Origin of the sequence: Ferruginibacter sp. (assembly GCF_049840995.1) — a bacterium.
Taxonomy (GTDB): Bacteria; Bacteroidota; Bacteroidia; order Chitinophagales; family Chitinophagaceae; genus Ferruginibacter.
The window spans coordinates 892,947-950,617 of the sequence record NZ_JASGIP010000004.1; the positions used below are offsets into that span (position 1 = coordinate 892,947).

Genomic DNA, 57,671 nt, shown 5'->3' on the forward strand with positions numbered 1-57,671 from the left:
ACAGAGATCGATATTGCGTAAAATAGTGCGCAGGTTTTTCAGCACTTCTATAAAACCCATAAAGGCAAGATCGCGGTAATGCTTTACCACTGTGGCGCCGGCTGCTTCCATTTTATCGCCGCCCCAGCAGCGGATGGCTGCAGTATTATCCAGCTTATGTAATTCCTTTATAAGATTGCTGCCATGAAGATCGCCGCTTGCTTCACCGGCTATAATGTAATACCGCATAAATAGTGATTGCCCTGCAATTTACATTGTTTAGTGTAATTGATTTTGATTAATTACAAGCTTTAAATACAGTAAAAGGCGGATATTATCCTGAGCCAAAACTCATAAAAAAGTATAGATTTGGCTTAAGATGGAGAGAGAAAATTGAGCCAAAACTGTAAAAAAGTAGTAGATTTGGCTTAAGATATTTTACTGTGAAAGAAATAAATATAATAGGAAGAGAAGAAGAAAAGCAGCTGCTGGAGCAGGTTTTGTTAAATTCAAGGGCCGACCTGGTAGCAGTGTATGGCCGTCGGAGAATTGGCAAAACATACCTTATCCGCAGCTATTTAAAAAAACATATTGCGCTGGAATATTCCGGTATCCACAACGTAGAAACCAGCGTACAACTGGATAATTACTGCCAGGCGCTGCGCCAGCAGCTTAACAATAATATTGCGTTGCCGGCAGTGGCAGACTGGTTTGCTGCTTTTGACCTTACAGCCCGTTTACTGAAAAAGAAAATGCGCCGCAAAAAGGCCATCTTGTTCCTGGATGAGTTTCCATGGATGCAGACCGCCAAATCCAATTTTTTAGCCGCCTTTGAACAATTCTGGAATACCTGGGCCTGCAGGCAACCTCACCTGGCGGTGATACTTTGCGGCTCTGCGGCAAGCTGGATGATACAGAACGTAGTACGCAATAAAGGCGGCCTGCACAACCGCATCACGCAAAAGATACCACTGCAGCCCTTTACCCTTAACGAAACAGAACTGTTCTTAAAAAGCAGGAACATTCACCTGAACCGCTACCAGGTTACGCAACTGTATATGGCTTTTGGCGGTGTGCCGCATTACCTGGAGCAGGCATCGGCTGGATTGAGCGCTGCACAGATCATTGACAAATGCTGCTTTACCAAAACAGGTTTTTTGTACAACGAATTCTCAGATCTGTACAAGGCATTGTTCGACGGGGCCGACAGGCATTTTAAAGTGATACGGGCGCTCGCAGCCAAGCCCGCCGGGCTTAACAGGAACGAGCTGATTAAAATATGTAAACTGCAAAGCGGCGGCAGCACCACTAATTTGCTGGAAGAATTATCTGCTTCGGGATTTATAACAGCTTATGTACCCATGGATAAAAAAAGCAAGGACAGTATTTACAAATTAACAGACCAGTATTCTTTATTCTATTTAAAATTCATGGAGGCGAACCGTGGCGGCAGTAAAGGCACCTGGGTGCGCCTGAGCGATACACCTGCATGGAAAAGCTGGAGTGGCCTTGCTTTTGAAAATATCTGTATGCAGCATATACCGGCTATAAAAAAACAACTGGGCATTGCAGGTATCTACAGCGAAACTTCCATCTGGAGAAGCAGGGGCAAGGGCACTAAAGACGGTGTACAGATAGACCTGGTGATCAACCGGCGGGATAACTGCATCAACCTTTGCGAAATAAAATTTTACGAAAATAAATTCACCATCGATAAAAGGTATGCAGCGCAGCTGCAACAGAAAAAATATATTTTTCAGCAGGAAACAAAAACACGCAAGCAGCTTTTTATAACGCTCATCAGCAGCGCAGGATTACAGCAGAATGAAAACAGTATTGGCCTGGTAGATCAACAGTTTACTTTAGATGACCTGTTTGTTTTCTGGCAAAAAGAAGGATAAATATCCTGAGCCAAAACTCATAAAAAAAGGCAGTTTTGGCTCAAGATGTTCTGCCTCCATCAATGAAATGCTGCGGCTAAATCTTTGCTGCCACCATTACCAGGTGTTCCATTGCAACCATATTTCCCTTTAATTCAAAATCAGGTTCTTTGTTTTCGATTGCCTGCAATACTGAAAACCCGTTTTGCAAAAGCAACAGTGTTGCTGCTTCTTTACTGTACATCGTAAAGCCATACCTGGTAAAAGGATATTGCTGCATCTGCCGCTTTGGCCTTAACGTGATAATGAATTGCCCGCCGGGCCGCAGCACCCGTTTTACAGATGCAAGTACGGCCGCAGGATCATCCCAAAAATAAATGGTGTTAATGGTAAATATTTTACTGAAGCTGTTATCTGCAAAAGGCAGTGCATTCACATCGGCAAGAATAAATTTCGCCTGGCCTTTCTCTATCCATTCTTTATTTATCCTTTGCGCTTCGCTGATCATTACATCCGAAAAGTCGACACCGGTATATTGTATACTTTCATTTTTCTGCAATATCTCCTTTACAAAAAAGCCATTGCCCATACCGATCTCCAGGATGGTATCGTTGGCGGCAGCATTCACTATCTTAAGTGTTTCCAGGTTGATGTGCACATTGCCCCGGTTCATCCATTCGCCGGTTTGTATACCTGCCTGCCCCGAAGGTTGACGGAGTTGTGCAGCCAATTGCCGAAGCTCCTGTTCGTCCATATTATTGATCGTTTGATTAAAAAGAGGGATGGTTATTGTTCAAAAACCTCGATGGTGGCATTGATACCCCTGTCGGTAATGGCATCGCATTGGGGTTTTAGTATGTCGTAGCTGCCTTCTTTAACGGCATATTTACCCTTGGTGTGAATGATCATGCTGCATTGTTCGGCCTGTTGCTCGCTGTGCCCGCACACTTCCATCAGGGTGGTGATCACCCATTCAAAAGTATTCACGTCATCGTTCCATACAATTAATGAACAGGATTCGTCGGCAATGCTTAATACATCAACGGCTTCCCGGCTCCTGGTATCAGTATGTGTTTTTACTGCTTTCATTTGGTGACACAAAAATAATATCTTTTTCGGTAAAACGGCTGCGGTGCAACATTCAGGGCACAATATTTGTCTTCAATCTGTGTTATGTTTTTGTAAGGTAATAGTTTAAGATAACTCCATGTTGCCCTAAAATATACCGGTATTCAAAATCTGCCAAAATAATGCTGCGACTCACCAAACGAAAAAAGGAAAATGCTGTACCTGCTAAAAAGCAGGCGGTGGTGTTGCCTTTGCATACCGGCAACCGCAGCCTCGATTTTTTGGTGGAACTGATACAACAGGTACGCCCGGATAATCCACGCAATATCAAGGAAGCGGAACTGAAATTTAAAGCGGTATTATACCAGGTAAGTAAAGACCGTACTTCACTTTTTTCTTTACGCAAAGCATTGCTAAGCCAGTTCTTAAAAACCAATATTGTAACTGCACTTACCGAAAGCGGTATTGTGAGCAGCCGTGGTTTTGTACAGGAACTGCAGAGTAAACTGAAGCATAAAATATTGCCCGCTCTTCAAAGCCCCGGCGACTTCCTGTATGTGATCAACAGGATCTTCTATAAAAAAAGCGATCATATATGGGTGGAAGGTATGGACCCCGAATTGTGGAAACAGTTTTTTGAGATGCTCGGTATACAGATCAATCTTGCCGAACCTTCGCTGATAAAACAATTGCAGCAATCATTACAATTGCTGAGTTACCGGATCACCACTTTAGGCCTGGAAAAAGAAATGACCCACCGGTATGAAAGTTTTGAAGATGCCATCTATCCCTTCCTGGAACAAAACCGCCTGGTGAATGAATACCTGCTGGCGTATAACAGTGGTAAGGATATTCAGCAGCAACGCATTTTATTGGGCAATATCACCGAGGCATTGTACAATTGTAATCAAAGTATACAATGGATCAAGGACCAGCGTAAATTATATGGCATCAGCCTTGCACAAACGTATATCCTTACACGATTACAACAACAGATAAGCAGGCTGTTCATTATACTGGATGTGTTGGACAGTGATAATACTTTCAACACCGAGCGTTTTACTGAATATTTTAAAACAGTGGTACGCAATGAGAATAAAAAAAATTCTGTGTGGGAATTTATCAGCGAAAACACCGGTTACCTGGCATACCAGGTAGCTGAACATGGCGGCCGCACCGGTGAAAGATATATTGCCACTACCAGCAAGGAATCGTGGAAAATGTTCTGGAGTGCAGCAGGCGGCGGCGTTATCATTTCATTTATCGGCGTTATCAAGAACCTGCTGGGCAAGCTTAAACTGGTACCATTCTGGCAGGGATTTTTATACAGTGCTAATTATTCGCTGGGGTTTATTTTGATACAGGATACCGGCTCCACACTGGCAACCAAACAGCCTGCTTACACCGCTAATAATGTAGCCAGCTCCTTCGATGTACAAAAAGTAGGGGATGAGCCCGATCTGCGTAATCTTGCTATTACGGTGGCAAGGGTGAGCCGTACCCAGCTGGCATCATTTGCCGGCAACCTGGTGGTGGTTTTTCCACTTACATATTTACTGGCCTTTTTATTTTTTGAGTTTACCGGAACAAAAATTGCCGAAGGCGAAGCGGCGCATAAATTATTGGTGGATCAGCAGCCTTTTCACAGCCTGGCATTGTTGTACGCCTGCTTTACCGGCTTTTTTCTTTTTGCCAGCGGTTTGATCGCCGGTTATGTAGAAAACTATGTGGTGTATGGTAAGATCGGCGACCGGTTGCGCAGCCATGCTTCTTTTAAAAACCTGTTTGGAGAAAAACGGCGCCATAAGATCATCCGCTATGTAGAAAATAACCTGGGTGCATTGATCGGCAATATTTCATTGGGCTTTTTTTTGGGTATGGCGGGTTTCTTTGGTAAAACATTCAGTATCCCTTTCGATATACGGCATATCACTATTTCTGCTGCCAATACTTCCATTGGTTTTTTCGGGATGGATCATGCGATCTCCTCTAAAGAATTATGGTATACCATTGCCGGTGTGTTCGGCATCGGCTTCCTGAACTTTGCTGTAAGCTTCAGCCTTGCCTTTTTTGTGGCCGTAAAAAGCCGCGGAATTCACTTAAGGAACTACCCTGAATTCCTGGGCATATTATGGCGATATTTTAAAAAATATCCCCGCGATTTTGTAAAAGCCCCCTCTGTACGCACAGCTGCACAATTAAAATAATGCCTGGCCGTTTTATCCCCGTTCATAATTACGTGTTACGAACGCACCCGGCTGTACAATATAACATTTAAAAATTCGTTATTTTTGTCAGACAATCAATAAATTACCTAAATAATACCTGTACCGGTCAACTAACTGGCATCTAAACCTATTCGAAACGAACACATGAAACCACGGGTTAGTAACATTTCCAGTCTTACTCCCTTACGCGGCATTGCAGCCCTGGGTGTGGCCGTGTTCCATTTCCAGATATATTTTGTGCGGTTTTTGCAAAAAGACCAGAGCATGCTGATCGATAAGCTCTACCTGATGGTGGACCTGTTCTTCATCATGAGCGGTTTTTTGATCATGCATGTTTATAAAGATGATTTTGCAGAAAGGATCAGTAAAATTTCTTTCAGAAAATTTATTGTGGCAAGGTTTGCAAGGGTGTACCCACTTCATTTTATTACATTGGTAATGCTGGTATTATTGTTTTACGTGGAATCTTTAAGGCCAAGAGGTTTTTATGAACCCGATGCCATTGCAAGCCATATTTTTTTACTGCAGTCGTTCCCGTTAAATAAAGAACTTACCTGGAATGTACCTTCCTGGAGCATCAGTGCAGAGTGGTGGTCGTACATGCTTTTTCCTTTGATCTGTTTGTTCTTATCCAGGAAGAAAAAGCTGGCCATTCCGTTGATGTTACTGGTGATAGTGGCAGCTTATACCGCGATTTTATTTTACATACCCCGTACCGATGTAACACCCGAAGAGGCAAAGACCATGCGCCCCAACCTGGATGTGAATTTCGATTATGGTTTTTTAAGGAGTATTGCCGGTTTTATGTCGGGTATGCTTTTATACCTGTTGTACAGTTATGATGCAGTAAAAAAGTTTTTTAGCTCTGATATCTTCTGTGCGGTATTTATATTATTGCTGCTGGCAGCCATGCATTTTGGGGTGGATGATATTTATTTTATACCTGGGTTTGCGGTGTTGATATTGCTGCTCACTTCTAATACGGGCAAAATAACAACCGTATTCAATAATCGGGTACTGAATTTTTTAGGTGATATTTCTTACTCCGTTTATCTCGTTCATTTCCTGCTGATCATTTTTATAGAAATGGTGATGTACAAATTTGGTTACCGCTTCCATGGCGAAATTGATCTGTCCTTTTTTAAAGGTGCGGCTTATTGCGCCGGTTATGTGTTGCTACTGATCGGTATCTCCACGCTTTCTTACCGCATTATAGAAAAGCCGTGCAGAAAATATTTCAATAAAAAATGGGCCGGAAAATAAATGCCGGATCAGGAATTACTGGCAAAGTGCAATGCTCCGATACGTATCACCTCTTTATTGGATGTGACCCTGCAATTAATAACACTGCGGTTTTGATTAGGCCTGCCAAAATTGGTGAACAACTCTGCTTTGATAGTTATAGGTCCTCCAATGGTTTGCCTGCTGTCGCCATAAAGATTTACCTCAATGGTGTAATCGCCTTTTTTTGCTTTCTTTAGTGAAAATTCTTCGGGGCCATATCCCTGCGTAATATCCTGCGATATCTTACCGCCCGTACTTGTTGTAGTATTTTCAAAGAAGCATTTTTCTTTTGCAGGATCCGTAACCCAAAGATCAATGTCGGAGTCGTTTGAACTCCACCCGATCACAATGCGTACATCTACAGGCATGGAGAGAATAAATTTTTTATCGATAGCAGCTATATTTACCTCGTTGGGGTGTGCGCTAATGATCGCATTCATTTCGTTGATGGCGATCGATCTTATTCCTGTAAAACGGGTATCCCATTTGCCCGTGATGAGTTTGTACAGAAGATCAATAGCCTGTTGGTATTTACCCGTTTCGTTGTAAGCCAACGCGAGGTCGCGGTAAGACTGGGGTTCTTCTTCACGTATATTTGTCACTTCCTTAAATACTTCAGCAGCAAGCCCGGTCTCTCCGAATTCTAACAACTGGTTAGCCACTATTCTTAATAACTCAGGATTTTCCAGTTTCATTTCTGCAATATTGGATAGTATTAACAACGCAGCTGCTTTATCATTTTTTTCAAACATGAAACGTGCAACATCTACAAAAAAAGAAGGCTGGCTGTTATAGTCCTTTTTCAACTGTTGGTATTTTTCAATATACTTTGCCGGGGCAGTTTTTTCCAGTTCTTTTAAATAAGCGGCTTCAGGCTTCCATTCGTTTAACTGGATGGAGCCTGTAAGGCTTTCGTTCTTTATTTCATCGTCTTTTACAATCTGCGGTGGTGTAAACTGCACCGCGTTTGATTCAGAAGCAGTAAATGCATATTCGGTGGTGCGACTATTGGTGGTTGCAGTAGCATTTGCAGCGGAAAAAGTGCCAAAGCCCTGTGTTACACGTATGGAATCAGCAATAGTAAGAAAATTAAAAGTGGAATCGCTAACGCTATAAGTATCGATTAAACTATCGGCTTTCTGCGGTACAGTGGCAAATAGTTTTTTATTATACCATTCCTTTAATTCATCCATTGCAGCTTTTGCTTCATCGTAAACATTGCTTTTTTCATCTGCTTCTAAACGCTGTTTTTCTTTTAATAAAGTAAAGTATTCTTTTTGCAGCTCAACAGGTGGAACAATTTCATGTTGCACATAATCTTCCACCCTGTCCAGCACCAGCAAGGAAGTATTTTGTGTAACAACCGAAAATTTTTTGCCGAGTTGGGTAATGGCATCTTTATTCTTTTCATATTCAAGATCGAGCTGAGCGATCTTTGTTGTAGCCCAGATCCGTTTGGTATTGGGTGTAATATCGCCATCGTCTTTTATGATCAGCTTTTTTGTTACAGTAACGGTATTGCCAAAACCAAAATGCAATTCTATTGTTGCAGGACCGTTCTTCAGAATGCCTGTAAAGGAAAACCCATTCTGCAGGTTGGTATTTACCTGGGTATAAAATTCGCTGATCTTATTTACATCATAAGTAGCTTTAATAAATTGCAAAGGCTCACTGGCCATTTCATTCACCGCATTTTCCGGCGTTGCTTCATTGAGATTGATGAACCTGCCATGGGTTTGCAATGCTATATTTTTCAGGTATGAATAATCAGGAGCAGCAGAAGAATTTACCACTGTTACCGGTATAGATGAAAGCAGTATTTCCTTTTTACCAAATGTGGATAGCCCATCACTGAACAATATTATTGCTTCATCATTGTATTGGTTAAGATCGAGTGCACCTAACTGTGTACCGCCATCAAAAGTAAAGGACTGGAGGCGTGCAAGCAATTCCGCGGCATTGCCCTCTTTTATTATAAATTGTTCTGTGGCTGAAGTACTGATATTGAAGGGAACAAGATGCACTGTAACATTGCCCAGCCGCTTGAAATAATTGTTTAAAAGCGCTGCTTCCTTTTTAATATCTCTTTTTTCAGCCGATGCAGAAATATCCCACAATAAAGTTATTGCAGCTGGATTTTTTTTATCTCGATAATCAGGTGCGGCATCAATATGTGTATAAAAATAGTTATTGCCTTCAAAAATTTCGGTATACACTTGTCCTTCATCACTATTTAAAATAAATTCCACCAGCGTATTGGCAACAAAACCCGATGCTTTATAATCGGCAATCCAACTGGTATTTTCTTTATTGAAATCAAAACCGTTGAGATTGCTGTTTTGTACCACAGGCTTTTCGGCATGTTTAAATACAGTTGCTGTTAATGAAAATTCTTTGATTACCTGGTTGCATAATAAAGGGAGTTGGTATACCAGTCCTTCTTTATTGCCGGTCAATGCCTGCTCTACTGCAATCACTACGTGTTTATAACCTTTTGCGGGAATAGGATAGATCCTTGTACGAAAATTATTGCCTTTTGTTTTTTCCACCAGTCCTGGGTCTATTTTTCTGCGGACAGTACTTTCATAAGCTACCCTGGCCTTTGCTTTTTCAACTACCACGCCTTCCCTCAGCGTTCCGTTAATATCCAATGCATAGCGGCAGATATTCTGCCCGTCTGCCAATGGAAAATCAAATTCACCTTCCAGCACTCTATCAGTACTGTTGTAATAGTTGATATCGAAAGTGGTAGTGGCAATATTGCCGGTTACTTTTATATCAATGGCAAGACGGTCTATTTCAAGCATTTTTACCGTACTGTCGTTCATAATCTTTAAAACCGGGAGAGCACTGCTTTGGGGTAGTTGGGGCGAAACTTTTCGGGTGCAGGAAGGGATTGTGGATAGCACGCAAAGTGCCAGTAAAAAGATACGGTACATGCTGTTAGGTTTTGTTTACGAAAAATAAGATGAAAAAAGTAGGGGTTTGCATACAGCAGTCATAAAAAATAGCTAATTATTTAAATATTTTAAGGCGGAGTGTGGGGTTGCGCTATAGTAATGGGAGGGCGGGAAGAAGAGGGAATGGGCTGTTGAAAAGCCTGTGAAAATAAAAAGCCTCACATTTTGTGAGGCTTTTGTGGGAGTTGACGGGGTCGAACCGCCGACCCTCTGCTTGTAAGGCAGATGCTCTAAACCAACTGAGCTAAACTCCCTTTTTGAATTTCGGAGGGCAAAGATAAGCTTTAATAACTCCTGACAAAATTTTTTAGAAAATAAGTTTAAAACTGCCTGTTTTTTATTGTGGTCACGCTTGTACTTTTGTCCGCAATTAAACAGTCTTGTTGAGATCAACCTTTACCATAGCATGTCGTGGCTCCTGGCTTTCGCTGGCGCAGGCCGAAATATTCAAGAAAAAAGTGGCGGCTTTATTTCCCGGGGTAGCCCTGGATATAGCTATTATTGAAACTTCGGGCGATAAAGAACAGAGCAAACCACTGCACCTGGTGGAAGGCCGGGATTTTTTTACCAGGGAGATACAGGACCAGTTAAAACAGCAGCGGGCAGATTTTGCGGTGCACTCCATGAAAGATGTGAGCAGCCTGGATTTTTTTAATGAAGGGCATTATGCCGTTATCGATCGGGAATTGTTGTATGATGTGGCTATTTTTAATAAAGGGGTGATCGATAAGATCAGGAATGGCGAAAAGATCATCATCGGCACTTCCTCTCCGCGGCGTAGCAATATGGCTACTGGTTTTTTACAAAAAGCGCTGCCTGTATTGAGCGATAAACCCCATGTTATTGAAGCGCAATCTATAAGGGGCAACGTGGATACACGCCTGCAAAAACTGCACAATGGCGATTACGATGGTATCATACTTGCCGCGGCAGGATTGAACCGCCTGCTCAAGCATCCACCCGCTATTGAAAAAGTAAGCGGCTTACTAAGCGATAAAAAAATAATGGTACTGCCTTTATTTGAATGCCCGCCGGCAGCAGGGCAGGGCGCTATTGTTGCAGAAACCACCCATGATAATACGGATGCTATCGACATTTTAAATGCCATAAAAAATGAACCACTTACCAATGCTATTAAAGAAGAGCGGGTGTATGCACAGCGGTATGGATATGGTTGTTCGCAGCAGTTCGGCGTTTTTCATTTGGATACAAAAGCAATTTCATTTACGTATGCATCGGGCAAGGATGGTAATGCGGCTGCTTTTACCGAATGGGATTTTGAGGCAATGATAGATGTAGAAAATAAGACGGTATTCTCCTGCGCCAGCTATATGAAGGATTTTTTTGCGCATGATCTTATTGCCGATGCGGTGATCGATACAAATGCCCAGGCATTTTTTATTGCCAGCCATAAAGCTGTTCACAATAGCACTTTACAAAACAGCATCCAGCAAAAAAGGGTATGGGCTGCGGGTACTAAAACATGGTACGAACTGGCTAAGAAAGGCATTTGGGTGGAAGGTTGTGCAGACGGCTTAGGTTTTGAAAATGTACAGGCCGTATTTAAAAGTCCCCTGATAAATATTGCAGCAAACGAGATACAGATCATTACGAATACGTCCAGTATGCAGCATTGGCAGCAAGATGGTATAAATGCTGTGGGCACTTATACTTTGGTTGCCAATCTTTCAACGGAAATAAAAGATAAAATTGCTGCGGCCGATATTATTTTCTGGGCCAGTTTTCAACAATATGAATTGTGTAAAACGTTGATAAAAAAAGATGCGCTGCATGCCTGTGCTTCGGGTAAAACGGCAAGCTTGCTTAAAAAAGAAGGTTTAAACCCTATTGTATTTCCAACAATAAAGGCCTTTAATGATTGGTATAATAAGCATTAGGCTGAGCTAAAAAAGCAATATTTTAAGTTTCGATCTTTGCAGTGCGATTGATTTTTTTTAAATGCACGATAAACTGTGGCAAACTGTCTGATCCGTAACCGGCGTAAAACCTTATACTGCCATTGCTATCATCAGCCGCATATTTTATATGGTAATAATTACCTCCTTTTGTGAATATGGAATAAAAGAATTCTTTTTCCAAAGACCGGATATTTTTTAAAGGAATAACGATCTCTTTCTTCCTGAATTTTTTAATATAAAGATTGGTGTCATCAAAAAATATAACCGGCCGGGTAAAAAAATATATTGTTCCTGCAGTAAATGCCAGCACAGCGATAATATTGCTTGTACTATCTTTTGCGCTCACCCGGTTGTAATCTTGTAATAATAACAGGCAGATGAGCAGCCCGGTTATAAAAAGTATCTTTTGTAAAATAAAAGCGGACGACAGTTTTGTTAATTGATCAGGTGCCGTCATGCAGTAAGCGTAGTTTAGTTCAATTGTAAAGCAGGCAGGCGGTAGGTTTGGCCATCATACACAAACAGTTCATCAATTTCAACGGTCCAGTATTTGTACAGGGGAGATTGCTTTAATATTTTTTCCACCTCCTTCTTATCTTCTGCATTAATGATCATCCAGCTGCGTTGTGTTTCCATACTTACCGAATAATAATCAATCACATTTTTTTCGATCAATGAATTGATGTACACACGATGCGGTGGTACAAAACTCATAAAATCGTCATTCATCTCAAAATGAATGGTGACCTGGTACTTATTTAATTCCTTCTCATTTAAATAGTCCATGTGGTGATATTATTGACCCATTCGGCATTGTATGGGGTGGTTATCTTAATATAATTATCCGTATACCCTTCCATCATATTGTTCCTGCTGTTCCGCTCAAACAAAACTTTTCTCGCTTCGCCAATATGCTGTTGTGTAAAATACTGCATCTTTTGGTAGCTCAAGTTACGTAATTGTTTATTTCTTTCGTTACGTATGTTAATGGGCACTACAGGTTGCAGGGTAAGTGCATGGGTATTATCCCTTTCGGAATAAGTAAAAACGTGCAGGTAGCTAATGTCAAGACTGTGTAAAAAGTCAAAGGTCTCTTTAAAATCCTCCTCCGTTTCACCTGGAAAGCCCACGATCACATCCACACCAATGCAGCAATGCGGCATCAGTGTTTTTATCAGGCCCACTCTTTCGGCATACAATTCTCTTTTGTAGCGCCTGCGCATCATACCCAAAATCTTATTGCTGCCGCTTTGCAGGGGAATATGAAAATGCGGCATGAACCGTTTGCTGTTGCTTACAAATTCAATGATATCGTTGGTAAGCAAATTCGGTTCAATGGAAGAGATACGATAGCGTTCAATGCCTTCCACATTATCCAATTCCTGTATAAGATTGAAAAAACTTTCTTCGTGTTTTTTGCCGCCGGTATAGCCCTTGCCATAATCGCCCAGGTTTATGCCGGTGAGCACCACTTCTTTTACACCGCTGGCCGCCAGTTGCTGCACACTGTTCAGCACACTTTCAATACTGTCGCTGCGGCTTTTGCCACGGGCCATAGGGATGGTGCAAAATGAACAGTTGTAATCGCAGCCATCCTGTACTTTTAAAAAAGTGCGGGTGCGGTCGTTTTGAGAATAAGATGCAGTGAAAGTATTTACATCCTCAATATCGCAACTGCAGATCTTGGTAGCGTCGCCTTTGCTGATCTCTTTTAAATGCTGTACAATGTTGAATTTTTCGGCAGCGCCCAACACCAGGTCCACGCCGGGTATTTCGGCGATCTCCTTTGGCTTTAACTGAGCATAGCAGCCGGTGATGACCACCATGGCTTCGGGGGCCTTGCTCTGGATGCGGCGTACCAGGTAGCGGCATTCCTTATCGGCATTTTCGGTAACGCTGCAGGTGTTAATTACATAAACATCAGCCACTTCGTCAAAATCTTTCTTCACAAAGCCGTCCTGCTCCAGCAACCTGCCAATGGACGAGGTTTCGGAGAAATTAAGCTTACAGCCCAAAGTATGTAGTGCTACAGATTTACTCATGCGCTGCAAAGATAAACCAGAGATGATAAATGGTAAGAAAAATGATTCGGTGCGCTGCTATCTTTGTACTACAGCCGACATAAATGGCTTATTTACAATGGAAGGATCAACAGCAATTTTACCGGCCGTGGCAGCCGCTATTTTTAACGAAAAGGGTGAAGTGTTACTGCAAAAAAGAAAAGATGTGGATCAATGGTGTATCATTTCGGGCCATGTGGAGTTTGGCGAAACGGTGGAAGAAGCCATTTTACGGGAGATCAAAGAAGAAACAGATGCCGGTGCAGATATTAAACGTTTTATTGGTATATACTCTTCTCCTGCATCACAAACATATACTTACAGCGATAGAAAAGTACAATACATTACCTCTTATTTTGAGGCGGTTTTAAAGGAGGATATAGCCCGGGATTTTAGCAATAATGAAACACAGGAATTACAATTCTTTGCTGTTGAAAATATTCCGCAGGATATGGCTTTGATCAATCCGCACTGGTTATCAGATGCTTTAAATAATACTTCGCAGGTTTTTATCCGTTAAGCCTTTACTTTGCGTTGCTAAAAATGGCCTTATGCTTAAAAAATACCTTCCCTTTATATTCTTGATCGCTGCAGCGGCATTGTTGTGGTATGTTAAATCGCACCAGCGGGGTAAGCAGCCGGTACTGCCTGATACGAATGATCATACCACCATTCCTGTTCAACCTGTCACCAATGATAATAATACAACGGAGCCTTTTAACAGGCACAGCGGCCATCTTATTTACAGCAAGCATGCCCGCTGCCGCATGGACTGCAGGCATATTGATGAAAGCGAAGTGCAGGAAATTCTGGATAAGGGAACGATCAATTACAACAAAATAGAGGAAAGCGATAAAGGCAAAAGCTACCCGCTGGAAGGCTTTACGCACGACAAACAGCATGTACGTATTGTATTTGCACCCAAGCAGGAAAACCTGGTGGTGGTTACGGTGATAGACCTGGATAAGGATTGGTATTGCGATTGCAAGTAATTACACGAATTAGGACGAATTGCACGAATTGGATACATTAATAACACGAATTAAAATGAATTACACGAATTAGGGGTGTTATTAAAAACAATCAATAATCACGTTAAATATGCATTAAAGCGATAAAAAAACGGGTTATTTTTCTAACTTTAATATAGAATTGCTGTTATCAGTGTAATCAGAATCATCAGTGGCATAATACAATGAAAATAAAATCCTTTTTGGCAAAACCTTTTGCCTCGTATATATACAAACAAATAAAAAAAGGAATGGAAACTGCTGTGGAAGATCAGCAATCCATTTTTAATCATCTTATAAAAGTTGGCACCAAAACAGATTTTGGAAAAGAGCATGGTTTTGAAAAGATCAAGACCTACGAAGATTTTGTGAAGCAGGTGCCCATAAGAGATTATGAAGCTTTTAAAGTGTATATCGAAAGAATTAAAGAAGGCAAACACAATGTGCTGTGGAAAGGACAGCCCATTTATTTTGCAAAAACAAGCGGTACCACCAGCGGAGTAAAATATATTCCCATTACAAAAGATTCTATTCCCAACCACATTAATACAGCCCGTAATGCACTGCTGTGCTATATGGCCGAAACGGGTAATACCCAATTTGCAGATGGTAAACTGATATTCTTAAGCGGTTCGCCCGAACTGGAAAGAGTGGGCGGTATTCCAACAGGAAGATTGAGCGGTATTGTAAACCATCATGTGCCCAAATACCTGCGCAGCAATCAAATGCCTTCTTACGAAACCAATTGTATTGAAGAGTGGGAAGAAAAACTGGATAAGATCGTTGAAGAGACCATCAACCAGAACATGACACTCATCAGCGGTATACCACCATGGATGCAGATGTATTTTGACAGGTTGGAGGAGAAGAGTGGTAAAAAGATCAGTGAACTGTTTCCCGACTTTAGTGTAATGGTGCAGGGCGGGGTAAATTTTGAACCTTACAAAGCCAAACTGTTTGAAAGCATTGGTAAAAAAATTGACTGCATTGAATTATTTCCTGCAAGCGAAGGTTTTTTTGCTTTCCAGGACAGCCAAAATGCAGAAGGATTATTACTGAATACCAACAGTGGAATATTTTTTGAATTTATTCCCGCAGCAGAAATATTCAGCGAAAACCCTACAAGGCTTTCTTTAAAAGATGTAAAAGTGGGAGAGAATTATGCATTGATCATTAACAACAATGCTGGCTTGTGGGGATACAATATCGGCGATACGGTAAAATTTCTTTCCACCAGTCCTTACCGTTTAGTGGTTACGGGAAGAACGAAACATTTCATCAGTGCCTTCGGCGAACACGTGATCGGCGAAGAAGTGGAAGCGGCATTATCAAAAGCAGCAGAAGAAGAGCATGTGAAAGTGACCGAGTTTACAGTTGCACCCATGATAGCACAAGGTGAAGGCAAAAGTTACCACGAGTGGTTCATTGAATTTGAAAATACGCCCGAAGACATGAACCGTTTTGCAAAAAAGATCAATGAAAATCTCCGCGCCAAAAATGTGTATTACGATGACCTGATTGCGGGTAATATCTTACAACAATTAAAGATCTCACCGGTAAACAAAAATGGTTTTATTGATTATATGAAAAGTATTGGCAAGCTGGGCGGACAAAATAAACTGCCGCGTTTAAGCAACGACCGTAAGATCGCAGATGCACTGGAGGCTTATGTGGCCAATTAAAAATATTAAAGCTGCATGAAATTATTTGCATTTGTTGTAAGTCTGTTCTTTACAACAGCGGTTTATAGCCAACAATGCAGCTGTGCCACGGATAGTTCATTAAGTGAAATTATTTCCTGCGAAAAGATACTTTTTAAAAATAACGCACAACTTTACTGGCAATACAATTGCGATTCTTCCTGGCTCACTTTTGTAAGCAGTGCAGGAAAGAAAAATATCCTCTATTCTTTAGATGACGGGCTGCAGATTTATACGGAAAAATTAGGCTATAGTTACGCAGCCGAATATAATGCAAGCTTCCTTATTCAAAATAATCTTATCTCCGGCTGCTGTACACCCCCGGAATATTTGCTTTTTAATAAAGCCACCGGTAAAGAGATCAAAAATTTAGGCAGCCTTATTTTTTATAGTGAAGAAATAAAATACCCGTTGGTGGTTTTTATTGAACCGAAGAAAATGAACAGTTTGTTGTTCTATAATGTAAATACGCAAAAAAATTTTTCTGTTGCTCTTCCTGTAAATAAAATAGCGACTACTTTAAAGAAAGGAGCAGAAAGATATGCTGAATATTTGTTTGAAGAAACCGATATTTCTCAAAATACTTTTTCAACTTCCCTGCGCTACCAGCAACCTGGTAATAATGATAAATGGTATAATTATAAGATCGTTGTTGATCTTAAAAAATACGGTTACCAATAACCAATTTATCGTACCATCTTATTGCCAGTATCTATCAGGCCTTTTGCGCCATTGGTTTCAAATTCGTCAGGTCGGCGATCATCACTGGTTTACCACTATCACAACTTTTTCTTGCAGCAATACCTACCAGGCAGGATAGGGCGCCATCCCTTGTGCCGGCAGATTGTCTTAATGCATCTGGCGTACCTGGAACGAAGATGCGGTCTTTCAGCAATTTATCGCCGCCGCCATGGCCACTTTCTGCAAACGGTACTTTTATGAATTCGGGCTTTTCAAAATTCTTTGTCAGCATCAGTTCATCATAATCCAGTTTTACCGGTGGATTGCTTTCCTGTATCCATGCTTCAAGCCGTCCTTCAGTACCGTTGAATGCAATGCGGTATCCTTCGTAAGGTGAGTAAGTGGTGCAGCTGTAACTTACCTGTACGCCATTGGCATATTTTATAGTAGCTGCCATTTTATCAAAAATGTCAATGTCTTCTTTCCATACACAACCATCCCTTAAATAGCCATCATACTTTTCGTTGTCGGCATACAGGGCCATTAAGCGTTTATCCTTGGTCATGTCGAAATAGAATTTACACTTATCCTTGTGTTCGCAAGGCCGGCAGTTGGTGCTGCGGAAACTGTTGTTCTTACCATAATGCTCCAACGAACCTGTAGCAAACACTTCTGCAGGATCGCTGTCGATCCACCAGTTCAGCAGGTCGAAATGATGGGTGGCTTTGTGCACCCAAAGGCTGCCGCCAAATTCTCTTTTGCGGTGCCACCTCCTGAAATAATCGGCGCCATGGTGAATATCGAGGTACCAGTGAAAATCAACGGAGGTCAGTTTACCTATGGCACCTGCTCTTAACATCTCCCACATTTTGGCCCGGTGCGGCGAATAGCGGTAATTGAATGTAACGGTCACTTTTTTGCCCGTTCTTTTTTCTGCATCCAGTATGGTCTGGCATTTTTGTTCATCGGTGGTCATGGGTTTTTCGGTAATGATATCGGCGCCCATTTCCATGCCCTTTATAATAAATTCGTTGTGGGTGGAGCACATAGTGGTAACGATCAGTATCTCGGGTTTTACCGTACGCATCATCTCTTCAAAATTGGTAAAAGTGGGGCAATTAATACCCATCATCTTCTTTACAGTTTCCACCCGGCCGGCATTTTTATCGCAAAGGCCCACAAATTCCACGTAGTCGCTGTAATCCCTCAACACATCCACACCCCACATACTGCTGCCCCGGTGGCCGGTGCCCACCATGGCATAACGTTTCTTTTTTCCGGTGAATAATGAAGCGGTTCCGGCAACTGCTTCGTTCAGCAGCACTGAGCCGGCTAAAACGGTGCCGGTGGCAGCAATGAATTTGCGGCGGGAGTAGTTATTTTCCATAATGCAAGTGTTTGAGTATTAAATAAAGTTTATCAATCTGGCCTGCTACTAAGATATTTCAAACTATTTTAAACTTTAAGAGATTTTTCGGTCTTATATTTATAAAATAGGCTACTTTTGTGCTGTTTTTATAATTCAGTTAATAAAGTGAAACACAATACACCATACAAGGTATCAGTAAATAACAGTCCCGCTAGGGTGATGTTCTCTATTGAAAGTGTGATCGAATCACTTCCACGACCCCGACGTGGTTGCTGATAGGACGAGCAATTAAAACCTGCCCCTGTCAGTGAAAAAATCTCCGACGTTTTCTTAAAAAATTATTTCACATTATTTCAATTTACTCAAATTGGAAAACAGTAACATTATCATCAGGGTAGCAACCGCCAACGATAAGCATTTCGCAAAAACAATTACGGATGAAATGGAGTCTTCTGCAAAAGCAAGAGGCACCGGTATTGCCAAACGCTCGCCTGATTACATAGAAAAAAAGATGGAAGAAGGCAAGGCTGTCATTGCGCTTACAAAAGAAGGGCAGTGGGTTGGCTTTTGCTATATTGAAGTGTGGGAAGGCGAATATGTGGCCAACAGCGGTTTGATAGTAGCGCCCGAATTCAGGAAGAGCGGCGTGGCTAAAGAGATCAAACAAACCATCTTCAACCTCAGCAGGCAAAAATATCCAGAAGCAAAAATATTTGGCCTTACTACCGGCCTTGCAGTAATGAAGATCAACTCCGATCTGGGGTATGAACCGGTTACTTACAGCGAATTGACCAATGACGAACAGTTTTGGGCAGGCTGCAAAAGCTGCGTTAACTACGAAATATTGATGAGCAAGGACCGGAAGAACTGCATGTGCACGGCTATGCTGTACGATCCTAAAGATCACTACGAGCCTGCAGAAACCCAGCAATTCTTTGAAGAGAATAAGAATATTTTTGAAAGGCTGATCCGCTTTAAGCAATGGAAATTGCTGAAAACCTTTCTTCGACAAAACTACCGCAGGTGGCGGTGGCGGCAACGGGCATAAATCATTGTTCAGGTATTTTTTTAATTTATAGCAATGAAGGAAACAGCAGCACAACTGGAAGAGATCGTAGATGCTTATTCGGTGCAGTTCTCCAACTTTACCGAGGCTGAGTTGTTGTTGAAACCTGCGGCTGATAAATGGAGCAGGAAAGAGATCATCGGTCATTTGATCGACTCTGCGCAGAATAATATCAGGCGTTTTATAGTTACCCAGTACGAAACCAAACCCAACATCGTGTATGCTCAGAATGATTGGGTTGCCCTGCAAAATTACCAGCAATACAATAGTAAAGATTTGATAACGCTGTGGCAATTGCTGAACAGGCATATTGTTGTTATCTTAAAAAATATGCCTGAATCAAAATGGCAATTGCAATGCAATACCGGCAAGGGTGCCGCGGAATTGCATACCATCGATTTCCTGGCGAAAGATTATATCACCCATCATCTTCATCATTTAAAACAAATAACCGGATAAAAAATGAAAAAAGTTGTTTTAGGCTTTAGTGGCGGACTGGACACTACTTATTGTGTAAAATATTTTACCGAAGAAAAAGGTTACGAAGTACATTCTGTAATTGTAAATACCGGCGGCTTCAGTAAGGAAGAGCTGGAAAAGATCGAAGCGCATGCGTATAAATTAGGGGTGAAAACACATACCACAATTGATGCCGTAAAAAGTTATTACGACAATATCATTAAATACCTCATTTTTGGCAATTGCTTAAAAAATAATACCTATCCCTTAAGTGTAAGCGCAGAAAGGCTGAGCCAGGCATTGAGCATTGCAGAACATGCTAAAAAATTAAACGCGGATGCGGTGGCGCATGGCAGTACCGGCGCCGGTAACGACCAGGTAAGGTTTGATATGATCTTTAATATCATGATACCCGGCGTAGAGATCATTACTCCTATACGTGATCTTAAACTGAGCCGCGAGGAAGAGATCACTTATTTAAAAAGCAAGGGTGTGGAAATGAACTTTGAAAAAAGTATGTATTCCATTAATAAAGGTTTGTGGGGCACCAGCGTGGGTGGTAAAGAAACATTGAACAGTAAAGGTTTGTTACCCGAAGCTGCATGGCCAACACAGGTAACCAAAAGCGGCAGTGAAGAAGTAAAACTGGGTTTTATAAAAGGAGAGTTGTATGAAGTGAACGATAAAAAATTTGATCATCCTTCAGAAGCGATACAATACCTGCAAACCATTGCCGGAGCTTATGGCGTGGGCAGGGATATTCATGTAGGTGATACGATCATTGGTATCAAAGGCCGTGTGGGTTTTGAAGCCGCTGCACCGATGATCATTTTAAAAGGCCACCATGCACTGGAAAAACATGTACTTACCAAGTGGCAGCTGAACTGGAAAGATCAGTTGGCACTGTTTTATGGCAACTGGTTACACGAAGGACAGATCATGGATCCTGTGATGAGGGATATAGAGGCTTATTTTACCAACAGCCAGCAAACAGTAACGGGCAATGTATTTGTATTGCTACAGCCGTATCATTTCCAGGTGATCGGTATTGAATCGGAATACGACCTGATGAGTGCAAAATTTGGTAAGTACGGCGAAATGAATACCGGGTATACCGGTGATGATGTGAGAGGCTTCAGCAAAATATTCGGCAATCAAACTTCAATTTATCATAAAGTTAATAATACTCCCAACCCCTAAAGGGGAGTTTACCTAAACGGATAAAAAGAAAGATTCATTAAAAGAATATGCAAGTAAAATGACTAGAGAAAAAATAAAAATAGGGATCATTGGTGGTGCAGGTTATACTGCAGGTGAATTGATAAGGATATTATTGAATCATCCAAATGCGGAGATTGGTTTTGTGCACAGCAACAGCAATGCAGGCAATTTTGTATATAAAATTCACCAGGACCTGGTGGGAGAAACAGAATTGAGATTTTCTGCTGAATGGAATAATGATATTGATGTATTGTTTTTGTGTTTAGGTCATGGTGAATCCAAAAAGTTCTTAACTGAAAATAAAATCGCTGATACAGTAAAAATTATTGACCTCGCTAATGATTTCAGGCTAAATCTGCAATCTGAAATAGGCAATCGAAAATTCGTGTACGGGTTACCGGAATTACAAAGAGAAAAAATCAAAACTGCTGATAATATCGCTAACCCCGGTTGTTTTGCCACAGCTATTCAACTGGGATTATTGCCATTGGCAAAAGCGGGTTTATTAACGGAAGAGATCTATACAACGGGTATTACAGGCTCTACAGGTGCAGGGCAAAGTCTTGCTGCCACATCGCATTTCAGCTGGCGGGCCAATAATATACAGGCATATAAAACATTAACGCACCAGCATGTTCCGGAAATTGAACAATCGCTGCATTCATTACAAACTAACACAGCAAGCAAACTCAACTTTGTGCCCTGGCGCGGAGATTTTACGAGGGGTATCTTTATCAGTTCTCAATTAAAATGCGATCTGAGTATAGCAGAACTGAATTTAATCTATAATGAATTTTATAAAGGCCATCCTTTTACAACCGTAACAACAGAACCGGTTTTTCTGAAACAGGTAGTGAACACCAATAAATGTGTCATTCAACTGGAGAAAGTAGGCAGCAACCTGGTAGTGCATTCTGTAATTGATAATCTTACTAAAGGTGCCGGTGGCCAGGCCATTCAGAATATGAACTTGATATTTGGATTAGAAGAGACAACCGGGTTAAAATTAAAGGCCAATTATTTTTAACCCCTGAATCCCCCAAAGGGGATTTGGGAGTATTAATAATGGTAACGCAGTTTATTATGAAACTAATAGTGTTGAAAAATAATTATTCACTTTAAAACTAAGTTCCCCTTTAGGGGACAGGGGTATTATGGAACTATTTGATGTTTATCCACTCAATGACATTGTGATCGACAAAGCGCAGGGCTCTTATGTATGGGATGATAAGGGACAAATGTACTTAGATATGTATGGCGGCCATGCTGTGATCTCTATTGGTCATACGCATCCACATTATGTACAGCGATTGGAAGACCAGTTACATAAAGTAGGTTTCTACTCTAATTCGGTAAAGATCCCCTTACAGGTACAACTGGCAAAAAAGCTGGGCGAAGTTTCGGGTAAAGAAGATTATCACCTGTTCTTATGTAACTCCGGTGCTGAAGCAAATGAAAATGCACTAAAGCTGGCTTCTTTTTACAATGGCAGAAAAAAAATAGTAGCATTTTCCAAAGCATTTCATGGCAGAACTTCATTGGCAGTGGCAGTAACGGATAATCCTAATATTGTTGCACCGGTGAATCAAACGGATAATGTTGTTTTTCTTCCTTTTAATGATGAAGCTGCACTGCAGAAATACTTTGATGAAAACGGCAACGATATTTCTTCGGTTATAATTGAAGGTATACAGGGTGTGGGTGGTATCAATGTGGCCAGTGAGTCTTTTTTGCAACTGATAAGAAGTTTATGCGATCAATATAATGCGGTATACATTGCCGATTCAGTGCAATGTGGTTATGGCAGAACCGGCAAATTCTATTCTCAGGATTTTAGTGGTGTGGACGCGGATATTTATACCATGGCGAAAGGAATGGGCAATGGTTTTCCTGTTGCCGGTATTTCTATTGCACCTAAATTAAAAGCCAAGCATTTTATGCTGGGTACCACTTTCGGTGGTAATCACCTGGCTTGTGCTGCTGCGTTGGCAGTATTGGAAATTATAGAAGAAGATGCTTTAATGAAAAATGCAGCCACCGTTGGTAATTATCTTATTGAGGAATTGAAAAAGATACCTGGCATAAGAGCAGTAAGGGGAAGAGGGTTAATGATCGGTATCGATCTGCCCGAAGAATTAAAAATGGTGAAAAAGAATTTATTATTCAAGCATAAGATATTCACTGGCGAATCAAAACCTAATGTTATCAGGTTATTGCCTGCACTGAATATTACAAAAGTGGAAGCCGATATGTTATTAAATGCTTTGAGTGCAGAGTTGGAAGCTGTTCAACATGGTCTGACGCCCTCGTCTGACCATGTTGCTGCAGGCTGATGCCATTAAAAATATTACTACAAAAAATAAAATACAGCAGGTGAAAAATTTTATTTCTGTTAATGATGTTACCGATATCAATGCTTTGGTTGAAAAGGCATTGGCCTACAAAGCCAATCCGCTTGTAGATAAAACCATCGGCGAAAACAAACGTATCGGGCTTTTATTTTTAAACCCCAGTTTACGCACCCGTTTGAGCACGCAGGTGGCAGCAAAGAATCTTGGGCTGGAAGGCATCGTATTCAATGTAGATAAAGAAGGCTGGGCTTTAGAATTTGAAGAAGGCGCTATCATGAGCGGTACCACGGTAGAACATGTTAAAGATGCGGCGCCTATATTGGGCCAATACTTTGATATACTTTGTATCAGGGCCTTTCCATCTTTAAAAAATAAAGAAGAAGATTACAGCGAGCAGGTGATGAACGCTTTTATCAAATTTGCTGGCGTGCCCATTGTAAGCCTGGAAAGCGCCACACTGCATCCTTTGCAATCCCTCACAGATATCGTTACCATTAAAGAGCAAATGCAAAAAACACGACCCGCAGGGGGTAAGCCTAAAATTGTACTGACGTGGGCTCCGCACATCAAACCTTTACCACAATGTGTGGCCAATTCATTTGCACAATGGGTGAACGCCTGGGGGGAAGCTGATTTTGTAATTACCCATCCGGAAGATTATGAACTGGATGAAAAATATACTAAAGGCGCTACCATCACGCACGACCAGGATGCAGCTTTGAAAGAAGCCGACTTTGTGTATGTAAAGAACTGGAGCACTTATACAGACTATGGTAAAATTTATAGTAATGACCCGGACTGGATGCTTACAGAAGAAAAAATGCAACTGACCAATAACGCCAAAGTGATGCACTGCCTGCCCGTAAGAAGAAATGTGGAACTGAGTGATGAGATACTGGACGGGCCCGACAGCCTGGTTACCACCGAAGCCGGTAACAGGGTATGGGCAGCACAGGCCGTGTTGAGCGAAATACTAAAAGCACAATAATGCAGCAACTATTTGTAATTAAGATTGGCGGTAATGTAATTGATGATGGTGCAAAGCTGGCTGCATTCCTGCATGATTTTGCACAGATCAATGCACCTAAGATATTGATCCACGGCGGTGGCAAAATTGCCACAAGGTTGGGCGATAAACTGGGTATCGAATCCAAATACATCAATGGCCGCAGGATCACAGATGGCGATACCATCGACCTGGTAACAATGGTGTATGGCGGTTTGGTAAACAAAAAAATAGTAGCGCAACTGCAATCGCTGCAATGTAATGCTATTGGATTAACGGGTGCTGATGCCAATATTATTCCGGCAGTAAAAAGACCGGTTACAAAAGAAGGGATCGATTTTGGTTTTGTGGGAGATGTGGATAGTGCAAAGTTGAAAGCGGATAGTTTAAAGTTGTTGGCAGATGCAGGACTATCAATAGTTTTAGCACCGCTAACACATGATGGAAAAGGACAGATGTTGAATACCAATGCTGATACAGTAGCGTCTTCCATTGCAGTGGCGCTGTCTGCTTCTTATAATGTAAGACTGATCTATTGCTTCGAAAAAAAGGGTGTACTGGAAAATGTGGAAGATGAAAATTCTGCCATTCCCCTCATTACTAAAGATATTTACCAAAGGCTGAAAGATGAAAATAAACTGTTCGACGGCATATTGCCAAAAATTGACAACGCCTTTTCCGCTATCAACAGCGGTGTTGCCGAAGTGCTTATAGGGGAAGCGAATGACCTGTTGCAGAACGTAACCGCACAAACGCAGGGCACATTAATCAAATAATCATGCACCAGGATCTTTATAATCATGCACTGACACTTTTAAAACAATTGATCAGCACGCCTTCATTTTCTAAAGAAGAAAATGAAACGGCCGGAATTATCTGCGATTTTTTTACCGCACAGCAGGTTCCTTTTGAACGGGTAGGCAATAATATGTTTGCGAAAAATAAATATTATGATACCGCAAAGCCCACGCTTTTGTTAAACTCTCATCACGATACCGTAAAACCCAATAAAGGTTATACACTCGATCCGTTTGATCCCATTGAAAAAGAAGGTAAACTATTCGGACTCGGCAGCAATGATGCCGGCGGTTGTTTGGTAAGCCTGATCACCACGTTCTTATATTTTTACAATGCTGAAAATACTAAATACAATATTGTATTTGCCGCCAGTGCCGAAGAAGAGATCAGCGGTGTAAACGGTATTGAACTGGTATTACCACACCTGGGCAATATTGATTTTGGTATTGTAGGGGAGCCCACAAAGCTTGAGATGGCCGTTGCAGAAAGAGGCTTGATGGTGATTGATTGTATAGCGCCTGGCCGTGCAGGTCATGCAGCCCGCAAGGAGGGAGAGAATGCCTTGTACAACGCTTTGGATGATATCAACTGGATACGGAATTACCAGTTTCAGAAGATCAGCCCTTTGCTGGGCGAATCTCGTTTAACCGTTACTGTTATAGAAACAGAAAACAAACAGCACAACGTAGTGCCTGCCCAATGTAAATTTGTGATAGATGTAAGGGTAAACGAGCTGTATACTTTTGAAGAGATTTTGCAGGAATTAAAGGCCAACCTTAAAAGCCAGTTTGCGCCACGCACCACCCGCATGAAATCCACTTCCATTGCATTGGATCATCCGCTGGTAAAGGCCGGTATTAACCTGGATAAAGGATATTATGGTTCACCCACCACATCCGATAAAGCTTTAATGCCTTTCCCTACTTTAAAAATGGGACCTGGCGATAGCGCCCGCAGCCATACCGCCGACGAATTCATTTACCTGGACGAGATAAAAGACGGTATTGCGACTTATATAAAGGTGGTGGAGCAGGTGCTGTAGTATATTTTTTTTAATTTTGATAAAATGCAAGTACAAAGTTATAAGTACAGTGTATAGCGTACTTTATACTTTGTACTTGTTAACTAATAACTCATAACATGAAACTCTGGCAAAAAGACAAAGTATCCTTACAGGAAGTGGAAAAATTCACCGTAGGAAAAGACCGTGAAATGGATACCGTACTGGCGCCCTTTGATGTGCTGGGTAATATTGCCCATGCAAAAATGCTGGCCACAGTTGGTTTATTGACCAAAGAAGAAGCGGATACATTAACTGCCGAGCTTAAGAATATTTATACAAAAGTGCAAGAGAAGAATTTTGCATTGCAGGACGGCGTGGAAGATATTCATTCGCAGGTGGAATTTTTATTGACAGAAAAGCTGGGAGATATCGGCAAAAAGATTCATAGTGCAAGAAGCCGTAACGACCAGGTGCTGGTAGACCTAAAATTGTATTTGAGAAGCGAGATAGAAAAACTGGTGGGCAATACAAAAGACCTGTTTGAATTATTAATCCGGCAAAGCGAAAAATATAAGGATGATCTTTTGCCAGGGTATACACATCTGCAACTGGCCATGCCTTCTTCATTTGGTTTATGGTTTGGCGCTTATGCCGAAAGCCTGGTGGATGACCTCACCACTTTGCAGGCAGCCTATACTGTTGTCAATAAAAATCCATTGGGTTCTGCAGCAGGTTATGGCAGTTCATTCCCCATCAACAGAACATACACAACACAATTGCTGGGTTTTGATGACCTGAATTATAACGTAGTATATGCACAAATGGGCCGGGGTAAAACAGAGCGCATTGTTGCAGCAGCAATGGCCAATATTGCTGCCACACTTTCTAAACTAAGTATGGATGCCTGCCTTTTCCTCAATCAGAATTTTGCCTTCATCTCCTTCCCGGATGAACTGACCACGGGCAGCAGCATCATGCCACACAAAAAAAATCCCGATGTTTTTGAATTGATCCGCAGCCATTGCAACCGCATACAGGCCTTGCCCAACGAGATCATGCTGATGACGACCAACCTGCCTTCAGGCTACCAGCGGGATCTGCAATTGTTGAAAGAACATATCATACCTGCCTTTAAAAACCTCAACGACTGCCTGCAGATGGCCGGTTTGATGCTGAACAATATAGAAGTAAAAAAGAACCTCTTGCTCGATGAAAAATATAAATTCCTTTTTAGTGTAGAAGAGGTGAACAAATTGGTACTACAAGGGGTGCCTTTCCGCGATGCCTATAAAAAAATAGGGATGGATATCGAGCAGGGCAATTTTACCTACAATACCAGCGTTCAACACACGCACGAAGGTTCTATTGGTAATCTGTCCAATACAAACATTCAGCAGGCAATGCAAAATATTATCCAAAAATTCAATTTCGATAAGGTGAAAATTGCGTTGCAACAATTATTAGGTTAGATTTGCCCCACAATTTTTAAAAAAGAATGGCTGAACAGGCTTCCAGAAAACGCATTGCTATCTTTGGTTCCACCGGTTCTATCGGCACCCAGGCGCTGGATGTTATCCGTGCCAATCCTTCTTTATTTGAAGTAGAGATACTCACTGCCCAAACCAACGACGAACTGTTGATAAAGCAGGCACTGGAATTCAAACCCAATGCCGTAGTGATAGCCGACGAAAGCCGTTACCAGAAAGTAAAAACAGCCCTGGATAAGACCCTCGTAAAAGTTTTTGCAGGCGATAAAGCATTGGAAGAAGCTGCCGATTTTGACAGCTACGATATGATGCTGGCTTCCATTGTAGGTTTTGCAGGGTTAAAGCCTACCATGAAGGCCGTGGAAAAAGGCAAAGCCATAGGTCTTGCTAATAAAGAAACCTTAGTGGTGGCCGGCGACCTGGTAATGCAGAAAGCCATTGAAAAACGGGTACCTGTTATTCCTGTAGACAGTGAACATTCCGCAATATTCCAGTGCCTGGTAGGCGAGGGAAGGAACCGGATAGAAAAAATAATACTGACCGCAAGTGGTGGTCCTTTTTTGGGTAAAAAACCCAATTACCTCGTAAATGTAAAGCGGGATCATGCCCTGCAGCATCCCAACTGGTCTATGGGCGCTAAGATATCCATCGATTCTGCAACGCTGATGAACAAAGGGCTGGAGATGATAGAAGCCAAATGGCTTTTTAACCTGCGCCCGGAGCAGATACAGGTGGTGGTGCACCCGCAAAGCATCATCCACAGCATGGTGCAGTTTGAAGATGGCAGTGTAAAAGCACAAATGGGTTTGCCCGATATGAAACTGCCCATCCAGTATGCAATGGCGTTTCCACAACGTATCAAAAACGATTTTCCCAGGCTTGATTTCAGGAAATATCCCTCGCTTAGTTTCGAGGAGCCGGATGTTAAAACTTTCAGAAATCTGGCCCTGGCAACCGAAGCATTGTTCAAAGGAGGCAATATGCCTTGTATATTAAATGCGGCGAATGAAATTGCGGTATGGGCTTTTTTACGCAACCGTATCGGCTTTTTGGATATGACCGCCATGGTGGAAAAAACAATGGAAAACATCAAATTCATCGAAAAACCCACTATGCAGGAATATTTTGACAGCGACGGTGAAGCCCGTAATTTTGCCGCTTCGTTAATAAACCTGTAGCCCTTTCCGTCCCTCCCGACAGATTGGGATAAATTCCGGGAAATTAGGTGTCTACAAACTAACATCAGCATTACATTTTCAGATAGTTCAATCAATGTACTGTTTGAAAAGATTATAAACTTTAAAATTAAGTTCCCCTTTAGGGGACAGGGGTATATATGACATTATTATCGATTGACTGGCCGGTGGTTGGCGTAAAAGTGGGACAGCTTTTACTGGCATTATCCATATTGGTTATTCTTCACGAATTCGGACACTATATCACTGCCCGCTGGTTCAAATGCCGGGTGGAGAAATTCTATCTTTTCTTTGATCCCTGGTTCTCATTGGTAAAAAAGAAGATTGGCGATACCGAGTATGGTATCGGCTGGTTGCCATTAGGCGGTTATGTAAAAATTTCCGGCATGATCGACGAAAGTATGGATAAGGAAACCCTGAAGCTCCCGCCAAAATCTTACGAGTTCCGCAGCAAACCGGCCTGGCAGCGCCTGATCATTATGCTGGGTGGTGTTATTATGAATGTGCTGGTAGCATTTTTTATTTATGCGATGGTGTTATGGATATGGGGCGATAAGAAAACAAAAATGTCCAGTGTAAAGGATGGTATAGGAATTTTAAACTCACAGATCAAAGATCTGGGCTTTGAAAACGGAGATAAAATCATTGCGATCAATGGTAAACCCATTGTGTATTTTGATGAGCTGGCCGAGAAGATATTAATAGGAACAGAAAACAGGGTGGTTGATCTGGAACGAAATGGCAAGGCAATGCAGATAACCATACCGGTAAGTTTTCTTAATAAAGTAATTGAGAATCGTAAAGCTGCCAGGGGATTTATTACTCCACGGGTTCCTGCTATTGTAGGAAAATTATTCGATGATAAGGATACTGCAAAGGGTTATAAAGCAGGTATAAGAGAAAATGACAGATTGATAAGTATAGATGGAAATCCGATTACTTTTTATGACGAGATTGGCACTAATGTAGAAAAGAAGAAAGATAAATTTGTTTCTATCCAATTACTGAGAGGAAAAGATACTGTTAATCTTAATGCACTTGTTGATTGTAATGGAAAAGTGGGTGTTACTATGCCTGATCCAGATACTGCAATGGCACTTGGGGCATACAAGATCGATACTACACGCTATCCGTTCTTTGCCGCCTTTCCTGCAGGTGTAAACAAGGCAATTAAATCTTTAACCTCCTATGTCGATCAATTTAAAATGATCTTTAAACCGGAAACAGGTGCTTACAAAGGCCTGGGTGGTTTTAAAGGCATGACCAATGGCTTATCCAGTACCTGGGACTGGGAAGCTTTCTGGATGTTCACCGCTTTTATATCCATGGCACTCGCTTTTATGAACCTTTTACCCATTCCTGCACTGGATGGTGGCCACGTGGTATTTACTTTATACGAAATGATCACCGGCCGCAAACCCAACGAAAAGTTTCTGGAGTATGCACAGATAGTGGGCATGGTACTATTACTGGGTTTAATGCTGTATGCTAACGGTAACGACTGGTTTGGATGGGGAAAGACCATTAGTACGGACTGTCCGACAAAGTAAATATCGAATTTGCGAATATCGAATATGGGAATGTCGAATGTTTTTAGGTTTGAAGTGTCATATGAACTTTGATCTTACCAACATTCGACATTTTACATTCGCACATTCGACATCTATAATTCTATCCCTATCTTTTTCATTAGTATCGATGCATTTAAACTATTACAGATGCCCTCTTTCAGTTTGTAATCAAAATACAATTCATCATTGGCCACCTGCACATCAAAATGATAATTTAAAATATTATCGGGGTAATTGTCTTTCAGTTTTGCCAGCTCCACGTCGTGTGTGGCAATGATACAGGCGGCCTTGTGTTTGATCAGTTGTTTTACCAAAGCAACAGAGCCGGTGTGACGGTCTAAAGAATTGGTGCCGCGTAATATCTCATCCAATAAAATAAATATTTTCTCTCCCGCATTCACCCGGTCAATAATGGCTTTCAGTTTTTTTAATTCGGCATAAAAAGTACTGGTGCTTTCTTCTAAATTATCGGCAATGCGCATACTGCTGATGATCTGTACCGGCGACAATGTGAACGAACGGGCGCAAACTGGTGCACCGGCCATTGCCAGCACAGTATTTACACCAATACTGCGTAGGTAAGTGCTTTTACCGGCCATATTACTGCCGGTGATCAGCATCAGTTCTTCCCGGCTTGTAATGCTGATATCATTATTCACTCTTTTAGCCGCATTGATCAATGGGTGACCGATATTTTCTCCGGCAATAAAAAAATGCGCTTCTTTAAAAACGGGGTAACACCATTCCGGATGATTGAATGCAAGGCCAGCAAAACTGTGCAGTGCTTCAAATTTACCAATAGCCTCAAACCAGTCGTTGATGTTTTGCTTATTGCGCTGTTTCCATTTTTCTAACGCCATGGCCTGTTGAATATCCCATTGCAGTATCACTGCCAGCGGTATAAAAACAACCGGGTTCAAACGCAGATCCAGCCTTTCCACGATTTTTTTTAATTGCTTTAACTGTACCGATGCCGGTTTATTTTCCAATACAAATTTTGATTGCAGTGAAGACAACAAGGGACTTTTAAAACCGGTTTGCTCTATCAAATGCACACTGTTGGCCAGCACCGCCAGTTCATCCGCCATCCTGCTTACCTGCAGGTGCAGCGGCGCAATTTTTTTTGCCATCACCAAAGCCAGTAATGCCGATGCCAGCAGGAAGATATTGCGTACCGGGTTGGTAATGATATCAGCCATGTTCAAAGCAATCACCGTAATGATCAAAGCAGGTACGGCATACTGTAATACTTTCCAGGTACTGTTATTGATAAAATGCGGTTCTGCGTCCAGCCATTCGTGCAGCCTTTGCTGCGTGGTGCCGGTTATTTTTTGTTCCATGCCATAAGCCTGCAATTCCTGCCGCCATTCAGGTGTAGCGGATAATTCTTTTGCAGCTTCCTGCCGTTGTAAAATTTCGTGTATGCCTGCAGGCTGTAATAGCCATTGCGCCAGCGCCGCGCCACCCATATCCGAAGTGGTGCGGTTGCAGTACTGGTATAAGGATGCCCTGCCAAAAATATCCAGGTCGCCGGCATAAGGGTGAGTGGCCGGAATATACTCATGGCCATCTTCAAAATGATAATAATCATGTGCCAGCGCTTTCAGCTCTGCTTCATTAATTTTTTTCAGGTGTTGCGTATGCTTAATAGCAGTTTTATTGGCAAGATCCATAAACACCAGCCGGGTAAAAGCAACCAGCAGCGCTACTACCGCTACAGCAACCGTGCCGGTACCGGAAGGCCATAAAAAGTATACCGCAAGGCCGATTGCCAATATGGCTCCAAACCGCAGCCAGCCCAACAAGCTTTTTTTCTGAAGCAGTTGCTGGTACTGTATTTCAAGGGTCTCTATTCTTTTTTTATAAAATATATCCGGTTGCATGTGTTTTTGTTAAATGATCACTGCAAATGTAGTTTTATAACCATAACAAAATACTTTTCGTAAATTTGCAGTTCTGTAATTATTAATTATTCGTTGATCGATTATTAATTATGTCCGGGGCCGACCGGTTTTGACAGCATAGTTCTTTGTAGGTATAAGCATGTAGTGCGTTGGATAATTAGCACTTTAATCTGAATATTCAACAACTTAAATGGCAATACTCAGTATGCCATGGCTGCTTAATCGATAGATTAACATCCATTAGGGCCGCCGAACAGGTCAGTTCTGTTACCATGTTCCGCCGCCGACTCAAAAACAAAACGGAATGCTGTGCTGCAATGAAGTGAGCAGTGCTTAAGACCATTCTTCTAAGGGTACAATTGGTTGGTTAGGTTCCTGCTGTACCCCGACAATTAATAACTAAATAAACATGTAGAAGGCTTACGGCGAATGTGTTTGGACCAGGGTTCGATTCCCTGCGGCTCCACTTGTAGAATTTCATTACACAAAAGCCCTGCAGATCGTAGATCTTGCAGGGCTTTTTGTTTTTTCTCCTTTCTTTCATTTGTCGATTGCCTGTTTTATACAGGAATTAAACAGTCGCTTTTTATCCACGCTCTTCTGGTATATCTAATCTATTAAAAGCAACCATTTTATACCCAAATCCATCATTAATAATAGGGTGAAATTTAACGCATGTTCAATTGCATGTAGCTAAGAGTTAAAAAGCATGTTGTGCATGTGACTGAGGTAACCTGAGGTATGACCTGCAAAAAAACATCAAACAACATTTTTTATGAAACAGCAATTTAGAAAAACATTTATCCTCATCCCGGTTGGCCTATTTTTTCTTACGGCAACCATAGCACTCACACAATTTAAAAGCATGCCTGACCTTGTAAGAGGGCTTTTATTCGGCATCGGTATTGGCCTGGTTGCTTTGCCGTTTGTGCTGAAAAAGGTGAAGCCGGGCGGGTGTTAGTCAGCAGGCATTCATGAGTAATTACACCATAGCATGCTTTGGTGCCTATCTGTGCATCAGGCGCAATGGCAAGCCATGCCTTAAATTCACATACTGAAAAAATATTACACAGCGTATAGGAAAGAATAGATTATTGAACATCAGCGAATCAACAATAATGGTTATTCAGCAAAATGAAACCGATTATATCAACTTAACCGATATGTCTGTATCTTTCAAAGAAGGGAGCGGATTAATTGGCAAATGAATAAGCAATAAGAATACACTGGAATACCTGGGCATTTGGGAGAAAATAAAAAATCCCGGTTTTAATTACCCCGAATTCGGGGTAATTAGGCAAGAAGCAGGCACTAATAGATTTATGAATTGCTAACGCAAAAAAAATATAAATTCACCCACCATTAGTATGACAAAAGAGAACGCCATCAAAATTTTTGAACAAAAGCAGGTTCGCACCCATTGGGATGAAGAACTGGGCCAATGGTTTTTTTCGGTAATAGATGTGATTGAAATACTGACAGGCAGCAGCATTCCCAAAAGATATTGGAGCGACCTAAAAAAGAAACTTACCAGCGAAGGAAGTCAGTTGTACGAAAAAATCGTACAACTGAAATTTGCATCTTCAGATGGGAAAAAATATGCAACTGATTGTTTGGCAACACAAGATTTATTGAGGCTTATCCAATCCATACCATCGCCCAAGGCAGAGCCTTTTAAACAATGGCTGGCAAAAGTGGGCTATGAACGTATGCAGGAAATAGCCGACCCGGAGCAAAGCCTAGACAGGGCAAGGGCAAACTGGCAGCAACTGGGGCGCAGCGAAAAATGGATACAGCAGCGCATGTCGGGGCAGGAAACCCGCAACAAGCTTACCGACTATTGGAAAGAAAATGGCGTGGAAAAAGCAAATGAGTTTGCACTGCTTACCAACATCATTCACCAAGAGTGGACAGGGCTGGATGTGCAGCAACACAAAAACCTGAAAGGATTGAAAACTCAAAACCTGCGGGACCACATGAGCGAAGCCGAACTTATTTTTACCGCACTGGCCGAACTCTCCACCCGCCAGATAGCAGCAGCCGACGAAGCAAAGGGCGTGCAGCAAAATGCCGTGGCAGGAAAAAAAGGCGGTAAAATAGCGAAAGATGCAAGGCTGGCTTTGGAAGAAAAAACAGGTAAGAAAGTAATAACGGCAGAAAATTTTTTGCCCCCGGCAACAATAAAAAAGAAACTGAATAAAAAGAAATAGCACCAACCGGCACATTTATTACTACCGGGCTTGCCAACAATGTACTTTATCTACCGCTATCAATTCCCTGCATCAAAGCAATTGCTATTGATGTATAAAACTCCACAATGGTATTGCTATTGCGTTTATGCTAAAGCCCGGCTGACGGTTTAAAAACCTACCTGCCGGCAGGTAGGTCCCTCACCATCGCCAAGCCCTTAATGTTGCATGATACTTTAAAAACGACCCCATCAAAATGAAAAAAGTAATACTAATAACAGGAGGAAGTGATGGAATTGGAGCTTCAACTGCATATTTGGCATTTCAAAAGGACTACACGGTTTGTATAAACTATAGACAAAACCAAGTCTCCGCTAATAAAATTGTAACTGAAATAAAAAATCGAGGTGGACGGGCTTTCGCATTTCAGGCTGATATATCTAATGAGCAACAAGTTGAAGAACTGTTCAAAACAATAGATAGTCAAGTTGGAACAATATCAGCACTTGTAAATAATGCTGGCATTATTGAACCACAGCAAAAGCTTGTTGACATTACCACCGAGCGGCTTCAAAAAGTATTTGCCACAAATATTTTTGGAAGTTTTTTTTGCGCAAGAGAGGCAATCAAACGTATGTCGAATAAGAACAATGGACACGGTGGCAGTATTGTAAATATATCTTCAATGGCTTCAAAGTATGGTTCACCTTTTGAATATATTGACTATGCCTCAACAAAAGGAGCAATCGACACTTTGACGATAGTATTATCAAAAGAAGTGGCGGAGGAAAATATTCGGGTAAACGCCGTGCGGCCAGGAATTATTGATACAGGCATTCATTCAAAAGCGGGAGAAGCTAATAGAGTAGACAGAATGAAAGAACAAATTCCAATGAAAAGAGGTGGGCATCCTGACGAAATCGCTAAAACAATTCTTTGGCTGTTGTCGGACGAAGCATCATACATCACAGGTACTATCATTGATGTATCGGGTGGACGATAAAAACGCATCATACCTACACTGTGGTTCATGTATTCACGGACCATTTTTTCGCCGTTGTTTTGTTCTCCTAAAAAACAACAGCGAAAAAAACTATCAATACAACCACACAAATTACAAACAACATGAAAATACTACACAAGGCAATATGCATGATCGCATGCTTATTATGCTTAAAAGAAATAAATGCTCAAACAATCACCCAAAACAAAACGGGTATTCATAGTGGTTTCTATTATTCGTTCTGGAGTGATGGTACAAGCGGCATTGCATCGATAACATTAAAACCTAACGGACGATACAGCACCCAATGGAAAAATATCGGGAATTTTACAGCAGGTAAAGGTTGGGCAACAGGAAAAGAAAACAGGGTAATCCGCTTTTCGGGAAAATTCAACGGCGGCGATAATGGGTATTTAGCTTTATATGGCTGGACAAAAGATTCCCTGATCGAATATTATGTAGTGGAGAATTATGGTAACTGGGTACCACCTGGCGCAACTTCATTGGGCAGTTTTACTTCTGATAACGGAACCTATAATATTTACAAAACAGAAAGAGTTAACCAGCCGTCAATTATCGGCAATACTACTTTTTATCAATACTGGAGTGTACGAACAACAAAGAGAACCAGTGGAACTATAACTTTTGCAAACCATGTGGCCGCATGGAAAAGTAAAGGAATGTATCTTGGAAAAACCTGGGATTATCAAATAATGGAAACGGAAGGATATAAGAGTACAGGGTATTCGGATATTACGGTAAGCGAAGGCACTTTAAAAAAATAACTTCTTTTGTGGTGAATTTGGTTGCAACAAGCAGATGATACCGATGGAACAGAATTACAGAGAGGGTAAACAATCCTAATAAACAAAGCAGAAAGAAACCGCCATTTATTTTACGCACTTAAACTGCTACGTAATGCAATAGTATCCTGATTGAGATTTAGTAAGTATTTTTACCGGAACGGATAATGCCCGTTCTTAATATGCAGATAAACCGCCTACTGGTAGTATTGCTATTGCTTGTTACAGCAGCGCCTGTATATGCAACAGATTCGCTGGCGGTATCGCACCTGTCCATACAAAACGGCCTTTCCAATAATTCGGTGCGCTGCATTTACCAGGATAAAAAAGGGTTTATATGGTTTGGCACTTACGATGGCCTGAACCGGTACGATGGCAGCGAGTTTAAAATATTCCGCAATAAGATCACCGACAGTACCTCCCTGCGGCACAATTACATTTATACTTTGTTTGAAGATAATGCCAGCAACCTTTGGGTGGGTACCGGGCAGGGCATCAGCGTTTACAATAGCAACACTTCTAAATTCTCACCGGCCTGGTATTATCCCTACAATAGGCCCGATCAACCCGAGCAGGCTGCTTTCAATGCCAACAGTATTGTATCGGATGATGCCAATAATATTTTTATCGGCGCCAATGGTTTTGGATTGATTGTAAAAAAAGCCGGCGAAAAAGCAGGGCATCAAATTCCTTTATTGGCAGACAATGCTTACTCAACCGACTTTAATGTGCGCAGCATTGCAGTGGTTAAAAATTCGGTATGGTTATTCATACTGGACAGGGGACTTTTCAAATACGATATGACCACGCAGAAAATTGTATTGGTGAACAGTGAAGTAAGAACGGGTTCCTGCATGCTGGCCGATGGCAATGATGATATCTGGATCGGTACAGAAAAAGGATTGTACCGGTACAATATTGCTTCCAACAAATACACGGTGCATTTTTCAGAATCGGAAGGAAAAATGAGCGCCCCGGATGTGATGTGTCTTTGCTATGATAAAGACCGTAATTTATGGATCGGTACCGAAGGTGGCGGTATCAATATACTGGATAATAAAACCGGCAGGTTCAGTTATATCCTGCCCAAAGAAGGCGATAACAAATTATCCAGCGAAGCGGTTTATTCTATTATAAAAGACAGGGAGGATCGTTTGTGGATTGGCACTGTTAAAGGCGGTTGCAATATTATTGATCCGGGCAAGAGCAATTTTCAAACCATTGTACACAATCCTTTTTCAGCCAACAGCCTGCCGGGTAATTTTATTTATTCTTTCTGCGAAGCCAGGGATGGTACGGTTTACATCGGCACCGATGGCAACGGTATGAGCAAGTGGAACAGGGCAACCAATAATTTTACCAATTACGATCACAGTAATGCGAATGCAGGTTCTTTGAGCCACAATGTAGTGACCAGTATACTGGAAGATCATAACGGCACTATCTGGGCGGCTACTTTTGGTGGCGGTATTAACCGCTTTAATGCCAGGGACGGCAGCTTTACGCATTACCGCTGCGTGAACGACAGCACCGGCGCCGAAAATAAAAATGTATGGTTATTGTTCGAAGACAGATCGCAGGTGTTATGGGCTACTACTTTTAGTAATGGTAAATTATACCGCTATAACCCTGCGGCAGATAAATTTGAAGTGTTCTCGCAAAGACTGAACAACCTTATTTCTTTTTTTGAAGATGCCAACGGCGACCTGTGGGCGGGCAACAGCAGCCAGTTATATAAGCTGGATCGCAATGGGCAGGCGCACCGTACGTATGAAATTGGTAAACCCATCCGGGCTATTTACGAAGACAGCAAACATAATTTCTGGCTGGGTGCCGAAAGTGGCGGCCTGATATTATTTGACAGGATCACCAAAAAAATACAATATCAATACTCCGATAAAGATGGATTATGCAATAACTCGGTACTGAATATTAAGGAAGATAAAACCGGCAATTTATGGCTCAGTACTTTTAATGGCATTTCTAAATTCAATCCCGCAACAAAAACTTTCAAGAATTTTTACCTGAGTGATGGTTTGCAGAGCAACCAGTTTTCTTACAATGCAGCGCTGCGGCTGTACAGCGGCGAAATGCTGTTTGGCGGTATCAATGGCTTCAATATTTTTTACCCGGAAAATATCAAGGTACGCAGTTATATGCCGCCGGTTTACATCACGGATATTTTCATCAACAGCAAACATGTATCGCAGCTGAATGAATTTATTATGAGTGCTGCGGGGGATGACATAACGGGACTGCGTATACCCTTTAACGAAGCGGTGTTGTCGCTGCGCTTTAACGCCATGGAATTTTCTTCGCCCGAAAAAATAATGTATGCCTACTACCTGGAAGGATGGGATAAGGGCTGGAACTACCCGGGCAATGTGCACAATATCAACTACAATAATTTACACGAAGGCCACTATACATTGCGTATTAAAAGCACTAACAGCAATGGTGTATGGAACGAAAAGGAAACCGTGCTTAAAATAACCATCCTGCCGCCCTGGTACCGTACCTGGTGGGCTTACCTGGTGTATGTAACATTAACAGCAGCTGTAGTGTATGTAATTTACCGCTACCGCAGGCAACAGATCAAATTAAAGCACGAGGTGGAAATAACACAACTGAACGCAGAAAAAGAAAAAGCCATTAACGAGAACCGGCAGGCATTCTTTACCAATATCACCCACGAATTCCGTACACCACTTACTTTAATTATCAATCCTATAAAAGATATGATGGTGAAGAATGACAGTGGTGAAGAAAAAGAAGAACTGGATCATGTGCACCGCAATGCAAGGCGTTTGCTAAGCCTGGTGGATCAACTGTTATTGTTCAAAAAAACAGAAAGTGATACAGGCGTGCTGCAGGTATCAAAATTTAATTTCTCTGCTATGTGCAGGGAAGTGTATTTGTATTTTACGCAACAGGCCAGGGCCAAACACATACAGTACAGTTTTGAATGCAGTAACGAACAACTGGAACTGGTGGGCGACAGGGAAAAACTCGAGATCGTATTTTACAACCTGTTGTCCAATGCACTGAAGTATACACCTGCGGGCGGTACTATTATAATGAAGGTAACAGGGCGGGATGAAGAAGTGGAGGTTTGCATCAGCGATACCGGTGCAGGCATTCCGGCTTATGTAGGCAACAAACTTTTTGAAAAATATTACCGGGTACCCGAAAAGGATACACCAGCAAAGCCGGGTTTCGGCATTGGCCTGTACCTGGTAAAAGAATTTATAGATAAGCACAAAGGGCATATTAATTATACCAGCCAGCCGGGGCAAGGCACTACATTTACCATTGCACTGCAAAAAAAGATAGAACATACTGCTGCAGTGGAAATTTTGCAGGAACAAAAAGCAAGCGGCGAATTGCTGAATGAGATCGCATCGGGTGATGAAGCGATCATTGAAAATAAAACAGTGACTGATGGCATGGAATCGGTGGTGAGCGAACGGCATTCTATATTAATTACCGATGATAATGCACAGATGCGGGGCTACCTGGTGCAGGTATTTCAAAATACATTTATAGTATATGAGGCAGGAAGTGCAGAAGAGGGTTTGCAGATCGCAAAAGAGATGCAGCCCGATATCATCATCAGCGATGTGGTGATGAATAATTTAAGCGGCATTGATTTTTGTAAGGCAGTAAAAGAATCGCCGGTATTGAACCATATTCCTTTTATATTGATCACCGGCAGTTTTTCGCCGGAGTCTAAATTAAAAGGGATCGAGAACGGGGCGGATGATTATATCACCAAGCCTTTTGAAAAAAATATGCTGGTGGCAAGGGTGCAGAGCCTGATCAGGAACCAGCAGAACCTGCAGAAATATTTTTACAACGAGATCACCCACCAGGAACAGAGCCAGCATATCACCGGCGAATACAAGGAGTTTTTGGATAAGTGTATACATATAGTGGAGCAACACCTGGATGATGAGGATTTTAATATACAGGTGCTGGCAAGGGAGATCGGCATGAGTCATAGCAATCTTTATAAAAAGATCAAGACCATTTCGGGCCAGAGCGCCAATGCCTTTATACGGTATATCAGGTTGCGTAAAGCAGCTGAAATGTTTATTAATACAAATTGTAATATTAACCAGGCTGCCTTTTTTGTTGGCATTAAGGATATCAAATACTTCCGGGAGCAGTTTGTAAAAACCTTCGGTTTAAAGCCTTCTGAATACATTGACAAGTACCGGAAGACCCTTGGCAAGAACTATAAACTGAACGAAAAGGTGATAAAAGACAAGGAAATATAGGCCGGAAACCCTCCATTTATCGGCCCTCCATAGATTGTTCAGGCCACAGTTCGTTTTTAGAAAATTTTAACAACCTATTCAAAAAATACCTCATTTACCCCCTGTTTTTGGCCAATTTTACGAATTTACCCCTTTATTTTACGGCTGATACCCCCTTATTTACCCCCTTTCGACTTTAGATTTACATCCTATTTTCTAACGAATGCTAAAACTTCTGCTGTATGTTAAAACGAACAGTCAACTGTCGGCCTGGTTCAGGTTTACCTCAACCGGGAACTAAACCCCAATTACCGGAAGCAACCCGGCGTCTATTTAGTTGTAAAAAAAATGTAATTCATTCCTTTTCCAAACACCTGCTGTTTACAGCATTATGCACGGCCGTTTTGGCCACAACAGCCAGCGCCCAGCAAAAAAAGGCTGATACGGTTGTTATCAACAACGAGCAGCCGGTTGAACTGATCTACACCCAATCGGCCCGGAACCTCACCGCAGCTTCTACCGATGCGGTCTATTCAAAAGACATTTTGAAATCGCCGGTTACCAGTTTCCGCAATGCCATTACCGGCCGGCTGGCTGGCTTGTACACCCTGCAGAGTTCGGGATTACCCGGTTCGGATGGCGCCTCGCTTACTTTAAGGGGTAAGACACCCATTATCATTATTGATGGGGTAGTGGCCAATCTTACCACATTTGACCTGGAGGAAATTGAATCGGTGACTGTGTTAAAAGATGCATTGGCAACCGCCATGCTGGGGGTCAGGGGCTCCAATGGCGCCATACTGGTTACCACTAAAAAAGGCAAAGCAGGCAACCAGCAGATATCTTTTACAGCACAAACAGCCATACAGCAATCCATTGCATGGCCCGAAACACTGAATGCTTATAATTATGCATTGCTGCACAACGAGGCTTTGCGTAACGACGGTGTTGACAGTGCTTACTCCGGTTTATATTATTCTCAAAATGCTTTGAATGCTTATAAAAATGGTACTGACCCTGTTAATTATCCCAATGTAAATTACAGGGAACAGGTTACCAATAAAACAGCGCAGTTCAGCAAGTATACTTTAAGTGCGACGGGTGGTAATAAATTTGCCCGCTATTTTGTATCGCTGGAACATGCCAATCAAAGCGGTTTCTTTAAAACTGTAGACAGCACATCTTATAATACCAATAATAATTTCAAGAGTTATGTGGTGCGTTCGAATGTTGATGTGAACATTACGCCTAAACTTTCCGGCGGTATCTATTTACTGGGCAGGATCATGAATGCCAACGAACCCGGTGCCACTACCGGTTCTATATTGTCCAGTATCATGAACACTCCCGCCAACGCATACCCGCTTTTAAATTCCAATAACAGTTTTGGGGGCAACCAGCAATACCAGAACAATGTACTGGCACAAACCATTGCCTCAGGCTACCGCCAGCGCTATTACAGGGATATACTGGTGAATATTTATTTACAGCGTTCACTGGATGAAGTGCTGAAAGGTTTGTGGATAAGAGCTAAAGCCGCTTATAACTCCACATTGGCAGAAGATATCAACCGCAGTAAATCCTTTGCAGTGTTTCAGCAAACCGGCAGCAACTACATACAGTTTGGTAGCAATGGTACACAGGGTAACAGCAATGGTATTGCTTACCAGGGCAGGGGAGATTATGAAGAGCTGAGCCTGGGTTATTCAAAGAACATCGGGAAGATACACGATATCAATGCACTGCTTTTATTCAACAGGGATAATTCCACCAGTGGTTCCGATCTTCCTTATACTATCAGCGGAACTTCTGCAAGGGTTTCGTATGTATACAAAAATAAATTCACTGCCGAAGGTGCTTTGGCTTATAACGGCAGCAACCGATATCCTGATGATGGTTCTACCAAAAGAGGATTTTTTCCTTCTATAGGTTTTGGATGGAATATAGATCGTGAAAAATTCATGCAATCCGTTCCTGTTATTTCAAAACTGCGGGTGTATACCAGCTATGGAAAAACGGGATGGGACAACCCCGGTTACTTTGTGTATTACCCAAGATTCTTTGATGGCGCTACCGGTTATTTTGGTACCGGTGCCGGAGGTGTTACCACTATTACAGAAGGCACTTTGCCCAATGTTAATATCACCTGGGAAAAAGCCAATAAATACAATGCAGGTATTGCCGGCGCTTTGCTGAACAATCACCTGAACTTTTCTGCAGAATATTTCAGCAATAAATATTACGACCTGCTGCAGCAACGTGGTGCCAGCAGTACTACTATTGGTAACGATTACCCTGATGAGAATATCGGCAAGAATAAATATTATGGATGGGAATTCCAGCTGGGCTGGCAACAAAGTGTGAAAGAGCTGCAATACTTTGTAAATGTCAACGCCACTTTCTTAAACAGCAAAGTGATATTTATGGATGAAGTGAGCAGGCAGTACAGCTGGATGCAGCGTACAGGCCAACCCATCGGAAGAATATTTGGCTATGTAGCCGATGGACTTTTCCAGAGCCAGGCCGAGATCAACAGCAGTGCCACCACCACGGGATACAAAGCACAGCCGGGTGATATAAAATATAAAGACCTCAATAATGATGGTGTGATCAACCAAAACGATCAAACCGGGATTGGTTCGGGCAAGGCCCTGATCATGGGTGGTCTTTCAATGGGTGTAAGTTATAAAGGCTTTGACATCAGCGCCCTGTTCCAGGGTATGGCTAACCGTGATATTTATGCTTCGGGCAGCAGCTACTGGGCATTTGCGGGTGGCACGGGCCAGGCATATAGCCATAACCTGCAAAGATGGACACCGGCCACTGCGGCATCGGCAACTTATCCCCGCCTGAGTTATGGTGATAATTCCAATAATTACGCGGTATCCTCTTACTGGATAAGAAATGGTAATTACCTGCGCCTTAAAAACCTGGAAGTAGGATATGCTTTCCCCACGAAGCTGATCAAAAAAACAAGACTGAACACCATACGCCTGTTTGCTAACAGCTACAACCTGTTCACCATAAAATCGGATGAACTGGATGGAAGGGACCCTGAAGGATTTACCGGTGGTTATCCTATTCAACGCCTGTTCAACTTTGGTATCAACATTAAATTTTAATACTGCTATATGAAAAAGAAATATTTTATTCCAATAACCATTTCCGCGATCGTATCGCTGCTGGTTATTTCATCCTGCAAAAAATACGAGACCCAGCCAAAGGATTGGTTCACTTCTTCCTTAACTTTTGATACGCTGGATAAGAATGGTATTGTTGCCGGTTACGACCTGAACAATATTTATAATTATGTTCCCGATGGCTTCACCCGTATTGATGGTGATTTCCTGGATGATGGTGCAGGCGATGCGCTGCCATCAAGATACAATACGCAAGCGGAGAATTACCTGAAGGGTACTGTTTCTGCCATCAATAATCCTGATCCTTACTGGGCCAACAGTTATTACGGTATACGCCGTGCGAATATCTTTTTGGCCAATATTGATAAAGTGCCGCTGATCGCTATTACCCGGCAATATTATAAATCTGAAGCAAGGTTTTTAAGAGCGCTATTTTACTGGGAATTACTGAAACGCTATGGTGGTGTGCCTTTACTGGGCAATACTATTTACAGCCTGGATGACAATATACAGTTGCCCCGTAAAACTTTTGCAGAAACAGTGGATTACATCGTGAATGAATGTACGGCTATTAAAGACAGCATGCGTACAGATCCTGTTTCCACTTCGGACTGGGGCAGGGCCAGCAAAGGCGCGGCTGTGGCGCTTAAATGCAGGGTGTTGTTATATGCAGCCAGCCCTTTGTTCAATGGCGGCGGTGTTGAGACCGATCCTGTAAAAAAAGCATTGACCGGTTACCTAACGGCAGACCCTACACGCTGGCAGAAAGTGGTGGATGCTTATAATGAATTTGCAGCATTGGGTACTTATTATAAACTGGTTACCAGTGGAACGCCTACAGCATTTGCTTCGGTGTTCATTAACAAAATGAATACAGAAGTGATATTTACCAAGCAGGTGGCCAATGGTATTGGGTTGGAGAACAGCCAGTCGCCGGTGGGCTATATTGCTGCCAATGTGAGAAGCCAGGGTATGACCAGCCCGGTACAGAATTTTGTGGATGCATTTCCAATGCTGAATGGTATGGGCATTAATGAAGCCGGTTCGGGTTATACGCCTGCAACACCTTATGCCAACAGGGACCCGAGGCTGGATGCCACTGTTTTCCGTCATGGATCGCAATGGCTGGGCCGTACTGTAAAAACTGCTGAGGACAGCCTTGACAAACCCAATAATTTTTCTATCTCCACCATACAAACGAGGACGGGCTATTACCTGAAAAAATTCCTGGGAAGTTTTGCCACCGGTACAGCTTATTCAAGCCAGAGCCACAATTTTCCTTTGTTCCGTTATGATGAGATCATTTTAAACTATGCGGAAGCATTAAATGAATTAGGGCAAACAGAGAATGCAGTAACACAGATCAAACTGCTGCGTTCCAGGGCGGGCATTACTGCAGGCACCAATACCCGTTACGGTATCAAAGTGGGTATCTCTCAAACAGAGATGCGTACACTGATACAGAATGAAAGAAGAATAGAACTGGCATTTGAAGAGCACCGTTTCTGGGATATACGCCGGTGGAAAATTGCCGACCAGGTATTGACAACGCCATTGACCGGTATGAAGATCAATGATGGTGTAACACCCACTTACCAGGTGATCAATGTGATGACGCCTGTGTTCAACAACAGGATGTACCACATGCCCATACCACTGGACGAAATCAATAAAAACCCCAACCTCATTCAGAACGAAGGCTGGTAAAACAAACCCTTTAAAATTCATTTAAAGCTATTATAAAATGAAAAAAATAATTTATCTCATTCTTATATTGATCGGTTTTACCAGTGGTACAGCAATGGCACAGGTAAATAAGATCAGCGGCGTGGTGACCGATAATAACGGCAACGCCATTGTGGGCGCTTCTGTAGTGGAAAAAGATGTGCCCGGCAACGGAACGAATACCAATGCATCAGGCCGCTTTACGCTTACACTAAAAGGTAAATCGCATGTGTTGGTAGTAACCTATGTAGGTTATGAAAAAGAAGAGTACAAGGCGGGTAATAATACCACTTTACAGATCGTATTAAAAACTGCATCCGGCAGTCTTAGTGATGTAGTGGTGGTGGGTTATGGTAAACAAAAAAAGATCACCACCACGGGTGCTATCAGTACGGTATCAGGTGCAGAATTAAGGGAGAATCCTTCTGCGAGTATCCAGAATACCATGGCAGGAAAATTGCCCGGTTTCTTTTCGCAGCAAACATCCGGCAGGCCGGGTGCGGATGGCGCCACTTTTTATATCCGTGGACAAAGTTCGTATAATGGTGGTAGCAATACGCCGCTGATCATTGTGGATGATATTGAATTTACTTACGAACAATTTGCCCGTATCGATCCGAATGAAATTGAAAGCCTGAGTATTTTAAAAGATGCTTCCACTACAGCAGTATATGGTGTAAGAGGTGCTAACGGTGTAGTGATAGTGACCACACGCAGGGGTAAGATCGGCGCACCCCAGATATCGTTCCGCGGCGAAACCAGTATCCAGCAACCAACCATTCTTCCTCATTATTTAAATTCCTACGAAACAGCCAAACTGGTAATGCAGGCGCAAACGAATGATGGCGTTGCTGCAGCGCAACAACTTTTTAAACAGGCCGACCTGGATACTTTCCAGCGGGGCCTCAATCCTTATACACACCCGGATGTGAACTGGCGGGATGTATTGTTTAAAAATTTCAGCCAGCAGTACCGTGGTAATTTTGATATCAGCGGCGGTACTGAAAAGGTAAAGTACTTTATTTCTGCCGGCTACCTGTACCAGAATGGTATGCTTAAAAATTATGGCAGCAAAGTGGGTATCAATAACAGCTTTTATAACCAGCGCTACAACTACAGGAGCAACCTGGATATGAAAGCCACTGCCACTACTGATCTGCGTTTGGATCTTTATGGTAACGTGAGCCAGATCAACCAACCGCAGGTGGGCAGCCCTTTTGGCTACAACGACCTGTTTTATGATTACGGCAGTTTCCTTACACTGAGTCCATTTGCTTATCCTTTATACAACCCCGATGGTTCGCTGGGTTACAGTTACTGGCAAAGGAACAATTCCATTGGTGGTACCAGCTATGATGTGAACAATGTGATCGGCCGCCTTAATTACCTGGGCTATACCCGCACTTTTGAAAATAATATGAACCTGGTAGGTACATTGAATCAAAAGCTGGATTTTATTACAAGAGGCCTTTCTGTAAAAGGAACAGTGTCTTATGCCAGCAGCTATGGCGATCCCGGTGTTAACACCAACACGGTATCTATGAGCGGTGCCGATTTTCCTTCTTTTATTTACGATCCTACATTGGCAGATCCCTATGTGCCCAGGAACGCCAGCATCTTCCGTGTGCGCAGGCTGATACGGGGTTCCACCAGCGGCTCTACCTATCGTAGTGTGCAGGCGCAGGCCTTCATTAATTACGATCGTACATTCGGTGGACGACATCACGTGTACGGGTTAGCGTTATATAATAAAAATTCGGTAACAAGATATAACAGCAGTACGGCTTATAATTTTATCCCCAACAATTTACTGGGTTACACTGTTCGCTTGGGATACGATTACAAACAAAAATATTTACTGGAATTGAATGCTGCCCGCAACGGATCGGATCGCTTTTCAAAAGCACACCGTTATGGACTTTTCCCCGCGGTATCTGCCGGATGGAATGTATCGGAAGAAAAATTCATCAAAGAACATTTTTCATTTCTTAACCGTTTGAAATTAAGAGGCTCTTACGGATTGGTAGGTAATGATAAGATCGGTACTTCTTTCTCTTACCTGTACACGCAGGTGTATACACAGAGTGGCGGTGCGGTTTATTTTGGCGACCCCAATGCCAACAGCAGCAGCGCTGTGTATGAAGGCACACTGGGTAATGACGAAGTAAGCTGGGAAAAAGAAAAGAAACTGGACCTTGCTGTGGAAGGTGCAGTGCTGAACAGCAGGCTTTCGTTTGTGGTGGATTATTTTAATAATAACCGCTATGATATATTGACAAGTCGTGCCAATTCTGTATCTGCCGTATTTGGCCAAACACTGCCTGCTGTTAACCTGGGTAAAGTAAATAACAAAGGCATTGAGATACAGCTGAACTGGGAAGACAAGATCGGCAAGAATTTTTCTTATGCCATCAAAGGAAGTTATTCTTATGCAAAAAATACCATCCTGTTCCAGGATGAACCGAGTTACAAATACGGATACCAGTCTTACACCAACCACAGTATTGGTTCACAAAGAGTATATACCTGGATAGGTTTTTACGACAGCGCTTCTATTGCTGATCCTAAAGTGGCCAAACCAAGTGGTACCATCCGCCCCGGCGATCTGCGCTATGCCGATCTGAATGGCGATGGTGTGATAGATGGTTATGATCTTAAAGTACAGGGCTATCCCAATGTTCCGAATACAACAGCGGGATTACAGATATCGGTTGCTTATAAGAACTTTTCGATCGGTGTATTCTTCCAGGGATCATCCAACTTTAATGTGAGTGCTGCTGCAGAAGCTATCAGGGCATTCAGTTCTAATATGCTTGCGGTGCACCAGCAATCCTGGACACCTGCCCTGGGTAATAATGCAAAGTATCCGTTATTGACCTTTACGCCGGGCACCAGCGATCCTGCTGCCAATCCTTCTACTTTCTGGCAGATACCGGGTGACTATATCCGTTTAAAAACTGCAGAGGTAGGTTATACTTTACCAGAAAAATGGGTGAAGAACATGCGTATGAAGAATATCCGCATTTACAGTAACGGTTATAACCTGTTTACCTGGACCAAGCTGAGCAAACTGTACGAACTGGATCCTGAGATCACACTGGGTACCAGCCGTACCGTGTATCCGCCACAGCGCATCATCAATTTTGGTATAACAGCTACTTTTTAAAACAACGCTATTGCTTCATTCAAAAAAAGATCATCATGCTTAAAAATAAAATCTATATGAAAAAGCTGGTTATTATAACAGGTATGGTTATACTAATAGCTTCCTGTAAAAAGAATGATTTCCTGGATAATAAATCCACTGCCATAACAGAAGAAGCTGTTTTTAAAGACAGTTTGCTTACTATACAATTCCTGAACGGTATCTACAACCAGATCGGGTTTACTTTTAATAAAGGCAGGTGGGATACCCACGGTAATACAGAACACTCTGTAGATGACGGTGAATATTCTTTATCGGCCACTTATCGTCCGGATGTGATATTGTACAACGGTACGGTTTCTCCCACCAACTTCGGAACCACCAGCCCTACGCTGGCCGATAGCTGGAGTGTACCTTATACCAACATCCGCAGGTGTAACCTGTTGATGGAAAAATTACCTTCCACGCCGCTTTCTGCTGCCAAACAAAGCAGGATGAAAGGCGAAGCAAAATGCTTACGGGTATGGTATTACATGCAATTGCTCATCTGCTATGGCGGTGTACCCAATGTAGCCGACAATGTGTATGATATCGATGCACAATTAAATCTGCCCCGCCAGAAATTTGCTGACCTGGTAACTTATTTATCAAAAGAGCTGGATGATGCGATCACTTTATTACCTGCACCGGGTGCTTATGAAGCCATCGATTACGGAAGGGTTACCAAGGGTACCTGCCTGGGTTTAAAGTCGAGATTGTTATTGTATGCGGCCAGCCCATTGTTCAATGGCGGTGCTAATACCGGCAATGCATCTGCTGATCAAATTGCAGCGGCCAGTTATCCCTCTTATGATGCAGCGAGGTGGCAGGCTGCGGCAGATGCGGCATTGGCGGTGATCAACTCCAATTATTATTCATTGATCAGCGATAACAGTACCGTAGCAGGACTTGGGTTTTACAAAACCTTTTTAACAAGGGTGAACCCCGAACTTATTTTTGCACTGTACCGACCCACCAATAAGGATTTTGAGCAATACTATTTACCGATGGGTTCCAATTACACCCGCCCTACACATAACCTGGCGGCTGCTTTCCCTATGGCGAATGGTAAAGCCATTACCGATCCCACTTCGGGTTATGATCCCACCAATCCTTATGTGAACAGGGATCCACGTTTCCGCTACACTTTGATATATAACGGTGCCAAGTATGCGAATACTTCCCTGGTGCAGGTGCCGTTCTATACTTATACAGGTAGCACTACCACCACCACGTATTCTTCATATATCAGCCCTACAGGATATTACTGCCGCAAAATGTGTGACAGTACCGTTACCAATAGTGCAGGCGCCAGCCCCGACAGGGAATGGCCTATTATGCGGTATGCAGAAATATTATTGAATTATGCAGAAGCTATTAATGAGACCGGGCAAACCAATCTTGCTTATCCAAAGCTCATTGAATTGAGGAATAGGGCAGGTATCACGCCCGGCGCAGATGGTTTATACGGCATGAAAGCGAATATGACGCAGGCTGAAATGCGTGACTTTATACAGAATGAAAGACGTATTGAACTGGCTTTTGAAGACCATCGCTGGAATGATATCCGCCGCTGGAAAATTGCCATGACGTTGTATGGTGGCACGCCGACGGGATATAACAGCATTATGACGGTAACCCGTGTGGGTACTGCCGGAAACCTGTCTACCGGTGTGGGACTGACCTTTAATTACGTGATCAGCACCACTACCAGCAAGCACACTTTCCGCCCGGAAATGTACCTGCTGCCGATACAGGATGTGGAGATACGTAAAATGCCTGCCATGTTACAGAACCCGGGTTGGTAAATAATAAAAGTAGTTTTTTAGTGTAACAGTAATGCGTACCCTATGTTAAGCAAATTATAGAAAGACAGTAATGTAAATGGGATCAATGTTTAAAAAGCTGAATTATATAGTGACCGGTGTTGTTGTATTGATGATGGCTGCCTGCAGCAGTTCGAACAAACATACTGCAGCAGTAAATAATTCTAAAGAAACTGTATTGGCCACGATCAACAAGGTAAACACTTACTGGCAGGAGCAAAACCCTGTCCAGGGCCGTTCCTTCTGGGATAATGCTGCTTATCATACCGGCAATATGGAAGTGTATGCGCTTACCAGGAACGAAGCCTACCGGAAATATTCAGAAGCATGGGCAGAGCAAAACCAATGGAAAGGCGCCGCTTCGGATAATAAAGCCGAGTGGAAATTTAATTATGGAGAAAAGCCGGAGTATGTATTGTTCGGCGACTGGCAGATCTGTTTTCAAACTTATATTGACCTGTATCATATGCAGCCGGACGAAAAGAAAATTGCCCGTGCTAAAGAAGTGATGAGTTATGAGATCAATTCCACAGAAAATAAATACTGGTGGTGGGCAGATGGATTGTATATGGTAATGCCGGTGATGACAAAAATGTACCTGCTTACCGGCGAAAGAAAATACCTGGATAAACTGTATGAATATTACAGTTATGCCAATAGTATCATGTACGACAGTGTAGAAAATATCTATTACCGCGATGCCAAATATGTTTATCCAAAGCATACCACTGCTTCAGGCAAAAAAGATTTTTGGGCCAGGGGCAATGGCTGGGTGTTTGCGGCTTTGGCAAAAGTGCTGAAGGACCTTCCTGCTGATGATCCGCACCGCGATGCGTATATCAGCAAATTCAAAGGGATGGCCCATGCTTTAAAAAGGTACCAGCAACCCGAAGGGCACTGGACAAGAAGTATCATGGATACGGCGCAGTCGCCGGGATTTGAAACCAGTGGCACTGCTTTTTTTACCTATGCGTATTTATGGGGTATCAATAATCATTATCTCAGTAAAAAAGAATTTGCGCCGGTGGTAGAAAAAAGCTGGCGTTATTTAACCACCATAGCACTGCAGCCGGAGGGAAAGATCGGGTACGTGCAACCGATAGGTGAGCGGGCTATACCGGGACAGGTGGTGGACAAAAACTCCACCGCCAATTTTGGAGTAGGGGCTTTTTTGCTGGCAGCCTGTGAAATGTATCGTTATAAAGATCTCAATAAATGAGTTATGGAGCTGAATGAACAAACTATAACAGAAAAATTTAAAAGTACTTTTAAGATAACTGAAAAGCCGATGATCGTTCGCTCTCCGGGCAGGGTGAACATCATTGGCGAACATACCGATTACAATGATGGTTTTGTATTGCCTGCTGCCATCGACAAAGCAGCTTATGTAGCCATCACCAAACGCAATGATGACCAGGTACATTTGTTTGCCACCGATTTTAATGAATGGTATCAAACCTCGCTTGGTAATATTGCTAAATCCAATAAGCACTGGCCGGATTATATACTGGGTATTGTAGACCAGTTGCAGCAAACCAATGCAACATTGCAGGGTTTTAATTTACTGGTTGCGGCAGATATTCCCATCGGTGCAGGGCTTTCATCATCCGCGGCATTGGAATGTGCTACCGTATTTGCATTGAACGAATTATTTGCCCTGCATTTATCCAAGGCAGAGATGGCGCATATTGCACAAAGAGCCGAACATACATTTGCCGGGGTAAAATGTGGCGTGATGGATATGTTCACTTCGCTGTTTGGAAAAAAAGATCATGTGATCCATCTCGACTGCCGCAGTTTATTCTATGAATACATCCCCTTAAAATTGACCGGTTACAAATTGCTGTTGCTGAATACCAATGTAAAACACCAGCTTTCTTTTACAGAATATAATACCAGGAGGCAGCAATGCGAACAGGCCGTGGCATGGATCAACGAAAAAATACCTGCGGTGAAAGCATTAAGGGATGTAACAACGGACATGCTGGATAAATATGTGCGGGCAAAAGACCCGTTGATCTACCAGCGCAGCAAATACGTGGTGGAAGAGAACAACCGTTTACTGCAGGCCTGCACCGATCTGAAAAAAGGGGATATCAAAGCATTGGGAAAAAAGATGTTTGCCACGCACGACGGGCTTAGTAAAGCGTACGAAGTGAGTTGCAGGGAACTGGATCTTTTAGTGGATCATGTAAGAAATAATAAAGCAGTGCTGGGCGCAAGGATGATGGGAGGTGGCTTTGGTGGTTGTACCATCAATATTGTAAGGGAAGAAGCGATCGAGAAATTGCTGGAAGAACTGGCACCGGTCTACGCAGCAGCAACGGGGCTTGAAATGAGTTATTACATCGCATCTGTAGAACAGGGAACAACCGTGCTGACACAAAGGGCAGAGGCCTTTGCATGATAGCGGGTGGTTATAATTTATACTTAAAGTAAAGTACATTCTCATATAGCAATCTATAGCAGTTGAGCGACCTGCTGTATCTACAGCAGGTATTTTTTAACAGGTAAAAGATGAAAAACATTTTAATTATACTTACCGGTTGGTGGTTGATGACCATAGCCGGTTGCCATACTTCGGCCATGCAGAAGCCGGTAGTTGCTGCAGCAACAGATACCAATAAACTGCGGCCCAATCAGCTTTGGTATGATGATAAGGGAGAACTGATCAATGCGCATGGCGGCGGTATTATTTTCAGTAACAACACCTATTACTGGTTTGGCGAAAAAAGGGGCCGCATTGCTTCGCAGGGCGTGAGCCTGTATTCATCGGCGGATCTGTACCACTGGAAAAATGAAGGGGTGGTATTTTCGCCGGATTATAAAGATACTGCCAGCGATATCAGTTATGGCTGTGTGATGGAGCGGCCCAAAGTGATCTATAATGCGGCCACACATAAATACGTATTATGGTTTCACCTGGAATTAAAGGGCAAAGGATACAGCGCTGCAAGGGCGGCAGTAGCGGTGAGCGATGCCATTACAGGACCTTATAAATACCAGCACAGCTTCCGGCCCAACGGTAATATGAGCCGGGATATGACCCTTTTTGTTGATGATAACGGCAACGCATACCAGTTATATTCTTCCCGGGAAAATTATGATCTTCGTATTACACAGCTTTCTGCGGATTATCTTACAGCTACCACCGAAGATAAAATGTTATTCAGTAATCACCGCGAAGCGCCGGCAATGTTCAGGTATAACAATAAGTATTACCTGGTTACCAGTGGTTGTACAGGATGGGCGCCTAATAAAGCTTCTGTGCATGAAGCAGCATCTGTATGGGGACCCTGGACCGAGCTGCCGTATAACCCAATGGAAGGACCGGGCGCTGATATTACATTTGGTGCACAATCTACTTATGTATTGCCCATTGCAGGTAAAACAAACCGCTTCATTTTTATGGCAGATAAATGGAACCCACGCAACCTGCAGGACAGCCGCTATACCTGGTTGCCTGTACAATTCAACAATAACCTGCCCGTAGTAAAATGGATGGACGAATGGAATTTAAATTTTTATGACAAGCATAATCAATGATGAACATGAACAGTAATTTTTTGAGAACCGTACAGCTGAGTATCGTATCCTTATTTTTTTCTATCACTGCAATAGCGCAGTCTTCCAATAATGATTGGGAAAATCCTGAATTGTTTGAATGGAATAAAGAAGCGCCGCATGCAGATATGATGCTGTTCGCCAACAAACAGGATGTGGTGACAGATGAATACAATAATTCTCCTTATTACAAATCGCTGAATGGCAACTGGAAATTTACTTATGTAGCCAAATATGCAGACCGGCTGAAAGATTTTTACAGTACCAGCGTAAATGAAAGTTCGTGGAGTGATATTGCAGTACCTTCCAACTGGGAGCTGAAAGGTTTTGGTATTCCCGTGTACACTAATATCACTTATCCCTTTCCAAAGAACCCACCTTTTATCGGAGAAAATAATCCTGTAGGAACTTACCGCAAACAATTCACAGTGCCGGATAACTGGGATAATAATGAAGTGATACTGCATTTTGGTTCTATTTCAGGTTGTGCTTTTATTTATGTGAACGGGCAAAAAGTGGGCATGACGAAAGCTGCTAAAACAGCAGCGGAATTTGACATTACAAAATACCTGGTGAAAGGAAATAATTTACTCGCAGTGCAGGTATTCCGCTGGCACGATGGCAGTTATTTGGAAGACCAGGATTTCTGGCGCTTAAGCGGTATTGAAAGGGATGTGTTCTTATTTGCTATGCCTAAACTCACTGTATGGGATTTCTTTTTAAAAGCAGGGTTGGATGACCAGTATAAAAATGGTTTATTCAATGCCGATATTAATCTGAGACAATTTACAAACGGTACCAACCAGAGTGGCACTGTAACCGTGGAATTACTGGATAAAACTGGTAAGAAAATTTTTAGTCAGCAAAAAAAATATGCTGCCGGTGCTGAACTGCCCGCATTATCTTTCAGCGGAAAGATCAATAATCCATTGAAGTGGAGTGCTGAATCACCGGAATTGTATGACTGCATCATAACATTGGATAATGGCAATACTGCTGCAGTGTACACGGGTGCAAAAGTTGGTTTCCGCAGAGTGGAAATAAAAAATGCGCAATTGTTGGTGAATGGTGTGGCGGTATATGTGCATGGAGTTAACCGGCACGAGCATGATGATGTATTGGGGCATGTGCCCACCAAAGAACTGATCACAAAAGATATGCAACTGATGAAGCAGTTCAATATTAATGCCATCCGTTTATCACATTATCCCAACGATCCGTTACTATATAAACTGGCCGACCGTTATGGTTTGTATATTGTGGATGAAGCCAATATTGAAAGTCATGGTATGGGTGCAGAATTCCAGGCATGGTTTGATAAAACAAAGCATGTGGCTTATTTACCGCAATGGGCTGCGGCGCACCTGGACAGGCATAAGCGTATGCTGGAAAGAGATAAGAACCATCCTTCGGTGATCATCTGGAGCCTGGGCAATGAATGTGGCAACGGGCCGGTTTTTCACGATGCGTATAAATGGATCAAACAAAGAGATAACAGCAGGCCGGTACAATTTGAACAGGCGGGTGAAGACTGGAACACCGATATCGTTTGCCCCATGTATCCACGGGTGAATGATATGAAACGGTATGCTGCTGATACAGCAAAGAAGCGGCCTTATATCATGTGCGAATATGCGCATGCAATGGGCAACAGTAATGGTAATTTCAGGGAGTATTGGGATATCATTCGCAGCAGCAAACACATGCAGGGTGGTTTTATATGGGACTGGGTGGACCAGGGTATAAAGACCACGGATGGCAATGGCAAAACATTCTGGGCCTATGGTGGCGACCTGGGTAGTTTTTATTTGCAGAATGACGAAAATGGTGTGGCTGATGGTTTGCTTAGCTCTGATCGTACACCCGACCCTGGTATATACGAAGTAAAAAAAGGATACCAGGATATCTTGTTCAGTTTAAAAGATACGGCTAATGCGGTGCTCACTGTAAAAAACATGTTTGCTTTTACGGTTTTGGATCTATATGATTTTAAATACAGCATTATTAAGAATGGTGCGGTAGTTTATACGGGAACTTTTGCAGTTAATGCTAAACCCGGCGAACAAAAAGATATTAAACTGAATATTCCTGCGGATAAACTGAACGGCGGGGGAGAATATTTTTTAAATCTGTCTGCCAATATCTCTCCTAAAAATGCAACAGCTTTGCTTGCAGCAGGACATGAAGTGGCTGCTGACCAGTTTAAACTGAGCGGTGATTATTTTGCAGCAACAGCAAAAACCACTGGCACACTTACAGTGCAAAAAAATGCTGACCGTGTAAGCTTCCAGTCGGGCAATATCTCGGGAGAGATAGACCTGAAACAAGGAACAGTGCGGAATTACCGCAGCAAGAATGGCCTGCAGGTAAATCGTTTACCGGAACCATATTTCTGGCGTGCACCTACTGATAATGATTTTGGTAATGGAATGCCTTCCAATATGGGCATCTGGCGCAATGCACATCAAAACCGCAAGCTGAAAAACATTACTGTTGGTGAACAGAACAGTGAAGGTGTATTGGTAAAGGCGGAATATGAACTGACGGGTATTGCTGTTCCTTACAGCATAGAATATTTGATACAAAACGATGGCAGTATAAGGATCACTGCAGCTATTGATATGACGGGAAGAGATCTTCCTGAATTGCCCCGCTTCGGCATGCGCATGCAGTTGCCTTCCATGTTCGACAGCCTGCAGTATTATGGCCGCGGCCCATGGGAAAATTACAGCGATCGCAATGAAGCTGCATTTGTTGGTACTTATTCCGGTAATGTAAAAGAACAATATTACAGGGGTTATATCCGTCCGCAGGAGAGTGGTTATAAAACGGATGCACGCTGGTTTTCTGTAACCAATAATGCAGGTAAAGGTTTGTATGTACAGGGACTGCAACCCATTTGTTTCAGTGCCACCAATCATTCGGTGGAAAGCCTGGATCCTGGTCTTACCAAAAAGCAACAGCATCCAACTGATCTGACACCTGACAATACTACTTATCTTCATATCGACCTGAAGCAGAGAGGTGTGGGTGGAGATGACAGCTGGGGTGCTTTGCCACATATCCAATATCGCTTGCTGGATAAAAAATACAGTTACAGTTTTATCATACGTTTAATTGATTAATGATGCGGCCTTTTCTTTTTTTTACAATAGCTGTTGTTTTATTTACTGCGTGTAACCGTAAGGTTACGGTCGGTAAAAACAATGCAACGCAATATGATGGTTATGCGCTGGTATGGGCAGATGAATTCAATACCAACGGCCGGCCCGATTCGGCCAACTGGAATTACGAAACAGGTTTTGTACGCAATGAAGAGTTTCAATGGTACCAGCCGGAGAATGCGTATTGCAAAGACGGCATGCTGGTAATTGAAACCAGGAAGGAGGAAAGGCCCAACCCGCTGTATGTACAGGGCAGTAACGAATGGCGCAAGAAGAGACCGAATATTGAATACACTTCTTCATGCATGATCACCCGCAACAAACAGCAATGGCAATATGGCCGTTTTGAAATGCGGGCCCGTATCGACATCAGCAAAGGTATATGGCCTGCCTGGTGGACCCTGGGTGTAAGCAAGGGCTGGCCCGGCAATGGCGAGATAGACATCATGGAATATTACCGAGGAATGCTTTTAGCGAATATTGCCTGCCAGGGCAGTAACCGGAAAGCGCAATGGTTCAGCAATACTTTTAAAACAGATTCGCTGGGTGGCGCTGCATGGTCGGCTGAATTTCATGTGTGGCGGATGGACTGGACGGAAGAATATATTGCCCTG

At 42.4% G+C, this 57,671-nt stretch carries 42 protein-coding genes, 1 tRNA gene and 1 other RNA gene (2 of these 44 cut by a window edge); 34 read left to right on the top strand and 10 right to left on the bottom strand.

What is annotated here, in order from left to right; genetic code table 11:
* Positions 1-228 carry the beginning of a lipid-A-disaccharide synthase gene (gene lpxB, locus QM738_RS14645; protein ID WP_462277470.1) on the bottom strand. 897 nt of this gene lie to the left of the window's left edge, so 228 of the gene's 1,125 nt are visible here — the first part of the coding sequence; it begins with the start codon at positions 226-228; its stop codon lies off the left edge, out of view.
* A gap of 194 nt (positions 229-422) precedes the next feature.
* Here lpxB and QM738_RS14650 point away from each other — a divergent pair, with 194 nt between their 5' ends.
* Complete coding sequence (locus QM738_RS14650; RefSeq protein ID WP_462277471.1) at positions 423-1,880, top strand: AAA family ATPase; 1,458 nt, start codon at positions 423-425, stop codon at positions 1,878-1,880.
* Positions 1,881-1,956: 76 nt separating this feature from the next.
* On the opposite strand, the gene QM738_RS14655 is transcribed toward QM738_RS14650, so the two are convergent.
* Positions 1,957-2,613, bottom strand: coding sequence for a class I SAM-dependent methyltransferase (locus QM738_RS14655; RefSeq protein ID WP_462277472.1), 657 nt, complete (start codon positions 2,611-2,613; stop codon positions 1,957-1,959).
* A 32-nt stretch (positions 2,614-2,645) separates the two neighbouring features.
* Positions 2,646-2,948: an ATP-dependent Clp protease adaptor ClpS gene (locus QM738_RS14660; RefSeq protein ID WP_462277473.1), complete on the bottom strand. Its 303-nt coding sequence runs from the start codon at positions 2,946-2,948 to the stop codon at positions 2,646-2,648.
* Between the two features lie 161 nt (positions 2,949-3,109).
* On the opposite strand from QM738_RS14660, the gene QM738_RS14665 reads away from it, so the two are divergent.
* Together QM738_RS14665 and QM738_RS14670 are read left to right on the top strand one after the other, a co-directional pair.
* Positions 3,110-5,134 carry a site-specific recombinase gene (locus QM738_RS14665; RefSeq protein ID WP_462277474.1) on the top strand — a complete coding sequence of 675 codons (2,025 nt, stop codon included), beginning with the start codon at positions 3,110-3,112 and terminating at the stop codon, positions 5,132-5,134.
* Positions 5,135-5,299: 165 nt separating this feature from the next.
* Positions 5,300-6,418 (top strand): acyltransferase family protein, encoded by a 1,119-nt coding sequence (locus tag QM738_RS14670; RefSeq protein ID WP_462277475.1) that lies wholly within the window; start codon positions 5,300-5,302, stop codon positions 6,416-6,418.
* An 8-nt stretch (positions 6,419-6,426) separates the two neighbouring features.
* On the opposite strand, the gene QM738_RS14675 is transcribed toward QM738_RS14670, so the two are convergent.
* Both QM738_RS14675 and QM738_RS14680 read right to left on the bottom strand, forming a co-directional pair.
* A complete protein-coding gene (locus QM738_RS14675) occupies positions 6,427-9,267 on the bottom strand; it encodes a VIT domain-containing protein (protein WP_462277476.1) in 2,841 nt (946 codons plus the stop codon).
* A 311-nt stretch (positions 9,268-9,578) separates the two neighbouring features.
* Positions 9,579-9,653, bottom strand: a tRNA-Val gene (locus QM738_RS14680).
* Between the two features lie 129 nt (positions 9,654-9,782).
* Here QM738_RS14680 and hemC point away from each other — a divergent pair.
* Positions 9,783-11,297, top strand: a complete 1,515-nt coding sequence (gene hemC, locus QM738_RS14685; RefSeq protein WP_462277477.1) for a hydroxymethylbilane synthase — start codon at positions 9,783-9,785, stop codon at positions 11,295-11,297.
* 22 nt (positions 11,298-11,319) lie between these two features.
* Here hemC and QM738_RS14690 read toward each other — a convergent pair whose 3' ends face one another.
* From QM738_RS14690 to mtaB, 3 genes are read right to left on the bottom strand one after another with little or no spacing between them, the layout of a single operon-like run.
* A complete protein-coding gene (locus QM738_RS14690) occupies positions 11,320-11,775 on the bottom strand; it encodes a hypothetical protein (protein WP_462277478.1) in 456 nt (151 codons plus the stop codon).
* A gap of 14 nt (positions 11,776-11,789) precedes the next feature.
* Positions 11,790-12,104, bottom strand: a complete 315-nt coding sequence (locus QM738_RS14695) for a hypothetical protein (RefSeq protein ID WP_462277479.1) — start codon at positions 12,102-12,104, stop codon at positions 11,790-11,792.
* Positions 12,092-13,360 carry a tRNA (N(6)-L-threonylcarbamoyladenosine(37)-C(2))-methylthiotransferase MtaB gene (gene mtaB / locus QM738_RS14700; protein ID WP_462277480.1) on the bottom strand — a complete coding sequence of 423 codons (1,269 nt, stop codon included), beginning with the start codon at positions 13,358-13,360 and terminating at the stop codon, positions 12,092-12,094. The genes QM738_RS14695 and mtaB overlap by 13 nt, the downstream gene beginning before the upstream one ends.
* On the opposite strand from mtaB, the gene QM738_RS14705 reads away from it, so the two are divergent.
* The 4 genes from QM738_RS14705 (at position 13,359) to QM738_RS14720 (ending at position 16,769) form a co-directional block, all read left to right on the top strand.
* On the top strand, positions 13,359-13,898 hold the full coding sequence (locus QM738_RS14705; protein WP_462277481.1) for an NUDIX domain-containing protein: 540 nt from the start codon (positions 13,359-13,361) through the stop codon (positions 13,896-13,898). The genes mtaB and QM738_RS14705 overlap by 2 nt on opposite strands.
* 31 nt (positions 13,899-13,929) lie before the next feature.
* Complete coding sequence (locus QM738_RS14710) at positions 13,930-14,370, top strand: DUF4258 domain-containing protein (RefSeq protein ID WP_462277482.1); 441 nt, start codon at positions 13,930-13,932, stop codon at positions 14,368-14,370.
* Positions 14,371-14,573: 203 nt separating this feature from the next.
* Positions 14,574-16,070 (top strand): GH3 auxin-responsive promoter family protein, encoded by a 1,497-nt coding sequence (locus tag QM738_RS14715; RefSeq protein ID WP_462277483.1) that lies wholly within the window; start codon positions 14,574-14,576, stop codon positions 16,068-16,070.
* Positions 16,071-16,085: 15 nt separating this feature from the next.
* Positions 16,086-16,769, top strand: a complete 684-nt coding sequence (locus tag QM738_RS14720; protein ID WP_462277484.1) for a hypothetical protein — start codon at positions 16,086-16,088, stop codon at positions 16,767-16,769.
* 34 nt (positions 16,770-16,803) lie between these two features.
* Here the strand turns inward: QM738_RS14720 and QM738_RS14725 are convergent, their stop codons facing one another.
* Entirely contained in the window at positions 16,804-18,156 is a 1,353-nt protein-coding gene (locus tag QM738_RS14725; protein ID WP_462277485.1) for a Gfo/Idh/MocA family protein, read from the bottom strand.
* Positions 18,157-18,505: 349 nt separating this feature from the next.
* Here QM738_RS14725 and QM738_RS14730 point away from each other — a divergent pair, with 349 nt between their 5' ends.
* The 11 genes from QM738_RS14730 to rseP all read left to right on the top strand — a co-directional run bounded on the left by QM738_RS14730 (position 18,506) and on the right by rseP (position 30,275).
* The gene (locus tag QM738_RS14730) at positions 18,506-19,186 is read left to right on the top strand and encodes a GNAT family N-acetyltransferase (protein ID WP_462277486.1); all 681 of its coding nucleotides are present in this window, start codon (positions 18,506-18,508) and stop codon (positions 19,184-19,186) included.
* Positions 19,187-19,219: 33 nt separating this feature from the next.
* On the top strand, positions 19,220-19,663 hold the full coding sequence (locus tag QM738_RS14735) for a DinB family protein (protein ID WP_462277487.1): 444 nt from the start codon (positions 19,220-19,222) through the stop codon (positions 19,661-19,663).
* Positions 19,664-19,666: 3 nt separating this feature from the next.
* Positions 19,667-20,863, top strand: coding sequence for an argininosuccinate synthase (locus QM738_RS14740; RefSeq protein ID WP_462277488.1), 1,197 nt, complete (start codon positions 19,667-19,669; stop codon positions 20,861-20,863).
* A gap of 58 nt (positions 20,864-20,921) precedes the next feature.
* On the top strand, positions 20,922-21,911 hold the full coding sequence (gene argC, locus QM738_RS14745) for an N-acetyl-gamma-glutamyl-phosphate reductase (RefSeq protein WP_462277489.1): 990 nt from the start codon (positions 20,922-20,924) through the stop codon (positions 21,909-21,911).
* 127 nt (positions 21,912-22,038) lie between these two features.
* Positions 22,039-23,217, top strand: coding sequence for an aspartate aminotransferase family protein (locus QM738_RS14750; protein WP_462277490.1), 1,179 nt, complete (start codon positions 22,039-22,041; stop codon positions 23,215-23,217).
* A gap of 40 nt (positions 23,218-23,257) precedes the next feature.
* A complete protein-coding gene (locus tag QM738_RS14755) occupies positions 23,258-24,223 on the top strand; it encodes an N-acetylornithine carbamoyltransferase (protein WP_462277491.1) in 966 nt (321 codons plus the stop codon).
* The gene (gene argB / locus QM738_RS14760; protein WP_462277492.1) at positions 24,223-25,017 is read left to right on the top strand and encodes an acetylglutamate kinase; all 795 of its coding nucleotides are present in this window, start codon (positions 24,223-24,225) and stop codon (positions 25,015-25,017) included. The genes QM738_RS14755 and argB overlap by 1 nt, the downstream gene beginning before the upstream one ends.
* Positions 25,018-25,019: 2 nt before the next feature.
* Positions 25,020-26,081 carry a M20 family metallo-hydrolase gene (locus QM738_RS14765; protein WP_462277493.1) on the top strand — a complete coding sequence of 354 codons (1,062 nt, stop codon included), beginning with the start codon at positions 25,020-25,022 and terminating at the stop codon, positions 26,079-26,081.
* A 98-nt stretch (positions 26,082-26,179) separates the two neighbouring features.
* The gene (gene argH, locus QM738_RS14770; RefSeq protein ID WP_462277494.1) at positions 26,180-27,511 is read left to right on the top strand and encodes an argininosuccinate lyase; all 1,332 of its coding nucleotides are present in this window, start codon (positions 26,180-26,182) and stop codon (positions 27,509-27,511) included.
* Positions 27,512-27,537: 26 nt separating this feature from the next.
* Positions 27,538-28,707: a 1-deoxy-D-xylulose-5-phosphate reductoisomerase gene (locus QM738_RS14775; RefSeq protein ID WP_462277495.1), complete on the top strand. Its 1,170-nt coding sequence runs from the start codon at positions 27,538-27,540 to the stop codon at positions 28,705-28,707.
* A 158-nt stretch (positions 28,708-28,865) separates the two neighbouring features.
* Positions 28,866-30,275 carry an RIP metalloprotease RseP gene (rseP, locus tag QM738_RS14780; RefSeq protein WP_462277496.1) on the top strand — a complete coding sequence of 470 codons (1,410 nt, stop codon included), beginning with the start codon at positions 28,866-28,868 and terminating at the stop codon, positions 30,273-30,275.
* Positions 30,276-30,388: 113 nt separating this feature from the next.
* Here the strand turns inward: rseP and QM738_RS14785 are convergent, their stop codons facing one another.
* On the bottom strand, positions 30,389-32,179 hold the full coding sequence (locus QM738_RS14785) for a MutS-related protein (protein WP_462277497.1): 1,791 nt from the start codon (positions 32,177-32,179) through the stop codon (positions 30,389-30,391).
* 116 nt (positions 32,180-32,295) lie between these two features.
* Between QM738_RS14785 and ssrA the strand changes: the two genes are divergently transcribed.
* The 15 genes from ssrA to QM738_RS14860 all read left to right on the top strand — a co-directional run.
* Positions 32,296-32,669: a transfer-messenger RNA gene (gene ssrA, locus QM738_RS14790) on the top strand.
* A gap of 306 nt (positions 32,670-32,975) precedes the next feature.
* Positions 32,976-33,161, top strand: a complete 186-nt coding sequence (locus tag QM738_RS14795; protein ID WP_462277498.1) for a hypothetical protein — start codon at positions 32,976-32,978, stop codon at positions 33,159-33,161.
* Positions 33,162-33,567: 406 nt separating this feature from the next.
* Positions 33,568-34,410 (top strand): BRO family protein, encoded by an 843-nt coding sequence (locus QM738_RS14800; protein WP_462277499.1) that lies wholly within the window; start codon positions 33,568-33,570, stop codon positions 34,408-34,410.
* Positions 34,411-34,645: 235 nt separating this feature from the next.
* Positions 34,646-35,392, top strand: a complete 747-nt coding sequence (locus tag QM738_RS14805) for an SDR family oxidoreductase (protein WP_462277500.1) — start codon at positions 34,646-34,648, stop codon at positions 35,390-35,392.
* Between the two features lie 122 nt (positions 35,393-35,514).
* Complete coding sequence (locus tag QM738_RS14810; protein WP_462277501.1) at positions 35,515-36,177, top strand: glycoside hydrolase family 11 protein; 663 nt, start codon at positions 35,515-35,517, stop codon at positions 36,175-36,177.
* Positions 36,178-36,377: 200 nt separating this feature from the next.
* Positions 36,378-40,475 (top strand): hybrid sensor histidine kinase/response regulator transcription factor, encoded by a 4,098-nt coding sequence (locus tag QM738_RS14815; RefSeq protein ID WP_462277502.1) that lies wholly within the window; start codon positions 36,378-36,380, stop codon positions 40,473-40,475.
* Between the two features lie 383 nt (positions 40,476-40,858).
* Positions 40,859-43,576 carry a SusC/RagA family TonB-linked outer membrane protein gene (locus QM738_RS14820; RefSeq protein ID WP_462277503.1) on the top strand — a complete coding sequence of 906 codons (2,718 nt, stop codon included), beginning with the start codon at positions 40,859-40,861 and terminating at the stop codon, positions 43,574-43,576.
* A gap of 9 nt (positions 43,577-43,585) precedes the next feature.
* A complete protein-coding gene (locus QM738_RS14825; RefSeq protein WP_462277504.1) occupies positions 43,586-45,301 on the top strand; it encodes a RagB/SusD family nutrient uptake outer membrane protein in 1,716 nt (571 codons plus the stop codon).
* Between the two features lie 37 nt (positions 45,302-45,338).
* Positions 45,339-48,485: a SusC/RagA family TonB-linked outer membrane protein gene (locus QM738_RS14830; protein WP_462277505.1), complete on the top strand. Its 3,147-nt coding sequence runs from the start codon at positions 45,339-45,341 to the stop codon at positions 48,483-48,485.
* Positions 48,486-48,541: 56 nt separating this feature from the next.
* On the top strand, positions 48,542-50,311 hold the full coding sequence (locus tag QM738_RS14835; protein WP_462277506.1) for a RagB/SusD family nutrient uptake outer membrane protein: 1,770 nt from the start codon (positions 48,542-48,544) through the stop codon (positions 50,309-50,311).
* 85 nt (positions 50,312-50,396) lie between these two features.
* On the top strand, positions 50,397-51,548 hold the full coding sequence (locus QM738_RS14840) for a glycoside hydrolase family 88/105 protein (RefSeq protein WP_462277507.1): 1,152 nt from the start codon (positions 50,397-50,399) through the stop codon (positions 51,546-51,548).
* Positions 51,549-51,551: 3 nt separating this feature from the next.
* The gene (gene galK, locus QM738_RS14845; RefSeq protein WP_462277508.1) at positions 51,552-52,736 is read left to right on the top strand and encodes a galactokinase; all 1,185 of its coding nucleotides are present in this window, start codon (positions 51,552-51,554) and stop codon (positions 52,734-52,736) included.
* Between the two features lie 110 nt (positions 52,737-52,846).
* The gene (locus QM738_RS14850) at positions 52,847-53,875 is read left to right on the top strand and encodes a glycoside hydrolase family 43 protein (protein WP_462277509.1); all 1,029 of its coding nucleotides are present in this window, start codon (positions 52,847-52,849) and stop codon (positions 53,873-53,875) included.
* A gap of 5 nt (positions 53,876-53,880) precedes the next feature.
* On the top strand, positions 53,881-57,018 hold the full coding sequence (gene lacZ, locus QM738_RS14855; RefSeq protein ID WP_462277510.1) for a beta-galactosidase, LacZ type: 3,138 nt from the start codon (positions 53,881-53,883) through the stop codon (positions 57,016-57,018).
* On the top strand, positions 57,018-57,671 hold the 5' portion of the coding sequence (locus QM738_RS14860) for a glycoside hydrolase family 16 protein (protein WP_462277511.1). Its footprint extends 201 nt past the window's final position; 654 of the gene's 855 nt are visible here — the first part of the coding sequence; its start codon is at positions 57,018-57,020; its stop codon lies beyond the right edge, outside the window. The genes lacZ and QM738_RS14860 overlap by 1 nt, the downstream gene beginning before the upstream one ends.

Bases quoted from the DNA above. Each gene is read 5' to 3' on its own strand.
- QM738_RS14655 (WP_462277472.1), bottom strand. From the start codon at position 2,613: ATGGACGAACAGGAGCTTCGGCAATTGGCTGCACAACTCCGTCAACCT.
- QM738_RS14660 (WP_462277473.1), bottom strand. From the start codon at position 2,948: ATGAAAGCAGTAAAAACACATACTGATACCAGGAGCCGGGAAGCCGTT.
- QM738_RS14665 (WP_462277474.1), top strand. From the start codon at position 3,110: ATGCTGCGACTCACCAAACGAAAAAAGGAAAATGCTGTACCTGCTAAA.
- QM738_RS14670 (WP_462277475.1), top strand. From the start codon at position 5,300: ATGAAACCACGGGTTAGTAACATTTCCAGTCTTACTCCCTTACGCGGC.
- QM738_RS14675 (WP_462277476.1), bottom strand. From the start codon at position 9,267: ATGAACGACAGTACGGTAAAAATGCTTGAAATAGACCGTCTTGCCATT.
- QM738_RS14690 (WP_462277478.1), bottom strand. From the start codon at position 11,775: ATGACGGCACCTGATCAATTAACAAAACTGTCGTCCGCTTTTATTTTA.
- QM738_RS14695 (WP_462277479.1), bottom strand. From the start codon at position 12,104: ATGGACTATTTAAATGAGAAGGAATTAAATAAGTACCAGGTCACCATT.
- QM738_RS14705 (WP_462277481.1), top strand. From the start codon at position 13,359: ATGCGCTGCAAAGATAAACCAGAGATGATAAATGGTAAGAAAAATGAT.
- mtaB (WP_462277480.1), bottom strand. From the start codon at position 13,360: ATGAGTAAATCTGTAGCACTACATACTTTGGGCTGTAAGCTTAATTTC.
- QM738_RS14710 (WP_462277482.1), top strand. From the start codon at position 13,930: ATGCTTAAAAAATACCTTCCCTTTATATTCTTGATCGCTGCAGCGGCA.
- QM738_RS14715 (WP_462277483.1), top strand. From the start codon at position 14,574: ATGAAAATAAAATCCTTTTTGGCAAAACCTTTTGCCTCGTATATATAC.
- QM738_RS14720 (WP_462277484.1), top strand. From the start codon at position 16,086: ATGAAATTATTTGCATTTGTTGTAAGTCTGTTCTTTACAACAGCGGTT.
- QM738_RS14725 (WP_462277485.1), bottom strand. From the start codon at position 18,156: ATGGAAAATAACTACTCCCGCCGCAAATTCATTGCTGCCACCGGCACC.
- QM738_RS14735 (WP_462277487.1), top strand. From the start codon at position 19,220: ATGAAGGAAACAGCAGCACAACTGGAAGAGATCGTAGATGCTTATTCG.
- QM738_RS14740 (WP_462277488.1), top strand. From the start codon at position 19,667: ATGAAAAAAGTTGTTTTAGGCTTTAGTGGCGGACTGGACACTACTTAT.
- argC (WP_462277489.1), top strand. From the start codon at position 20,922: ATGACTAGAGAAAAAATAAAAATAGGGATCATTGGTGGTGCAGGTTAT.
- QM738_RS14750 (WP_462277490.1), top strand. From the start codon at position 22,039: ATGGAACTATTTGATGTTTATCCACTCAATGACATTGTGATCGACAAA.
- argB (WP_462277492.1), top strand. From the start codon at position 24,223: ATGCAGCAACTATTTGTAATTAAGATTGGCGGTAATGTAATTGATGAT.
- QM738_RS14765 (WP_462277493.1), top strand. From the start codon at position 25,020: ATGCACCAGGATCTTTATAATCATGCACTGACACTTTTAAAACAATTG.
- argH (WP_462277494.1), top strand. From the start codon at position 26,180: ATGAAACTCTGGCAAAAAGACAAAGTATCCTTACAGGAAGTGGAAAAA.
- QM738_RS14775 (WP_462277495.1), top strand. From the start codon at position 27,538: ATGGCTGAACAGGCTTCCAGAAAACGCATTGCTATCTTTGGTTCCACC.
- rseP (WP_462277496.1), top strand. From the start codon at position 28,866: ATGACATTATTATCGATTGACTGGCCGGTGGTTGGCGTAAAAGTGGGA.
- QM738_RS14785 (WP_462277497.1), bottom strand. From the start codon at position 32,179: ATGCAACCGGATATATTTTATAAAAAAAGAATAGAGACCCTTGAAATA.
- QM738_RS14795 (WP_462277498.1), top strand. From the start codon at position 32,976: ATGAAACAGCAATTTAGAAAAACATTTATCCTCATCCCGGTTGGCCTA.
- QM738_RS14800 (WP_462277499.1), top strand. From the start codon at position 33,568: ATGACAAAAGAGAACGCCATCAAAATTTTTGAACAAAAGCAGGTTCGC.
- QM738_RS14805 (WP_462277500.1), top strand. From the start codon at position 34,646: ATGAAAAAAGTAATACTAATAACAGGAGGAAGTGATGGAATTGGAGCT.
- QM738_RS14810 (WP_462277501.1), top strand. From the start codon at position 35,515: ATGAAAATACTACACAAGGCAATATGCATGATCGCATGCTTATTATGC.
- QM738_RS14815 (WP_462277502.1), top strand. From the start codon at position 36,378: ATGCAGATAAACCGCCTACTGGTAGTATTGCTATTGCTTGTTACAGCA.
- QM738_RS14825 (WP_462277504.1), top strand. From the start codon at position 43,586: ATGAAAAAGAAATATTTTATTCCAATAACCATTTCCGCGATCGTATCG.
- QM738_RS14830 (WP_462277505.1), top strand. From the start codon at position 45,339: ATGAAAAAAATAATTTATCTCATTCTTATATTGATCGGTTTTACCAGT.
- QM738_RS14835 (WP_462277506.1), top strand. From the start codon at position 48,542: ATGAAAAAGCTGGTTATTATAACAGGTATGGTTATACTAATAGCTTCC.
- QM738_RS14840 (WP_462277507.1), top strand. From the start codon at position 50,397: ATGTTTAAAAAGCTGAATTATATAGTGACCGGTGTTGTTGTATTGATG.
- galK (WP_462277508.1), top strand. From the start codon at position 51,552: ATGGAGCTGAATGAACAAACTATAACAGAAAAATTTAAAAGTACTTTT.
- QM738_RS14850 (WP_462277509.1), top strand. From the start codon at position 52,847: ATGAAAAACATTTTAATTATACTTACCGGTTGGTGGTTGATGACCATA.
- lacZ (WP_462277510.1), top strand. From the start codon at position 53,881: ATGAACAGTAATTTTTTGAGAACCGTACAGCTGAGTATCGTATCCTTA.